Here is a 57,671-nt window from a genome sequence, read left to right as displayed (position 1 = left end):
CATTTCGGTTCATCCGCGCCGCGCCGACCGGATCGCGGGCCGGCCCGTGCTGCTGGTGGACGACGTGATGACCTCCGGAGCAACGCTCGAGCTCTGCGCCCGCGAGTTGCTGGCGGCAGGCGCGCCAATCGTGAATGTGCTGGCACTGGCGCGGGCCAGCCAACATGCCTAGACTGCGCCGGTCCCCAGCGTGAGGAAACCGTCCAGATGCAACCGGTAGAAATCTACACCACGCCGCTCTGCGGCTACTGCCATGCCGCCAAGCGGCTGCTGACGACCAAGGGCGTCACCTTCTCGGAAATCGATCTGTCCCGGCAGCCCGAGCGGCGCCCCGAAATGAACCAGCGGTCCTCAGGGCGCACGACGGTCCCGCAAATCTTCATCGGCACGACCCATGTCGGAGGTTGCGACGACCTGTTCCGGCTCGACCGTGACGGGAAGCTCGACCAGCTGCTCTCGGCCTGACCCCCTGCGCCTTGCGCGCTGCGCTTCCCGGAAGGCCCCGTCCATCCGGGAAGTATCGCCAAATGGACCATCATTCGGGGGACAGATGTCGCGAATTTGCGCGATCATGGACAAATCCACCTGAAACCAAGCAGCAAACTTGAAAAAGCAGGCAGCCCGCCGGTTTTTCTGATATGCATTCAGTTAACTAAATTCTGAACCCTTTCCGGTAACAGGCCGTTTTCGGCTGGTTTCTATTTGATGGAATGAAATGAGTAGTCTCGCTCCCTCTCCGCTCGTGATACAACTTTTCAGCGAGCTCCTTCTCTTGGACCAATTTCTCCGCAACCGGATTTCGAAGACCCTTCCCGAGGGCGTCGAGCTGTCCCAGTTCCTGGTGCTGCTGCATCTGGCCGCATCGGGCGACGAGATCGGACCGGCGCGGCTGGCGGCCAGCTTCAACGTGACCCGGGGCGCCATGAGCAACACCCTTGGCCGGCTCGAGCGCAACGGACAGATCACCGTGCGCGGCGATACGGTGGATGCAAGGCGCAAGTTCGTTTCGGTCTCCGAACAGGGGCAGATAACGCTCGAGCAGGTGATCACCGAACTCAACCCAAGATTGCGCGAAGCACTCGGGAAATACCCGCGCAGCGACCTGGCGCAGTGCCTGGCGTTGCTCGGCGAGTTGCGCGAGAGCCTCGACAGCGCCCGCTGACCCCCGCTAGCCGGCCCCGTGCAGGAAACGGCTGACCTCGGCGGCCTTTGGGATCGACGCCGAGGCACCCGGCTTGGTCACGGACAGCGCGGCAGCGGCAAGCGCCCGGCCCATCGCGACCTGCCAACCGAGCCCCTGGTCCAGCCCCGCCGCGAGATAGCCGGCAAAGGTGTCGCCCGCACCCGTCGTATCCACGGGGTCGACGCGCGGCGAGGGGAAAGCGGTCTCGGTTCCGGCATCCTGCAACACCGCCCCGGCTGCGCCCCGCGTCACCACGACATGCGGCACGCCGAGTTCCGGCACGGGCTTGCCCATCGCTGCGGCGAGCTGCGCGGCCTCGACCTCGTTCAGAAGCAGCACGGAAACAAAGGGCAGGATCTCCCGCACCGCATCGGCATCGAAAGGCGCAGCGGAATAGACGACGCGCAGCCCCTTGTCCCGCGCGGCCCGGGCCGCCGCTGCCTGTCCGTTCGTTTCGTTCTGCAGCAGGAGCGTGTCCTCCTCCGTGGCTCCGGCGAGCGCTGCCGCGACATCGGCCTCTGGAACCGCGGTATTGGCGCCATGCACGATGACGATGCTGTTCTCGCCGGTCCCGTCGACCGAGATCAGCGCCATGCCAGTGGGCAGCCCGAGCCGCGAAACATGGGCGAGGTCGATCCCGTCCTGCTCCATGAGGCGCAGCATGGCATCGCCATCCGGTCCGACGGCACCCAGATGCACCACGCGCGCGCCAGCCCGTGCCGCGGCCACCGACTGGTTCGCGCCCTTTCCGCCCAGGCCCTCGCCATAGCTGTCCGCCGCGAGCGTTTCGCCCGGAGCCGGGAAATGCGGCACGCGCAGCACCTTGTCGATGTTGATCGAGCCCAGATTGTAGATGGTCACGACGCTCTCCTGTCTTGTCGCGGCAAGCTTAGCGCCACCGCGACCTCCGGGAAAGCCGATGCCGTTAGTGCTTCACGTGAAACGTTTTTTTTCCGCTACGGCAGGTCCTGCAACAGCCCGATCACCGCCATCCCGGCCAGCAGGAAGGGACTGCAGCCGACGGCGCAAGCGGCGTCACGGAATAGCGGCCGCCGTCCGGAGCGTGCAAGAATTCAACCATCGTCACGAAGGGGTTCTGCTGCCCCTTGTCGATGACGCCCTGACGGGAGCGCGTCTCCGGGCTCCGGATCGTGCGGCCGCTTCACCAATTGGCCCGCCCCGGCGACAAGATCCGGACCAGCCGAAATATAGAATATTTTGAATACGAATTCGCCAATGCTGTTCCAGCCGGTAAAGGTCACCACGTCGTGCAGCGACAGCAGGCCATCCCCGTCGAGATCGCCATGGACGATATCGAAACCCTCCATGCCCTTCGGAAAGGAAGAGCTGCCCCCTGAACAGGGAAATAGCCTCTGCCGCGGACGTGGCACACGGGGCAGAACAGCATCAAGGCCGGAAATATGCGCATGAAAAGGTCTCCTGAAATCGACTGAATTTCAGGAGACCTGCAGCATGTCAACGCCAGGTCAAACTGGCTCAGCCCAGCCGGGCTGCCGCCAGAACCGCCATGTTGAGGATGTCGTTCACGGTGGAACTCGACGAGCAGATCTGGATCGGCTTCGGCACGCCGGTCAGGATCGGGCCGATGACGGTGGCGCCGGCCATCTGCTGCATCAGCTTGACCGAGATCGAGGCCGAGTGCCGGGCCGGCACGACCAGGATGTTCGCAGGCGCGGTCAGGCGCGAGAAGGGATAATCCTTCATCAGCTCCATGTTCAGCGCCACATCGGCGGTCATCTCGCCTTCATACTCGAAATCGACGCCGATCTCGTCCAGCAGGGCCGGAGCCTGGAGCATCTTCGACGCACGCTCGGAAACCGGATAGCCGAAGGTCGAGAAGCTGACGAAGGCAACGCGCGGCTCGAGGCCGAGGCCGCGGGCAACCTTGGCGCTCTTGATCGCGATATGCGCCAGATCCTCGGCTTCGGGCCATTCATGCACCAGCGTGTCCGAGATCAGCACGACCCGGCCGCGATGCAGCAGAGCGGTCACGCCGACGGCGCCGTCCTTGGCGGAGACGTCGAAGACATTGCCGATCTGGTCGAGCACATGCGCCGATTTCCGGGTCGCGCCGGTCACCAGCGCATCGCCATGGCCATGGGCCAGCATCAGCGCCGAGAAGACATGCCGGTCGCGTGCCGCCATCCGGTGCACGTCGGAATGATCGAAGCCCTTCCGCTGAAGGCGCTTGTAGAGATAGCTCTTGTAGGCATCGAGATGGGTGGTGTTGGCTGCGTTCATCACCCGCAGCTCGCGCACCGCATCGCCGAGGCCCGCCGCCTCCAGCTTCATCTTCACGTCTTCCTCGCGGCCGACGACGATCGCCTTGCCATGGCCGCCGCGCTGATAGGCGACCGCCGCGCGCAGCACGCGCGGGTCGTCGCCCTCGGCAAAGATCATCTGCGCCTGCGCCTTGCGCGAACGCGCGTAAAGACCTTCGATGATCGGCGCCGTCGGGTCCATCCGGCCCTTCAGGCGCTGCTCATAGGCCTCCATGTCGACGATCGGGCGGCGGGCGACGCCGGTATCCATCGCCGCCTTGGCAACGGCCGGCGGGACCACGTGGATCAGCCGCGGGTCGAAGGGGGTCGGGATGATGTAGTCGCGGCCGAAGCTCAGCTTGCGGCCATAGGCGACGGCCACCTCGTCCGGCACGTCCTCGCGCGCCAGCTCGGCCAGGGCGCGGGCGCAGGCGATCTTCATCTCGTCGTTGATCGCGCGGGCATGTACGTCGAGCGCACCGCGGAACAGGTAGGGGAAGCCCAGCACGTTGTTGACCTGGTTCGGATAATCCGACCGGCCGGTGGCAACGATGGCGTCCAGGCGGACTTCGTGCGCCTGTTCCGGGGTGATTTCCGGATCGGGATTCGCCATGGCGAAGATCACCGGGTTGTCAGCCATCGATGCGACCATTGCCGGAGTCACCGCGCCCTTGGCAGAGACGCCGAGGAACACGTCCGCGCCGTTCATCGCTTCTTCGAGCGTGCGCAGGTCGGTGTTGGCGGCATGGGCCGACTTCCACTGGTTCATGCCCTCGGTGCGGCCCTGGTAGATCACGCCCTTGGTGTCGCACATGATGCAGTTGTCGTGCTTGGCGCCCATGGTCTTCAGCAGCTCTAGACAGGCGATGCCGGCGGCGCCCGCACCGTTCAGCACGATGCGGCAATCCTCGATCTTCTTGCCCGACAGGTAGAGCGCGTTGATCAGGCCGGCCGCGCAGATCACCGCGGTGCCGTGCTGGTCATCGTGGAAGACGGGAATGTCCATCGTCTCCTTGAGCGTCTGCTCGATGATGAAGCATTCGGGCGCCTTGATATCCTCGAGGTTGATCCCGCCGAAGGTCGGACCCATCAGCTGGACAGCCTTGATGATCTCGTCGGGGTTCTCGGTGTCGAGCTCGATATCGACCGAGTTCACGTCGGCGAAGCGCTTGAAGAGCACCGCCTTGCCTTCCATCACCGGCTTGGAGGCCAGCGCGCCCAGATTGCCGAGGCCGAGAACCGCGGTGCCGTTCGAGATTACCGCGACCATGTTGCCCTTCGACGTGTAGTCATAGGCGGTCTCGGGATTGGCATGGATTTCCTCGCAGGGCACGGCCACGCCAGGGGAATAGGCCAGCGACAGGTCGCGCTGCGTGCTCATCGGCACCGAGGCCGAGATGTCCAGCTTGCCCGGGGACGGTTCCAGGTGGAAGGCCAGGGCCTCTTCGCGTGTGATCTTGGTCTTCGACATGGCACGGGCCTCCTCTTGTCAAAGGGCGTAATACGGCCTTTGACCGATCCCCTCAACTGCCACAAAGCGCCGGAACGCCCCTGTTTTGGTATGAAAAGCTGAGAGGTGCCGCACCATGGGTTCGGCGGTTGAAATCGCCCGCCGCCGCCGTCATACGTCGGGCTCCACCTGATGAGGCGAGCCCACGCATGTCCGACGTCACCCCGATGATGGCCCAGTTCCTGGAGATCAAGGCCGCCCATCCCGGCGACCTGCTGTTTTACCGCATGGGCGATTTCTACGAGATGTTCTTCGAGGACGCCGTGGCGGCTGCCGAGGCGCTCGACATCGCGCTGACCAAGCGCGGCAAGCACCAGGGCCAGGACATCCCGATGTGCGGCGTGCCGGTCCATGCCGCCGAGGGCTATCTGCATCAGCTGACCCGCAAGGGATTCCGCGTGGCGATCTGCGACCAGCTGGAGGACCCTTCGGAAGCGAAGAAGCGCGGCTACAAGGCAGTGGTGAAGCGCGGCGTGACCCGCGTGGTGACGGCCGGCACGCTGACCGAGGACAGCCTGCTGGAGGCGCGGTCGAACAACTATCTGGCGAGCTATGCCGAGCTGCGCGGCGAGGGCGCGATCGCCTGGTGCGACATCTCCACCGGCACGCTGACCGTCGCACCCTGTCCGCGGCTGACGCTAGGCCCGCAGCTGGCGCGCCTGCTGCCGCGGGAACTGCTTTGCGCCGAGGCCGCCGAAGAGGGGCTGCGCGAGACCGCCCGCGACATGGGGCTGGTGCTGACCCCGTCGGCCTCGGGGGCCAGCTCGGCGCGGGCCAGCTTCGCGCGGCTCTCCTCGAGCCAGCCGGGGGGCAGGACAGGCTCAGCCATGGTGCGCCAGCTCCTGCGAAATCCGCTCCAGATCGGCTTTCAGGTGATTGCGCACCACCGCCCCCGGCGCCACCAGCTCCAGCCCGGCCAGCAGCCCCGGATCCTCGGCGACGTCCAGCGTCACCGGGCGTCCCAGCACCTCCGACAGCCGGCCGCGCAGGTCGTGGCGCTCCTCTTCCGACAGCGCCCGCGCCGCGTTGATCTTGATCGGACCGGAGGTGCACCGGCGGCAGCCATGCCGGCCCCGCCCGTTTGCGCGAGACGGTTGCAAATTGCGCGCCGGACGCCATCATCGACCGGATGGAGGACCTGACCGCGATCCTGCGGCAGCTCGGCTGACACGCGGTGGAGAACATGGCTCTTCGATGCCGATGGCCGCATGGCCGCGCGCTGCGAGGCGGCGCTTGACCTGCACCGGGCGCCGGGCGGCGTCGCTGAATATGCCTCGGACCAAATCTGGCAGGCGGTCGCAGCGGCCGTGTCCGGCGCCATGGCCTCGAGCGGCATTGCGGGAGGCGCACTCCGCCATGCGGGGGAGGCGATGCCCGGCTGTGCCGATGGCCCCGTGGCAGGGGGGCGTGCTGCCAATCCGGGGTGATTCGAGCGGCTGCGGCCCGGTTTCCGGGCGGTTTCCGGCCGCTTGAAGGGCCGGTTCCCGGTCCGGCAGGGCGCTGCCCGGAAGGAGGCGCAGCGGCGCATCGGGCGCTTGCCGTCTTGCCCAAGGGCGGAGTTGCGATGGCCAAGCTGCGCCGCGGCTTTGATTTTCTGCACCTGCGAAAATGTATGCCGTTGTGTCCAGAAAAGCCTGACATGGTTGATAAATGCTTTGCAGGGCAGCCATGCATTATTGGCAGTTGATTCCGGTTTTGCGGGTTTTCTATTCTGCGTTGCAGCATCAGCCGGAACTTCGCGTCCGGCATGTGCCGCCCGCGGCACGCCTCCCGATATCCAGAATGAAGCGAGATAGTACCATGACCCGTTTGTTCCTTGCCGCTGCCCTTGCCCTGTCCGCCGGTGCCGCCGCCGCTGACGAGATCACCCTGGCGAAGCCGCTGGCCGGCGCCGCGCTGCACGAAGGCGGCGTCGACATGTCGGTCTACTGGACCGAGGTCGCCGAGGGCTACGAAGTCGTCGCCACCTACAAGGGCGCCGCAGACAGCGACGCCGCGCGCATCGCCATGGTCCTGAACGACGGCGACCGCGTCTCCTTCGGCCTGCCGGGCACCCGCGGCCTCGTATACAGCTTCGCCCGCCAAGACGGCGCCGTGACCGTGACCGGCACGCGCCAGGGCATCGACCTGGCCGAAGGCTGATCGGCGCGGCGCCTCCGGGCGCTCCGTGCCGAGGCGGTGCGCGCCGTCCCCCAGGGGCGCGCACCGCTGTTTCCGGGGATGCGGGCGGCGGGTGAAAACCTGCCGCTTTTTGCATTTCCGCTTCACTCCGGCGGCACATTTGCTTATATGTCCGCCAACCTCCCCCGAAATCGAGGAATGGCGCCCTGGTCCGGCGCGGCGGCAGACCCCGCCAACGGACCGGGCTTGGCAAGTCCGCCGGGGGACAGACGGAAGGACAAGGACCATGGACAAACCGATTCACGCGAAGGCCACCGCCGTCTGGCTGGTGGAGAACACGACCCTCAGCTTCAAGCAGATCGCCGAATTCTGCGGCTTCCACGAGCTCGAGGTGCAGGGCATTGCCGATGGCGACGTTGCTGGCGGCGTGAAGGGCTTCGACCCGATCGCCAACAACCAGCTGACCGCCGAGGAAATCAAGCGCGGCGAGAACAGCCCGCTCTACAAGCTGAAGCTGAAGTTCAACGCCGCGGCCGTCGGCGAGGACAAGCGCCGCGGCCCGCGCTACACCCCGCTGTCCAAGCGCCAGGACCGCCCGAACGCGATCCTGTGGCTGGTGAAGTTCCACCCGGAACTGGCCGACAGCCAGATCGCCAAGCTCGTCGGCACCACCAAGCCGACCATCCAGTCGATCCGCGAGCGGACCCACTGGAACATCGCCAACATGCAGCCGATCGATCCGGTCGCGCTGGGGCTCTGCAAGCAGTCCGAGCTGGACGCGGCGGTGCACAAGGCGGCGGCGAAGCGCGCGGCGGAAGGCGTGCAGATGACCGACGAGGAACGCCGCAAGCTGCTGTCGACCGAAGCCTCGCTGGGCATGGAGACCGCCGAGCCGCGCCTGCCGTCGAACATGACCGGCCTCGAGACCTTCTCGCTGACCAGCGATCCGCGCGGCGAGGACGAGGAAGAGGACAACATGGACACGCTGGTCGATGCCGACAGCTTCTTCAACCTGCCGTCGGACCAGCCCGACGAGGACGACGAAGACGATTTCCGCTGAGCGGAGCAGGGCCCGGGCAAGTCCCGGGCCTTTTCATATCCGGGTGCGCGCGCTGAGCGCCGCGGCTATGGTGCCGTCGTCGAGATAGTCGAGCTCGCCGCCCACCGGCACGCCCTTGGCCAGCGAGCTGACCTGGACGCGGCCCTCCAGCATGTCGGCGATGTAATGGGCGGTGGTCTGGCCGTCGACGGTGGCGCCGAGCGCCAGGATCACCTCGGTGACCTCCTCGGCGACGATCCGGTCGGCCAGCCGCGGCAGGCCCAGATCCTCGGGTCCGACGTCATCGAGCGCCGACAGCGTGCCGCCGAGCACATGGTAGCGGCCGCGGAACACGCCCGAGCGCTCCATCGCCCAGAGATCGGCGACATCCTCCACGATGCAGAGCTGTCCGGTGGCGCGGCGCTCGTCCTGGCAGATCGGGCAGAGGTCCTCGGTGGCGACATTGCCGCAATTGAGGCATTCGCGCGCCGTGGCGGCGACCTCGGACATCATGTCGGCGAGCGGCATCAGCAGCAGCGAGCGCTTGGCGATCAGGTGCAGCACGGCGCGGCGGGCCGAGCGCGGGCCCAGCCCCGGCAGCTTGGCCATGAGCTCGATCAGCGCGTCGATGGAGGCGGGCGGTTTCGTGGACATGCCAAGGGGCAAAGCACGGCCAGCCGGGGCTGGCAAGGGGCAGGGCGCAGGACGCGCCCCGCCGTGGGCGGTCAGCTATAGGCGACGACCAGCAGGATGACGCCGAGGATCACCCGGTAGATGACGTAGGGCGTGAAGCTGACCGATTTCAGCAGCCGGAACATCAGCGCCAGCGCGGCGAGCGCCGAGAGCAAGGCGAGGCCCGCGGCAATGGCGGCATCGGGCAGCTGGTCGGCATGGCCTTCGGAGATGACGTCGATGATCAGCAGCCCGCCGGCCATGGCGATGGTCGGGATCGACATCAGCATCGACAGCTTGGCGCCGCCCGAGCGCTGGTAGCCGAGCTGCCGCGCCGCAGTGATGGTGATGCCCGAGCGCGAGGTGCCGGGGATCAGCGCGACCGCCTGCCAGAGCCCCATGATGACGGCATCCTTCAGCGACCAGTCTGCATCGGTCTTGGTCTCGGCGCCCTTCTGGTCGGCCCAGTAGAGCACGATGCCGAAGATCAGCATGGTCCAGCCGATCACCGCGGTGGAGCGCATCGCGTCCGACAGGCCGGTGACCTTGAGGATCAGCCCGGCGATCACCACCGGGATGGTGGCGATGATCAGCAGCCAGGCGAGCTTGGCGCCTTCGGTGTCGATCTTGCCGCGCGCCAGGCGCCCGAGCCCGAACAGCGCGGATTTCACGTCTGCCCAGAAATAGATCACCACGGCGAAAAGCGTGCCGACATGGACCGCGACATCGATCAGCAGGCCCTGATCGGCCATGCCGGTCAGGTTCGGCAGTAGAATCAGGTGCCCGGAAGATGAGATGGGAAGGAACTCGGTGATCCCCTGGATGACCGCGACGAGGAAGAGATGGAACAGAGTCATGTGTTCAGACCTGGTATTTGAAAGAGCGACAAGGGTCTTGGGAGGTTCTCAAATACCACTATGTCAGCCGAACTGTCCTATTTTTGGCGTCTCGGGCAGATTCCGCGGTGATGCGGCGATATATTTTTGCACTTAGGTCACCGTTACTGACTTTTCTTTTGCCGTCCTTTCTGGTTAGGAACGGCGCGAACACTTCTTGGACGACACAAGCAAGGATATGGCCTCATGGCGGACCAGCGAATGCTCCAGTTTGTATCCGTACCACGGGACATGCCGGAGAAACGTGCGCCCAATCTACGCAAGCAGGATTTCAACGAAATCTATGCTGAATACGCGCGTGCGAAGGCAGAGGAACAGGCAGGGCGCTGCAGCCAGTGCGGCGTGCCCTATTGCCAGTCGCATTGCCCGCTGCACAACAACATCCCCGACTGGCTGCGCCTGACCGCGACCGACCGGCTTCAGGAAGCCTACGAGGTCAGCCAGGCCACCAACACCTTCCCCGAGATCTGCGGCCGCATCTGCCCGCAGGACCGCCTGTGCGAAGGCAACTGCGTCATCGAGCAGTCGGGCCACGGCACCGTCACCATCGGCTCGGTGGAGAAGTACATCACCGACACCGCCTGGGAAGAGGGCTGGGTCAAGTCGATCGCCCCGTCCCGGGAACGCACCGAGAAGGTTGCGGTCATCGGCGCGGGCCCGGGCGGCCTGGCGGCTGCCGACGCGCTGCGCCGCAAGGGCATCCAGGTCACGGTCTATGACCGCTACGACCGCGCGGGCGGCCTCCTGATGTACGGCATTCCCGGCTTCAAGCTGGAGAAGCAGATCGTCCAGCGCCGGATCGACCAGCTGGTCGAGGGCGGCGTCAAGCTGGTGCTGAACTGCAATGTCGGCGAGGACATCACCTTCGAGCAGCTCCGCCAGGAGCATGACGCGATCCTGATCGCCACCGGCGTCTACAAGTCGCGCGACCTGAGGGGGCCGGGCGCCGGCGCCGAGGGCATCGTGCGCGCCATTGACTACCTGACCGCCTCCAACAAGGTCAGCCTCGGCGACACCGTGGCCGAGTACGAGTCGGGCGAGCTGAACGCCAAGGACAAGAAGGTCGTCGTGATCGGCGGCGGCGACACCGCGATGGATTGCGTCCGCACCGCGATCCGCCAGGGCGCGACCTCGGTCAAATGCCTCTACCGCCGCGACAAGGCCAACATGCCCGGCTCGCAGCGCGAGACCCAGAACGCGGAAGAGGAAGGCGTCGAATTCGTCTGGCTTTCCGCGCCGAAGGGCTTCGCCGACCAGGACGGCAAGGTCTCGGGCGTGATGGTGCAGAAGATGCGCCTCGGCCAGCCCGACGCCTCCGGACGCCAGACCCCTGAGGTGATCGAGGGCGCGGATTACGTCGAGGATGCGGACCTGGTGGTCAAGGCGCTCGGCTTCGAACCCGAGGACCTGCCGGGCCTCTGGGGGCAGCCGGAGCTGGAAGTGACCCGCTGGGGCACCATCAAGGCCGATTTCCGCAGCCACGAGACCAGCCTGCCCGGCGTCTACGCGGTGGGCGACATCGTCCGCGGCGCCTCTCTGGTGGTCTGGGCAATCCGCGACGGGCGCGAAGCGGCGGACTCGATCCTCGCCAAGCTTGACGAAGCGGCTGCTGCCTCGGTCGCTGCCGAGTAACCGCGCCGCTGCGGCGCAACTGCCTAATTGATGATCTGCGCCGCATCTTTTCCGGCGCAGATCGGGCCAGCCGGACCGTCTGCGGGACCTGACTGGCGCGTGCATGGCATCCTGTGACGGGACCGCCCTGGCGCGAATCGTCAACGGGACTGCATCCCCGGCTCTTCCGGGGGCAGGGGCAACGGCGCAAGAGGCTGCCATGAGCGAAGAGACCCTGGAAGGCCGGTGCATGTGCGGGGCGGTCAAGCTGACCGTCCGGCCGAAGGCACCCGAACTGCATGCCTGCCATTGCAGCAGCTGCCGCCGCTGGACCGGCTCGGCCTTCGTCGAATTCGACGTGGCGCCGCAGGATCTGGCGGTCGAGGGCCCGGTGAAGAGCCGCGTGTCCTCGAACTGGGCGGAACGCGCCTGGTGCGACGACTGCGGCTCGGTCCTGTGGTACCACCTGACGGTGCCGGGCCAGGAATACTACGCGGTCAGCGCGGGGCTGTTCCCGAATTCCGGGGGCTTCGAGCTGACCAAGGAAATCTACATCGACCGCAAGCCCGACGGCTACCGTTTCGCGGGCAAGCGCAAGACACTGACGAAACATGAAGTTGAGGCGTTGTTCGCCTCCTCTGCAGAAGGGGAACCGCAATGACGAAATACGATGACGCCTGGGTGGCCGAAGAGGAAGCCAAGCGCGCCTTCATGGCCGAGCAGGGCATGTACCGGACCGAGGACGAGCATTCGTCCTGCGGCGTCGGCCTCGTCGTCTCGATCGACGGCAAGAAGAGCCGCAAGGTGGTCGAATCCGGCATCAAGGCGCTGAAGGCGATCTGGCACCGCGGCGCGGTCGATGCCGACGGCAAGACCGGCGACGGCGCGGGCATCCACATCCAGATCCCGGTTCCCTTCTTCTACGACCAGATCCGCCGCACCGGCCACGAGCCCGACACCTCCAAGCTGATCGCCGTCGGCCAGGTCTTCCTGCCGCGGACCGATTTCGGCGCGCAGGAGACCTGCCGGACGATCGTCGAGACCGAAGTCCTGCGGATGGGCTACTACATCTACGGCTGGCGCCACGTGCCGGTGGACATCTCCGTCCTCGGCGACAAGGCCAACGCGACCCGTCCGGAAATCGAGCAGATCATCATCTCGAACTCCAAGGGCGTCGACGAGGAAACCTTCGAGCGCGAGCTCTATGTCATCCGCCGCCGGATCGAGAAGGCGGCTGCCGCAGCGCATGTCAACGGGCTGTACCTCTGTTCGCTGTCGTGCCGCTCGATCATCTACAAGGGCATGATGCTGGCCGAGCAGGTCGCGGAATTCTATCCGGACCTGAAGGACAAGCGCTTCGAATCCGCCTTCGCGATCTACCACCAGCGCTATTCCACCAACACCTTCCCGCAGTGGTGGCTGGCGCAGCCGTTCCGCATGCTCGCCCATAACGGCGAGATCAACACGCTGAAGGGCAACACCAACTGGATGAAGTCGCACGAGATCCGCATGGCCTCCTCGGCCTTCGGCGAGCTCGCCGAGGACATCAAGCCGATCATCCCGGCCGCATCTTCGGACTCCGCCGCGCTCGACTCCGTGTTCGAGGTGCTGGTCCGCGCCGGCCGCTCGGCGCCCATGGCCAAGACCATGCTGGTCCCGGAAAGCTGGTCGCAGCAGGCGATCGAGCTGCCGGAAGCCTGGCGCGACATGTACAGCTACTGCAACTCGGTGATGGAGCCCTGGGATGGCCCGGCGGCGCTTGCCATGACCGACGGCCGCTGGGTCTGCGGCGGTCTCGACCGCAACGGCCTGCGCCCGATGCGCTATGTCGTGACCGGCGACGGCCTGCTGATCGCGGGCTCCGAGGTGGGCATGGTGCCGACCGACGAGTCCTCGGTTCAGGAGAAGGGCGCGCTCGGCCCGGGCCAGATGATCGCCGTCGACATGAAGGACGGCATCCTCTACCACGACGTGACCATCAAGGACATGCTGGCAGCGGCGCAGCCCTTCGGCGAATGGGTCGGCAAGATCAACAATCTCGAAGAGACCATGGTCGGCCTCCCCGAGGTTGCGGGCTTCGCGGGCGCGGAACTGCGCAAGCGCCAGATCGCGGCCGGCTACACGATGGAAGAGCTGGAGCAGATCCTCGCGCCGATGGCCGAGGACGGCAAGGAAGCGCTGGCCTCGATGGGCGACGACACGCCGTCGGCGGTCCTGTCGACCAAGTACCGCCCGCTGAGCCATTTCTTCCGCCAGAACTTCTCGCAGGTCACCAACCCGCCGATCGACTCCCTGCGCGAATACCGCGTGATGAGCCTGAAGACGCGCTTCGGCAACCTGAAGAACGTGCTCGACGAGGACAGCTCGCAGACCGAGATCATCACGCTCGACACGCCCTTCGTCGGCAATGCGCAGATGAAGGAGCTGGAGAAGCACTTCAACGCGCCGATGGTCGAGATCGACTGCACCTTCGGCGTCGATGACGGCCCCGAGGCGCTGCGCGATGGGCTGCAGCGGATCCGCGACGAGGCGGAGGAAGCCGTGCGCTCGGGGGCGGGCCACATCATCCTGACCGACCACCTGCAGAGCGAAACCCGCGTTGCTATGCCGATGATCCTGGCGACTTCGGCCGTGCACAGCTGGCTGACGCGCGAGGGGCTGCGGACCTTCTGCTCGCTCTGCGTCCGGTCTGCGGAATGCATCGATCCGCATTACTTCGCGGTGCTGATCGGCTCGGGCGCGACCATCGTGAACCCGTACCTGGCCGAGGACTCCCTGGCGGACCGGATCGAGCGCGGCCTGCTCGACATGACCCTGTCCGAGGCGATGCTGAACTATCGCCACGCGATCGACCAGGGCCTGCTGAAGATCATGGCGAAGATGGGCATCTCGGTCATCTCCTCCTATCGCGGCGGCCTGAACTTCGAGGCGGTGGGCCTCAGCCGCGCCATGGTGAACGAGTACTTCCCGGGGATGCCCTCGCGGATTTCCGGCATCGGCGTGCACGGCATCCAGCACAAGCTGGAAGCGGTCCATGAAAAGGGCTGGGGTCCCGAGACCAACGTCCTGCCGGTCGGCGGCTTCTACAAGGCGCGCAAATCGGGCGAGACCCATGCCTGGGAAGCGACCTCGATGCACATGCTGCAGGCGGCCTGCAACGGTGCCTCCTACGAGATGTGGAAGCGCTACTCGGCCAAGATGCGGGCGAACCCGCCGATCCACCTGCGGGATCTGCTGGACATCAAGCCGCTGGGCAAGCCGGTGCCGATCGAAGAGGTGGAATCCATCACCTCGATCCGCAAGCGCTTCGTCACGCCGGGCATGTCGCTGGGGGCGCTGAGCCCCGAGGCGCACAAGACGCTGAACGTCGCGATGAACCGGATCGGCGCGAAATCCGACTCCGGGGAGGGCGGCGAGGATCCGGCACACTTCATGCCGGAACCGAACGGCGACAACCCGTCGGCGAAGATCAAGCAGGTGGCATCGGGCCGCTTCGGCGTCACCGCCGAGTACCTGAACCAGTGCGAGGAACTCGAGATCAAGGTGGCCCAGGGCGCGAAGCCCGGCGAGGGCGGCCAGCTTCCGGGCATGAAGGTCACCGACCTGATCGCGCGGCTGCGCCACTCCACCAAGGGCGTCACGCTGATCTCGCCGCCGCCGCACCATGACATCTACTCGATCGAGGATCTGGCGCAGCTGATCTACGACCTGAAGCAGATCAACCCGCGCTGCAAGGTGACGGTGAAGCTGGTCGCCTCCTCGGGCGTCGGCACGATCGCGGCGGGCGTGGCCAAGGCGAAGGCCGACATCATCCTGATCTCGGGCCACAATGGCGGCACCGGGGCGTCTCCGGCGACCTCCATCAAGTATGCAGGTCTCCCGTGGGAGATGGGCCTCACCGAGGCGCATCAGGTCCTGTCGATGAACAACCTGCGCCGCACGGTCACGCTGCGCACCGATGGCGGCCTGCGCACCGGCCGCGACATCGTCATCGCCGCGCTGATGGGCGCCGAGGAATACGGCATCGGCACCGCGGCGCTGATCGCGATGGGCTGCATCATGGTCCGCCAGTGCCAGTCCAACACCTGCCCGGTCGGGGTCTGCACCCAGCGGGACGACCTGCGCGCCAAGTTCACCGGCAATGCCGACAAGGTGGTCAACCTGATCACCTTCTATGCCGAGGAAGTCCGCGAGATCCTCGCATCGATGGGCGCCCGCTCCATCGACGAGATCATCGGCCGCGCCGACCTGCTGAGCCAGGTCAGCCGGGGCTCCGCGCATCTGGACGATCTCGACCTGAACCCGCTTCTGCTGACCGTGGACGGGATGAAGGGCGCCAAGTACGACCGCCAGAAGCCGCGCAACGTGGTGCCGGACACTCTCGATGCCGAGATCGAGCGCGATGCCGAGCGGTTCTTCCGCGAAGGCGAGAAGATGCAGCTGAGCTACGCGGTGCAGAACACGCTGCGGACCATCGGCACGCGGACCTCGTCGCTGATCGTGCAGAAATTCGGCATGCGCAACGCGCTGCAGTCGGATCACCTGACGGTCAAGCTGAAGGGTTCGGCCGGCCAGTCGCTCGGCGCTTTCGCGGCTCCGGGGCTCAAGCTGGAAGTCGCGGGCGATGCCAACGACTATGTCGGCAAGGGCCTGTCGGGCGGCACGGTCGTGGTTCACCCGCCGATGGAGAGCCCGCTCTCCGCGGCCGAGAACACGATCATCGGCAACACCGTGCTCTACGGTGCGACCGACGGCTTCCTGTTCGCGGCAGGCCGCGCGGGCGAGCGTTTCGCGGTGCGGAACTCGGGCGCCAAGGTGGTGATCGAGGGCTGCGGCTCGAACGGCTGCGAATACATGACCGGCGGCGTCGCCGTCATCCTCGGCTCGATCGGCCCGAACTTCGGTGCGGGCATGACCGGCGGCATGGCCTATCTCTATGACGCGGACGGCAAGGCCGAAGCGCTGATGAACATGGAGACCCTGGTCACCTGCAAGGTCACGATGGAGCACTGGGAAGCGCAGCTGAAGGGCCTGATCGAGATGCACTACGCGGAGACCAAGAGCCGCCGTGCCGCCGAGATCCTGCAGCATTGGGACCTGGAGAAGGACAAGTTCGTCCAGGTCTGCCCGAAGGAGATGCTGATCCATCTTCCGGTGCCGCTGAGCGCGGAAGAGAAGGCGATCCCGGCCGAGTGAGCCGGGACACCCCTAAGAGACAGGAACAGCCGCCCCCGGGGCGGCTTTTTCCGTTGCAGGATAGGCGGCGATCGAGGGCAGGGGGGACTGCGGTGCAAGGGGCGGGAGGGCATCGCGGCGGCCGCGCCTGCCGGTGCGCCGGGTCCCGGTTCCCGGTCCGGCGCGGGGAGGGCGCGCGGGCAGCCTCAGGTCTGGAAGATCTGCTGGGCCTTCTGGCGCGAGCCCACATGTTGCCGCTCGTTCAGGACAGCATCCACGCGCAGGGCGTTCGTGCCGAGCTGGACAGCGATTTCCTGCTGTCCCTGGCCCCGCCAATGCAGGATCCAGGCGTCGACCGCCTGGTCGAACGTCATGAAAAATGCCGCGGCATGGTCGCCGGAGGGGCTTACCGCGGAGACCGGTGCGATATACATGGTCGCCTACTCCTCAGGGTCGGGCACGGAATGCGCCGTCTTGGACAAATCTTCAGCGCTGAATTATTAAAGAATGCCTTCGGGGCGCCGTCCAGTTTGTCTTTCGTTCAAATTCGTTAGAGCTTTACTGACTTCATCCCCGGTTAACCGTGATCGCCGCGTCAGCCTGCGCCTTGACCGCTGCGGAGCGGCATGGTTTCTCGCTGTCATGGGGCGCAAGGCAGCAAAGAAGACGGCGAAGAAGGCGCCGCCGCGGAAGCTCCGCTTTCCGGTGAAGCGGTGGCTGTTCAGAGGGGCATTGGGCCTTCTGGCGGCGGTTGCGCTGATGATCGGCGCCTATGCCGTGCTGCCGGTCCCGATCACGCCCTACCAGGTCTCCGAGGCCCGGCGCCTGCATGGAATCGAGAAGGAATGGGTTCCCGTTCAATACATTAGCCCGGTCATGCTGCGCTCGGCCGTGGCGGCGGAGGACGCGAATTACTGCGAGCACTGGGGTTTCGACATTGCCGCGCTGCGCACGGCCATCGCCGGCGGCGCGCAGCGCGGCGGCTCGACGATTTCGCAGCAGACGGTCAAGAACGTGTTTCTCTGGCAGGGCCGCAGCTGGCCGCGCAAGGCGCTGGAGGCGCTGCTGACGCCGGCGGTGGAGCTGGTCTGGTCCAAGCGGCGACTTCTTGAAATTTACCTTAACGTCATCGAATTCGGTGACGGAATCTTTGGCATCCAGGCGGCGTCGCGGCATTATTTCGGTCTGGACGCTGCGGATCTGAGCGCGGTTCAGGCGGCGCGGCTGGCAGCGATTCTGCCGGATCCGAAGGACCGTTCGGCCGATGCGCCGAGCTCTTTCGTGCGCCGCCGCGCCGCCCAGATCCTGGACGGCGCCGAGACCATCCGCCGGGACGGGCGGGCGGATTGCTTTGCGGGCTGAGGCGCCCGGGAACTTTTATTGACGCAAGGTCATGCGTGCCGGGGCGGCTGGTCAGCCGCTACGGTTCCGCGGCCGGGCGTGCTTTTTTTGACGCGACCGGCACAGTCATGCGGCGGGGGATCGATGGACGCAGTGGCGATTGAGAACGGCATGTCCGGTGCGATGGACAATATCGAGGGCACGGTGCTGACCGGCTGGGTCTCCGGCTTGCCGCCCGCCCGGGTCGGGCTCTGGCGCGACGGCAGCCGAATCGCCGCGGCCGAGCCCTGGGACCGCCCCTTTCCCGCGCACATGAAGGACAGATGCGCGGGCTTCCGGCTCGCCCTGCCCGAAGGACTGGCGCCGTCCGAGCTGTTCTCCGGCGGGGCCGAACTGCGCATGGAGGCCGAGGGCGGGCATGTCCGGCTGCCGATCTGGGCGCCGGTCGCGCTGACCACGCTGGTACGCGATCTCGGCCAGGAGGAACTGGACATCGCGCTTGGCCGTCTCGGCCCGGACCAGAGGGCCAAGCTGGGCCTGGGCGCGGCCCTGCCCGAAGAGCTGACCGGCGGCATTCCCCGCTGCGGGACGGTGTCGCCGGACCAGGCGGCGCGGGTCGGGCGGGACAGCATGCTGCTGCTGCATGCCGGCAGCAACGGGCTGGACAAGCTCTATGCGGACGGTCGCGGGAACATCCCCGAGGCGGCCGCCTGGGGCGAACTGGCCGCCGCGCGCCGGGCGAAGGCGCGCGCGCTCGGGGTGACTTACCTCCAGGCGCTGATGCCCGAGAAGAATTCCCTTGCGTCGGCCTTCGATCCGCACCGCCAGGCCGTGCCGAGCCAGATCTACCGCCAGGCGGCGCGCAGCATGGCGGCGAAGGAGCCGGGCTATGTCTTCGTCGACTGGTACAACGGCTTCCGCGGGTCGATGTCGCCGGACGCGATCTTCCGGCGCAAGGACACCCATCTGACCACCTTCGGCGCGCATGCCGCCATGGCGCGGCTCTACCGGCTGCTCGCCGCGGCACCGCTGCCGCTGCGGGTTTCGGGGCTGCTGCAGGCGGTGCAGCTCGAGTCCGACCTGGGCGGCCGGTTCGCGGAACAGGCGGAGGAAACCGTCTATCTCGCCGAGGCGCTGGCGCGGATGGACGGGCAGGGCCCGGTGCCCGCGCCCGAGCTGGCCGACAGCTACGTGCCGCCCAAGGGCTACATGGAGACGATGATGCATTGGCGCTGCGCGGCTGCACCGGATCCGCGCCGGGTGCTGGTCTTCGGCAATTCCTTCTTCGCCACCGGCGAGAATTCCACGCAGCTCTCGTTCTGGATCTCGCGGCTATTTGCCGAGACCAAGTTCGTCTGGAGCCCGGCCTTCGACTGGGATCTGGTGCGCGACTTCGCCCCGGACATCGTCATCGGCCAGACGATCGAGCGGTTCCTGATGGAAGTTCCGGCAAGCTGACCGGCCGGCGGCCGCCCGGCGCGGCCAATCCGGCGGCGGGCCATGGACATCTCCCGGACGGCGCGGCTAGAGAGGAGCGCAGGCAAACCGAGGCGCATCTTCCATGATCAAGCTCTACCATGTTCCCCTGTCTCCCTTCTGCCGGAAGGTCCGGCTGGTTCTCGCGGAGAAGCGGCTCGAGGTCGATCTGGTGGAGGAGCGCTACTGGGAGCGCGACCCCGACTTCCTGCGCCGCAACCCCTCGGGCAAGGTGCCGGTGATCCGCATCGACGGCATGACGATGGGCGAAAGCTCGGCGATCTGCGAATATCTCGAGGAGACCTATCCGACCCCGGCGCTGATGCCGCAGGACGCCAAGGAGCGCGCCGAAGTGCGCCGCCTGGTCGGCTGGTTCGACGACACGTTCTTCCGCCAGGTGACCGTCAACGTGCTCTACGAGCGGGTGAACAAGAAGATCACCAAATCGGGCTATCCCGACAGCCGCGCGGTCAAGCAGGGCCTGACCGCGATCAAGTTCCATCTCGACTACATGACCCAGCTCCTCGACCAGCGCCGCTGGCTGGCGGGCGACGTGATGACCATGGCCGATTTCGCCGCCGCGGCGCATCTGAGCTGCCTGGACTACACGTCGGACGTGGACTGGCACCGCAGCGCGGCGGTCAAGGACTGGTATGCCAAGATCAAGAGCCGCCCGGCCTTCCGCGGCCTGCTGGCGGACCAGGTGGCGGGCTTCATCCCGCCCGCGCATTACGCCGACCTGGATTTCTGAGCCAGGCTGACCCGGGCGGCGGCGGGCCGCCCGGCCGGAGGACCCGATGGACCGAGCCGCGCTGAAGGAGAGGCTCCGCGCCGAGGCGGAGGAGGCGGGCTTCGCCGCGATGGGCATCTGCCGTCCCGATGCCGTGCCCGGACTGCCGGAGCGGCTGGCTGTATTCCTGGAGGATGGCCGCCACGGCCAGATGGGCTGGATGGCCGAGCGCACCCAGTGGCGTGCCGATCCTGCGGCGCTCTGGCCGGACTGCCGCTCGGTGGTGATGCTGGCCGAAAGCTACGCGCCGCGCCATGATCCGCTGGCGGTGCTGGACCGGCCGGACCGCGGCGGCATCAGCGTCTATGCCCATGGCAAGGATTACCACGATCTGGTCAAGAAGCGGCTGAAGCGGGTCGGGCGCTGGCTGATCGCGCAGGCGCCGGGCAGTGAGATCAAGGTTTTCGTCGATACGGCCCCGGTGATGGAGAAGCCGCTGGCCGCCGCCGCCGGGCTCGGCTGGCAGGGCAAGCACACCAACCTGTTGGGCCGCGGCATCGGCAACTGGGTGTTCCTCGGCGCGATCTTCACCACGCTGGAGCTGCCGGTCGACGAACCGGGACAGGAGCGCTGCGGCTCCTGCCGCCGTTGCCTCGATGCCTGCCCGACAGGGGCGTTTCCGGCGCCGTTCCAGCTCGACGCCCGCCGCTGCGTCTCCTACCTGACGATCGAGCACAAGGGGCCGGTCGACCCGGCGCTGCGCGAGGGCCTCGGCAACCGGATCTATGGCTGCGACGACTGCCTCGCGGTCTGCCCCTGGAACAAGTTCGCCGCCGAGGCGCGCGAAATGCGTTATTTCGCGGCCAATCCCGAGCCGCCGGAACTCGCCGAGCTGGCCTATCTCGACGACGCGGCTTTCCGCGCGCGCTTTGCCGGATCGGCGGTCAAGCGGATCGGCGTGGCGCGCTTCCTGCGCAACGTGGCCTATGCGATCGGCAATTCCGGGCTTGCCGCGCTGCGTCCGGCGGCGCTGCATCTCGCGGATCACCCGGACCCGGACGTGGCGGAGGCGGCCGCCTGGGCACTGGCGCGGCTGCCGCAGTAGCGCGGGCAGGGTTTTACCGTTTCGAAGGACAAGCGGTGGCAGGCTGCGCGCGGGGACGCGTGCGAGTCCCGAAATTCTGCGACCGGGATTTGCCACGATGGACATTCATGCCGAAAACAAGGCCGCCCTCGCGCGGTTCCGTGCGGCGCTCTACGATTTCGACAAGAGCCGGGCGCGCGAGGTTGCGGCGGAACTTTTCGCTCCGGGCGCGCCGGTGCACCTGTCGCATCCGTTCAACAAGCTCAGTGGCCAGAGCGCGATGCTCGAGGCCGCGATCCTGCCGCTGGCGCAATGCTTCCCCGATCTGGAACGGCGCGACTTCATCGTCATTGCCGGGGAAAGCGAAGCGGGCCAGTGCTGGGTCGGCTGTTCCGGCTACTATCTGGGCACCTTCCGGCGACCCTGGATGTCGATCCCGGCCTCCGGAAAGGTCGCGACGGTGCGCTTCCACGAATTCTACCGCTTCAAGGAGGGCCGGGTGGTCGAGGTGCAGGCGCTGTGGGACATCGTCGACCTGATGAAGCAGGCAAATTGCTGGCCGCTGGTGCCGTCGCTGGCGCGCGAATGGACCGTGCCGCCGCCTGCAACGCTGGACGGGCTCTGTCCGTCCGGCGACGGGGCGCAATCGGCAGCCTTGGTCGCGGACATGCTGCGCCAGCTCGAGAATGTCGATGCCGGCGGCGGCCCGCCGGTGCAGCAGGAGGCCTATTGGCACCCACGCTGCAATTGGTACGGGCCCGCGGGGATCGGCACGACGCGCAATCTCGACGGGCTCAGGCGCGGCCATCAGCGGCCCTTCCTGAATGCGATGCCCGACCGCGAGAAGAACCTGAAGACCGCCCATGTCTTCGGCGACGGCAACTATGTCGGTTATACCGGCTGGCCGGGCTGGAAGATGACGCTCAGCCGCGACGGGTGGCTCGGCATCCCGCCGATGGAGAAGCCGCTGACCATGCGGTCAATGGATTTCTGGCGGGTGGAGAACGGGCTGATCCGCGAAGCCTGGACGCTGGTCGACCTGCTTGACGTCTATAACCAGCTCGGGGTCGACGTTCTGGGGCGGATGCTGGAACTGACCGGGCAGAAGGAATGGCTGTGAGGGTTGGGCGGGACCGGGCAGCCGGATTGTTTGGAGGGACGCCGCGGCTGGCCACCGGGCCGCAGGCCTCCGGGGAGAGCAGGATGCTTCGCAGCGCAGACCGTCTGGAAGACGTGCCGGACCTGATCCGGGCAGCCACCGAGGAAATCTGGGACCGGCGCGGGCGCAGCGGCGCGGTGCGCGACTTCTACCATGGCGAGGTGGTCCGCAAGAGCCCGCTGGGGCTTGCCGTCGGCGACGCAGCCGCGCAGCGCGAGGTGATGGCCACGGCCAGCGAGTTCCCCGACCGCGAAATCCTGACCGAGGACGTGATCTGCCGCGGGCTGGGCGGGCAGGGCATCCTCGCCAGCCAGCGCATGGTGTCGCGCGCGACCCATTCGGGCAGCGGCCTGTTCGGCGCGGCCAGCGGCCGCTCGCTGGCCTGGCGCAGCATGGCGGACCGCCGTGTGGTCGAGGGCCGCATCGCCGAGGAATGGGTGGTCACCGATACCGGCGGCATCCTGCGCCAGCTCGGCCAGTCGCCGCAGGCCTGGATGCAGGCAATCCTCGACGAAGGGCCGGTCGAGAGGCCGCTCGATCCGGAAACCGATCCCGCCGACCCGGCGCAGCAGCCCGATCCGCGCGACGAAGCCGGGGCGCGGCTGGCCGATCTGGTCGAACGGCTGATGGGGGCGGATTTCGCGGCGGTGGAGCAGTGCTATGACCCGGGCTGCGCGCTTTCCTATCCGGGCGGGACGGAGGGGCATGGCCCGCAGGATGCCGACCGGTTCTGGCTCCCGCTGCGGGCCGCTTTCCCCGATGCCGTGCTGACCGTCCATCACGCCGCGGGCCGCTGCGATCCGCAGATGCCGCCGCGCGCGACCTTGCGCTGGTCGCTCTGGGGAGGACATTCCGGCTGGGGCAGCTTCGGGGCGCCGAGCCAGGCGATGGTCCACGTGATGGGGATCACCCATGCCGAGTTCGGGCCGAGGGGCCTCCGCCGGGAATGGACTCTCTTCGACGAGACCGCCATATGGGCGCAGATCCTCGCACAGAGGGGCTGACAGGGAGATTTCCGATGCGCCTGGTCCTGAGGGGGCTGATCCTCGTGCTCGCCGCGTCCTGGGGCTGGCTGGCCTGGAGCGGCAACGGGGTCCTGGTCTGGCAGCAGCGGGCAGAAGACCAGCTCATCTGCAGCTATGCGACGGCGCTCGATCTGGTCGAGGTCTCCTATTTCCGGCAGCCCGACGGCCCCCTGGGCCGCGACCGCTGTCCGCTTCGCCTGCCGCTTGCCGGAGTGGGGCTCTCCGGCAGCTAGGTTTGGCGCGGCCTGCTCGGGCCGGGGGCAAAGGGGCTCCAGTTTCCGGCGAAACGTTTGAATATGGTGCGCTTCGGGGGGATCTCTTTGTTGTGCCGGTTGGGGCACTGCAAGATTTCTCGAAGACCGTTTGCCGCGTTGCTTTCCGGGCGCCGAATCCGTCGTGGCGCCCCCGTCACGGTCGAAACTGCGCGCCGTTCCGCAATTGGCTGGTGCGCCCGGCTGCCATCCGTCCCGGTGGCAATGGCGGCCGGAACTGGCGCCGTGACTTTCCGCACGGCGTTGCTGCCGGGGCAGGCCCGGGGAGGTTATGCAGCCCCGGTCCCGGTGCAAGGCCGCACTGGAGGCCATCATGGGCCGGGCATCTCCCGGAATTCGGCACAGTCGAAGGCGAAGGACGAGCGGCCATCGCTGTTGGTTCCGTTTGGACCTGCCGTGTGTTCGAAATCTTCTGCGACTTGACCAGCGGGTGCAGTTGAGTGCTCGACATGGCATTTCCGGGCGTGATCCGACGCTGGGCATGCGGGGAGCAGCGCTCGATTGGGGAGAGTTGCCCATTGAGGCGCCGTTGGTCCGAGCCCAATTGGAGACCCGGCGGACCGGGCTGTCCCGGATCGGCATCGTGGCAGAACTCATCTGTCGTGGAAATTCATGTCGTGAATCCCATGGGGTAAGTCCCCATCATGGCGAAGTCCGAACCTGTCCGCTACCGTACGGCGAACTGGAAATCCTGCAGTGAGCCGTTGTTGCGCCATTGGTCCGAGCGAAAGGGCGAACGTGTTCGAGCGGCACGGCTCACCGCTCGCCTGGCAAGATAGGGGCATGGCCTGGCTCGCCCCCAAGGCAGGCACGTCCGGACGTCCGCGGGTCTTCTCCGACGCGGCGATCCAGTGTTGGTACATTCTATCCTGGCTTGCGACATCTCCACTATTCTTCGTGAAAACAGGAGATTGCCCGATGGCACATGTCGAGCTCGACCTCAGGGAACGGCGGATCATCCAGAAGCTTTCCGACCAAGGCGTGCGCGTGGCCGAGATCGCAGAGCAAGTCAGCGGCCACCGTTCCACGATCTGCCGGGACCTCGAAGTGAGGCGGTCCCCGAAATCCGGACACGCTGCCAAGCTTGCCGCCAATGGCGCCCGGGCTGCGCGCGCTGCGCCACGGCACCACGCTGGCGCTGGCGAACAAGGAAAGCCTGGTCTGCGCCGGGCCGCTGCTGATGGAGACCGCGCGCCGCCACGGCGCCACGATCCTGCCGGTCGACAGCGAGCATTCCGCCGTCTTCCAGGCGCTGCAGGCCGAGGATCTGTCCTCGGTCGAGCGCCGGGTGGGTCGCGAAGAGGTTGTCCATCTTGCCGCCATGCAGCGGGTTGATGATGAACATGTGCGCGGTCGCCGGATTGCGCTCGGCCGCCATGTTGTCGATCCGCGGCGCCGTGCGCTGCAGCCCTTCCAGCGCCGAGGCCAGCCATTCGGGATTGCCGCAGATCTCGGCACCGATCCGGTCGGCCTCGTATTCGCGCGAGCGCGAGATCGCCATCTGCACCAGCGAGGCGGCCAGCGGCGCCAGGATCATCAGCGCGATAGTGCCGACGATCCCCACCCGCTCGCGGCTGCCGCCGAAGAACAGCGCGAAATTCGCCAGCATGGAGATCGCGCCTGCGAAGGTCGCGGTCACCGTCATGATGGCGGTGTCATGGTTTCGGATATGCGCGAGCTCATGCGCGACAACCCCCGCCACCTCCTCGCGGCTGAGATTGCGCAAGAGCCCGGAGGTCACGGCCACGGCGGCGTTCTGCGGATTGCGGCCGGTGGCAAAGGCATTGGGCTGCGGCTCGTCGATCAGGTAGACGGCCGGCAGCGGCAGATCCGCGCGCTCCGAAAGCTGGCGGACCATGTCGTTGAGCCCGTAGCGGTCCCCCGGCGCCAGGTACTGCGCGTTGTGCATCCGCAGCACCATCTTGTCGGAGTTCCACCAGCTGACGGCATTCATCGCCCCGGCCGCCACCAGCGCGATCAGCGCACCGCCGCTGCCGCCGATCAGGTAGCCCACGCCCATGAACAGCGCCGTCATCGCGGCCATCAGCATTGCGGCAGCTCGGGAAGGCTGTCATAGAGCCCGCGCGCGGCGCTCCAGGCGATCGGTCGCCGAGGGCAGGTCGGAGGCCGAGGGGATCAGCTCGGTGCAGGAAAACGCCACATCCCCGGGCGCCGTTGACGGATCGTCGAGCTGCGCCTCCAGAACCGCCATGTCGCGCGCCGTTGCGCAGGCATCGCGGATTTCCCAGGCCAGTGCCGCCGCCACAACCGCCGCGCCCGCGACCGGGATCGCCTCCGGCCGGGGCGCCGGCTGCCGCGTCCGCGGGCAGGGTCAGGCCCAGCTCCGCGAGGATGCGCAGCAGCGTGCCGCCGCAGGCGCCGGAGGTGCCGAGCAGGATGACCGCCTTTTTCCGGGGCGGCTGGGGCTTCGATTTCAGGGACCGTTTCCGTGCGGATGCCGTTGCCATGCCGTGCACCCTCAAGCCGGTTTCGAGGAGAGCTGGCGGAGTTTCGCCAGGTCGCGCTGCATTGCCGAAACGGAGGTCTCGAGCTCGGTGATCCGCTGTGCCTGGCTCAGCGACAGCGTCACCAGATGCTCGATCATGCGGTTGCGCAGCTCGGCCACGTCCGGGATCTTGTGCGCCTTGCGGGCATCCTTGCGGATGTCGGTGCCGTAGATCTCCGCGATCTGGTCGAATAGGACCGACTGGCCGTCGATGATGTCGTCGGTGTTGCTGTAGTCGAACAGGTCGTCCGACAGGGTCTGCAGGTCCGGCGAGGCGGTCAGGTCGAGAGCGGCCATCACGCGGTCGAACTCGACCGGCAGGACCGGACCTTCGTGCAGGCCGTTGAACACCGCGCGCAGCACGTTCTCTGCCGGGTCCTTGCGTTCCAGCGTGTTCTTCTCGGGCGGCGGCAGGTAGAGGCCGAGCAGGTCGGAGAAGTCCGAGACGACCTCCATGCCGCGTTTGAAATGGCGCAGCTCGACCAGGTCGCGGTGCTCGCGCGCCCAGGCGCGCAGGCCGGAATAGGTCGCGATCATCGCCTTGGTGGCGTCGCGGTAGGTCGGGATCTTGCCCGGCATCGTCTTGTGGTAGAGCGCCCACTGGTTGTAGGCGGAGGGCAGCCAGCTGTGCGGATCGCGGGCGTAGATGACTACCTTGACGTCGCACATGGTCTTCAGCTGCGCCAGGAAGGGCGAGAACTGTAGCGGATAGCCGTAGATCGACTCGTTGGAGATGATGAAGCGGTCATTGCCGGTATTGTCGGCCAGCTCCTTCAGCGCGGCATGGTAGTTGACCGCATGCTGCTGCATCTCCTCGGGCGAGGAGGCGAAGAAGCGGTCCTGGCCGTCATAGCCCTGGAAGGCAGGCGACAGGATCTTGAACCACAGCCCGAGATACTGGACGCCCAGCCTGGCCAGGTGCTCTTCGTTGGCATCGAGAACCGCCTGGATCGAGGAGGTTCCGGTCTTGCCCATGCCGACGTGAAAAATTGCTTCCATTACTCTTACACCCTCTGCTCGTCGGGCTTGCTGACGAAGATCGCGCCGAGGCCTTCCTTGACCGCCATCGCGGGCCAGAGCCGCTCGATCAGGTGGAATTCGGTGCCGTCATTCGCGATCGGTTCGTTCGGCCAAGGATAATCCGCGCCGAAAAGCCCGTTCATCGCGTCGATGACCGGGCGGCGCACCCAGAACATGTTGCCCACCGGGAAGACCAGCGGGTTCTTGGGCAGCGGTCCGGGCAGGCGCGGCTCGAACTTCCCGGCAAGCCGCCGCGAGGCGTTCCAGCCGACGAAATGCGGCTCGAAGGGCGCGACGAGGCCGGCGCCCGGCTGGCCGATCTCCGACAGCGCCGAGGACAGGCCCTGCGCGTCGCCCAGGAGGATGCGCATCAGGAAGCGCCGCCAGATGTCGCCGCCGGTGGTCGAGGTCAGGGATTTCTTCTGGTGGATGTGGCACCAGATCTCGTCCTCGGGATACTGATCCTGCGGCAGGAACATCTGCAGGAAGGGCAGGATGTCGCGGCCGCGGTTGGCCACCAGCCGGATCTCGGGCGCCAGCCCCTCGGCGCCCATGATCGACGTGATCTCGTCGGCCTTCTGCTCGGTATCGGTGGTCACCACGATGCGCTTGGCATGGCGGTAGGCGACGTGGCGCTTGAGGTCCTCGGCGATCTCGTCCGTGTAGAAGGCGTGGATGTGCATCGAGAAGTCGGGCACGGCAGCGGGATCGGCGGGCGCATGGGGCACGATGCGGCAGCCCTTGTGGATCCAGTTCTCCGAGCCCGCCAGCTCGCGTGCGGCCTCGCCCGGGTCGCGCCACAGCATCCGGCGGCCGTAGCGCAGGATCTTCTGGCGTTCCGCGACCCGCAGGCTGCGGTCTTCCTCGCTGGCGGTGTACAGGATCGGCAGGTCGATCTCGGTCTCGCCGGCCACGAAATAGTCCTGGCTGGCCAGCCGGTCCTCCAGCGCGTCGCGGATCGCCTCGAAGAGCCGGGGCATTTCGGGTGCGGGCACCGGTTCGGCCGAGGGCTCCTTGCGCGGCAGCGCCAGGAGCGTGTCCACTGCCGCGGCGGGGTTGCCGTATTCCACCTCGGAGTAATGCGCCGCCTCGCGGTAGCGGTCATCCGAGAAGCCGGTCGCCCCGGCGAAACTGACGATCCGGCAGCCGCGCTCGGTCGCGTCGAAGACCACGTTCGGCAGCGGATCGAGCCGCGAAGACACGAACATCGCGTCCGCGGCCTTGAGCACGTCGAAGTAATGCGGCCCCGCGGGCAGGAAGAACAGGTTGCCCTGCGGATCGCCGGAGCCTGCCTGGCGGATGTGGTAGTCGAACCAGACGCCGAAGCCGATATCCTCGATGTTCTGGCCGTCGCCGATCCACAGGAACACCGTGTCGGGATCGCGCGCCGCGGCGATCTGCGAGGCCATGACGAAGATGTCGGTGCCCTTGCGCCACTGGATGTGCCCCGCGCCGCAGACCAGGCGGACCTTGGACAGGTCGCGGCCCAGCAGCTCGGACAGGCTGCGCCGCGCGCGCAGGAAGTCGGAACCGTCGACCCGGCCGAACACGTCCGGGCGCTGCGGCACGATCACCGTGTCGCGGGCCATGTCGAATTCGATGTCGGCCAGCCGTCCCGACCAGGAGTCGCGGACATGCTCGGAGGAATAAATCACCAGGTCGGCGAAGAGGCCGAGCGTGGTGGAGGTCCAGACCGGGAAGGAATAATCCGCGAATTCATGCAGGTAGGCGGCGAAGGGAATGTCGCGCGCGACCAGCGGCGCGACGAAGAGCGCGCATTCCACCGAGTTGAGGACCGCGAATTCGATGGTGTCGAAGGCCGGACCCTGCAGATAGGGGAAATCGGTCTGCGGATTGGGCGAGACCACCACCTCGCAGGCATGTTCCAGGAACTGGTCCATCAGCTCGCCGCCGCGCAGCGCCGCGACGACCACGTTGTAGTCCTTCGACGCCTCGCGCAGCAGGTCGCGGCCGACGATCGGCGCGCCGGTGCGCGACATCTCGTGCACCGCGATCATGCAGGTCGGCCGGTCCGGGCGGAACGGAACCTTGCCTTTCTTCTGGTTGCGGCGGACATCCGCCAGCGTGCGGCGGGTCTGTTCGCGGTAGCCGTAGCGCAGGTAGTGATGCAGCGGATCCATGCCCGCGGCGACGATGTCGGGATGCCATTTCAGGTAGCCCTTCATCGAGAAGTTGGAGACCAGCGCGTCGACCGGATCGCCGAGCTGGATCAGCTCGCAGGCGAGCTTCAGCGCCTCGGGCTCGCCGGCCTCGACGGCCGCGCAGAGCTCCGGCTCGATCAGCAGGAAGTCCAGCGCGGCGTCAATGCCCGGCGCCTGGCTGCGATGGATGTCGTAGAAGGTCGCGATCCGGTCGTCGCGGCCCTCGCGGGCGCGGAAATGCGCCTCCATGGCGGCACGGTCCCCGGCCAGGTCGGGATGCATCGCGGCATAGATCTCGGGGTCGAAGCGGAAGTCCGGGCGCTTGTCCAGGACCCGGGCCATCACGGCGTATTTGCGCCAGATATCGTCGAGCATGGGCCTACCTATCGAAACCGGCGGAAAGCAGGTCGGCGAACTGGCGGTCGGTCAGCCCGTCCGTCCGGATTGCCGAGGCGAAAGCGGGCAGCAGCGGCCCCGAAGCGGTGATGCCGTCGATCTGAAGCCAGGCCAGGCGGTCATCGGCGGTGAAGCCCGTGCTGAGCGGCGCGTTCGGCGCGGCCATTGCGGCCTCGTCCCGGAGCTCTGCCAGGCCGGGGTCGAACGCCATGACGAGCGGCTCGATGTCCCGCGCCAGCCGGTAGCGCAGGAAGCGCACCGCCGAGCAGAACAGTTCTGCCGCATTACCGGGCAGCTGCAGGTAGTCGATCACGGCCGTTCCGCCGCCAGCCTCCGGCCGGCCGTCGCCCCCCGAGGCCTCGCGCAGCAGGCAAAGGGAAAGGTCCGGCCAAATTTCCCGAATGCTGCCAGTTACTTGGGCGGAGCCTGATATGGAGGGGGAGAGTATCAACATTTCTACAGAAAACTACCTGATGCAGGGCCGTCATTGCGGAACATCAACATGTTCCCATGCGATAATTAAACAGGCACATGCGGGGGGTCCATCCGAATATGGTGGATGAATCATCGCACCCCCAGGTGGCTCGCAAACTGCGCCAGGGGTGCCGAAGCTCTGACCGCCCTGCGCAGGGCGGCGGCAGGAAGCTGCCGTCAGGCGCCTGCGACGAGTTTGGCGGCCTCCAGCTTGGCGGCCCAGACCTCGTCGAGCGTCCGGCGCAGCTTCTGCCCCGGACGTCCGAGCCACAGGTCGATCGCGTTTCCGATGGCCTGCAGCGCCCAGTCGGCGAGTTCCATCCGCAAGGCGTCCGATGCGCCGGGCAGCCGCGCCTCGAGGCATCCCGCCAGATCTGCGCGCAGGCTGCGCAGGTGCTGGTCGAGCAGCGAGCGCACCTTGCCGTTTTCGTGGATGATCGGACCGAGTGCGCGGATGATGTCTTCGTCTCCCGACAGGTCGTCGAGATGGCGGTCGAGGAACCGCTTCAGGTCGTCGGGCAGCGGGCCGGTCCCCGCGCGCAGCCCGGCGCGGGCCTCTTCGGAAAACGGCGGCGGAAGACCGACGGACGCGGCCTCCTTGTTCGTATAGTAGTTGAAGAAGGTGCGCGGGCTGACGCCCGCCGCCTCGGCGATGGCGTCGGTCGTGACGTTGTCGAGGCCGCGCTCCGTCGCCAGGCGCAGCGTGGCGCGCTGGATTTCGCGGGCCGTCTCGATGCGCCGCCGCTCTCTTAACGGAACTGTCATCCCGCAATCCTTGCTGTCTCTGCAAACTATGCACTATGTGCAAAATTAAACAGGTTCAGTCAAGGGTTCCGGACATGAGTGCAAAGGGTCTGGCGGCGGGTGCCGCGATCGGGCTTGCCGCCATCGCTAGCGCGGCATCGGCCCAGCAGCAAGATGGCGCGCCGCCGATGGAAGTCGGCACAATCGAACTCCACAGGCAGCAGGTGCCGCGGGTGGTGACGCTGCCGGGGCGCGCGGTGGCCTACCAGTCGGTGGACGTGCGGCCGCGGGTCGACGGGGTGGTCGAGGAAATCCTCTACAAGCCCGGCCAGCCGCTGTCGGTGGGCGATCCGCTGTTCCGCATCGACGACGCCTCCTACCGCGCACAGGTGGCCTCGGATGCGGCGGCGCTGGCCACGGCGGAGGCCAACCTGCCGGTGGCGCAATCCGACTACAGCCGTGCCCAGCAGCTTGCCGGGCGCGGCTATACCGAGGCCGAGGTCGAAAGCGCCCGCGCCGCGCTGGCCGAGGCCGAGGCAACGCTCGACGCGGCGAACGCGGCGCTCGACTATTCGCGCACCCAGCTCGGCTGGACAACGATCTCCAGCCCGATCGAGGGCCGTCCGGACGTCGCGGCCGTCTCGGTCGGCGATCTGGTCACGGCGGGGCAGGCGGATGCGCTGACCACCATCGTGCAGTCCGACCCGATCTATGTCGACATGCTGGAGGCCTCGGCGCGGATGATCTCGGTGCGCCAGCAGATCGAGGCGGGCGAGCTGACGATGAGCAGCGACCTCGCGGCCACGCTGACGCTGGAAAACGGCAGCATCTATCGCGGCACCGGCACGCTGGTCAGTCCCGGCACCACCGTCTCGACCACCACCGGCACCTTCACGCTGCGGTTTTCCTTCGACAATCCCCATAATGTCATCCTGCCCGGCATGTTCCTGCGAGGCGACATCACCATCGGCACGACCGATGCTTTCCTGGTGCCGCAGCGCGCCGCCACGCGCAACAGTTCCGGCCAGCTGACCGCCTATCTGGCGGGCGGGGACGGGCAGTCGCACCAGGTGACGCTCGAGGACGAGGGCAGCTACGGGAATGCCTGGATCGTCTCGGAAGGGCTCGGGGAGGGCGATCTGCTGATCGTCGACGGGCTGCGCGCGATGGCCGACGGCCAGGCGGTCCGCCCGGTGCCGGTGGAAATCGACGGCGACGGCGTGACCCGCGACCTCGCCGACGGCGCGGGCGACTGATCCATGGCCAGTTTCTTCATCCGCCGCCCGGTCTTCGCCTGGGTGCTGGCGATCATCGTCATGCTCGCGGGCGCCTTCGGCCTGACCAGCCTGCCGATCTCGCAATATCCCGAGATCGCGCCCACCACCGTGCGGATCAGCGCCACCTATACCGGCGCCTCCGCGGAAACCGTCGAGAATTCCGTGACCACCGTGATCGAGGACGGCATGACCGGGCTCGACGGGCTGATCTACATGACCTCCTCGACTTCGCAGGGCTCGGGCAGCATCTCGCTGACCTTCGATGACACGGTCGATCCCGACATGGCGCAGGTCCAGGTGCAGAACCGGCTGCAGCTGGTGCAGTCGCAGCTGCCGAACCCGGTGACGCAACAGGGCGTGCGGGTCAATCGCTCGACCAGCTCGATCCTGCTGGTCGGCGCGCTGGTCTCGCCCGACGGGCGCTATTCCTCGCTGGAACTCGGCGACATCCTCGGCTCGACCGTCGAGGACCCGGTGCAGCGCACCGAGGGCGTCGGCTCGATCAACTCCTTCGGCTCGTCCTACGCGATGCGGATCTGGCTCGATCCGGCGCGGCTCTACCAGTACCAGCTGACCGCGGCCGACGTGACCGCCGCGGTGAGCGAGCAGAACACCAATGTCACCGTCGGCAGCCTGGGCGACCAGCCCGCCGCCAAGGGCCAGCAATTCACCGTCGCGCTCTCGGCGCAGTCGCAGCTGACCTCGGTCGCGGATTTCCAGCGCATCCTGCTGAAGACCAACGAGGACGGCTCGGCGGTCTACCTCGCCGACGTGGCGCGGGTGGAGATCGGCGCGGAAAGCTACGGCAGCTCCAGCCGCCAGAACGGCGCGCCCGCGGCGGGCTTCGGCGTCAACCTCGCCACCGGCGCCAATGCGGTGGAGACCGCCGCGCGGGTGCGCGCTGTGCTCGGCAACCTCGCGGACTCGCTGCCCGAAGGCGTCCAGATCGAATATCCCTACGACACCTCGCCCTTCGTCGAACAGTCGATCAGCCAAGTCTACCACACGCTCGGCGAGGCGGTGGTGCTGGTCTTCCTCGTCATCCTGCTCTTCCTGCAGAGCTGGCGGGCGACGATCATTCCGACCATCGCGGTGCCGGTGGTGCTCCTGGGCACCTTCGGGGTGCTCGCGGCCTTCGGCATGTCGATCAACACGCTGACCATGTTCGCGCTGGTCCTCGCCATCGGCCTCCTGGTCGACGACGCCATCGTGGTGGTCGAGAATGTCGAGCGCGTCATGGAGGAGGAGGGGCTCGACGCGGCCGCGGCCACCGAGAAATCGATGGGCGAGATCTCCTCGGCGCTCGTCGGCATCGTCATGGTGCTCTCGGCGGTGTTCCTGCCGATGGCCTTCATGTCGGGCTCGACCGGCATCATCTACCGGCAGTTCTCGGTCACCATCATCTCGGCCATGGTGCTGTCGCTCTTCGTGGCGCTGATCCTGACGCCGGCGATGTGCGCCTCGCTGCTGAAACCGTCGCATGGCGCGCCGAAATCCGCGCCCCTGCGCTGGTTCAACGGCGGGCTCGACCGGCTGACCGGCGGCTACGGCCGGACGGTCGGGCGCCTCGCGAAACGGCCCTTCCGGATGCTCGTGCTGCTGGCGGCGACGGGATTCGGGGCGTGGTGGGTCTATGACCGGGTGCCGAGCTCGTTCCTGCCGACCGAGGACCAGGGCGTGCTGATGGCGATGATCACGCTGCCGGACAGCGCCACCACCCAGCAGACCGCCGATGCGGTCGCGCAGATCGAGAGCTACATGCTCGGGGAGCAGTCCGATGCCGTGGCCTCGGTCTTCTCGGCGGTCGGCTTCTCCTTCGGCGGATCGGGGCAGAACGCGGCGATGATGTTCATCAAGCTCAAGCCCTACGAGGACCGCCCCGGCATCGGCGCTGCCGATGTGATGAATGCCGCCAACGGCCGGTTCTTCAACAGCCGCCTCGGCCAGGTCTTCTTCCTGCAGCCCCCGGCCATTCCCGGCATGGGCACCAGCTCGGGCTTCTCGATGTATCTCGTCGACCAGCGCGGCAACGGCCAGGACGCGCTGAAGGAGGCCGCCGACGCGCTGGTCGCGGCCGCCACCGAGGACGGGCGGGTCACCTCGCTGCGGGGCAATGACGACAACCCGACGCCGACGCTCAGGCTCGACATCGACCAGCAGAAGGCCGAGGCTTTCGGCGTGTCGCTGTCGGACATCAACACGATGCTGGCGACGGTCTTCGCGGGCAGCTATGTCAACGATTTCCCGATGGGCAACGACTTGCGCGAGGTGATCGTCCAGGGCGGCGCCGACTGGCGGATGCAGCCCGAGGACATCGACGCCTGGTACATCCGCAATTCCGGTGGCGAGATGGTGCCGCTGGCCGCGCTGATGTCGCGCAGCTGGGACAGCGAGATGCCGCGCCTCGCCCGCTACGGCGGCACGCGGGCGCTCGAGATCTCGGGCTCGGCGGCGGCGGGCGTCAGCTCGGGCGACGCGATGGCGGCGATGGAGGAGCTGACGGCGGATCTCGGCGGCGGCTACGGTTCCGCCTGGACCGGGCTCAGCTACCAGGAGCGGCTGTCGGGCAACCAGGAGCCGCTGCTCTACACGCTCTCGGCGCTGGTGGTTTTCCTCTGCCTCGCGGCGCTCTACGAAAGCTGGACGGTGCCCTTCGCGGTGATGCTGTCGGTGCCGGTCGGCATCCTCGGCGCGCTGGTCTTCACCTGGCTCTCCGGCCAGTCGAACGACGTCTATTTCAAGGTGGGCCTCTTGACCACGATCGGCCTGGCGGCCAGAAACGCGATCCTGATCGTCGAATTCGCCGAAACGCTGCGCAAGGAGGGCAAGGAGCTGCTCGGGGCCACGGTCACCGCCGCCGGACAGCGGCTGCGGCCGATCCTGATGACCTCGCTGGCCTTCGGCTTCGGCATCCTGCCCCTGGTCCTCGCCTCGGGCGCGGGCGCCAATGCGCAGAGGTCGATCGGCACCGGGATGATGGGCGGCATCATCTTCTCGGCCGTGATCGGGATCGTGATGGTCCCCGTGTTCTATGTCGCCGTGTTGAAGGCCGTGGGCATGGTGCGCCGCCGGCCGCAGGAGGTTCCTTCGTGAGAGTGTCATCCGTACTCGTGCTGCTGGCCGTTTCCGGCTGTGCCGTCGGCCCCGTCTTCCAGCGCCCCGAAGCGCCCTTGTCCGCGCGCTTCTCGGCGGGCGATGCCGGCTCGATCGGCGCGGTTGCCGGCGAGGCCTGGTGGCAGGATTACCGTGACCCGGTGCTGAACGAGCTGGTGGCGCGCGGGCTGCGCCAGAACCTCGACGTGATGGCTGCCAGCGAGCGGATCCGCCAGGCCGAGGCCAACCTGCGGGCGACCGGCGTCAATGCCGCCGCCTCGGGCTCGCTCGACGGGTCGCGCACCCGCCAGGGCGGCGAGGCGGTCGACGGCATCCAGACCATCGACAATGCCGATCTGGGCGCCTCCTTCGTGATCGACCTCTTCGGCGGCATCCGCCGCGAGCGCGAGAGCGCGATCGCCTCGCTCGCCTCGGCCCGCGCCGAGGTGGAGACCACGCGGCTGGCCTGGCTGGCGGAGCTGATCGCCGCCTATTCCAACGCGCGCTACTACCAGGAGGCGCTGGCTCTGGCTCGCGAGACGATCAGCGCGCGCGAGGAAACCGTGGACATCACCCGCATGCAGTTCCGGGCGGGCGGCGCGACCAGATACGAGGTCGCCGAGGCCGAGGCGCTGCTGTCGAACGCGCGCGCGGCGGTGCCGCAATACGCGGCGCTGTTCGACGCGAATGTCTATGCCATCGCCAGCCTGCTCAACGAGCCCGCCGGTCCGATCCTGCAGAGGATGGACGGCGGCGCGCCGCAGCTCCGGACTCCCGCGGGCGGGCAGACCGGCGTGCCTGCCGACCTGCTGCGCAACCGGCCCGACGTGCGCAGCGCGGAATCCGATCTTGCGGCGGCGGTGGCCGAGGTCGGCGTGGCCGAGGCGGCGCTCTATCCGTCGCTGTCGCTCAGCGGCTCGGTGGGACGTGCCGACGGCGTCGACAGCTGGTCCTTCGGTCCCTATCTGAGCCTGCCGGTCTTCAACCAGGGCCTGCTGCGCGCCCGCCGCGACGCGCAGATCTCGGCGGCGAAACAGGCCGAGATCGCCTGGCGGTCCTCGGTCACCGCCGCCGTGGAGGATGTCGAGGTCGCCGGGTCGAACCTGAGCCGCTACCGCCAGCGCGCCGCGGCGCTGCGCGATTCTCCGTCGCGGCGACGCAGGAGGTCTGCTGCGCCAGCAGCGCGGCCTGCCGAACCCGCGAGAGGCCGCGGCCATGCAACCCCGTGCCGTCCAGCCCCGCGGCGCAGGCCTGGAACCTGCCTGTTGCCAGATCGGGGACCCGCATGCCGATGGCCTTCGTCATGGCCTCGCCCTCCGCCGGGGCCTTACGAAGGGACCATCAAGGCCTGCGGGATGCCGTCGGGGGGCGACATCCGCAGCGTCAGTTCGGACCGGCGCAGGGCGCCGGTCCGATGTTGTCCGCTGGGCCGGAGGATCAGTCCTCCATCGCCTCCAGCTCGTCGATCATGCCCGAGATCATCGACAGGCCCTTGTCCCAGAAGGCCGGGTCCGAGGCGTCGAGCCCGAAGGGCGCCAGAAGTTCCTTGTGGTGCTTGGAGCCGCCGGCCTTCAGCATGTCGAAATACTTCGCTTGGAAGTCGGCATCGCCTTCCTCGTAGACGGCATAGAGCGCGTTCACCAGCCCGTCGCCGAAGGCATAGGCATAGACGTAGAAGGGCGAGTGGACGAAATGCGGGATATAGGCCCAGAACACCTCGTAGCCGTCCATGAACTCGAAGACCGGCCCGAGACTCTCGGCCTGGACGCTCATCCACAGCGCGTTGATGTCGTCCGGCGTCAGCTCGCCCTCGCGCCGTGCGGCGTGGAGCTTGCACTCGAAGTCGTAGAAGGCGATCTGGCGCACGACCGTGTTGATCATGTCCTCGACCTTGCCCGCCAGCATCACCCGGCGCTCTTCCTTGGTCGCGGCCTTGTCGAGGAGCGCGCGGAAGGTCAGCATCTCGCCGAAGACCGAAGCGGTTTCGGCCAGGGTCAGCGGCGTGGAGCTGAGCAGTTCGCCCTGGTCCGCGGCCAGCACCTGGTGGACGCCGTGGCCCAGCTCATGCGCCAGCGTCATCACGTCCCGCGGCTTGCCGAGATAGTTCAGCATCACATAGGGGTGCACGGTGGTGACGGTCGGATGCGCGAAGGCGCCCGGCGCCTTGCCGGGCTTCACGCCCGCGTCGATCCAGCCCTTCTCGAAGAACGGCTGGGCGATCTCGGCCATCTTCGGATCGAAGCCCGCATAGGCGTCGAGCACCGTTTTCTTCGCCTCGTCCCAGCCGACCTTGCGGTCCGATTCCATCGGCAGCGGCGCGTTGCGGTCCCAGACCTGCAGCGTGTCGAGGCCGAGCCATTTCGCCTTCAGCGCATAGTAGCGGTGCGACAGCTTCGGATAGGCGGCGACCACCGCGTTGCGCAGCGCCTCGACCACCTCGGGCTCGACATGGTTGGACAGGTGGCGGCCGGTCTGGGCGGTCGGCATCTTGCGCCAGCGGTCCTCGATCTCCTTCTCCTTGGCCAGCGTGTTGTGCACGCGGGCGAAGGTGCGGACATTCTCGCCGAAGACGCGGGCGATCTCGCGCGAGGCGGCCTCGCGCTTCGAGCGGTCCTGCTCGCTGAGCAGGTCGAGCGTGGCCTCCAGCGGCCGCGGCTCGCCGTCGATGGTGAATTCGAGCCCGGCGATGGTCTCGTCGAACAGCCGGTTCCACGCAGCAGCGCCGACCGCGGACTGGTCATGCAGGAACTGTTCCAGTTCGTCCGACAGCTGGTAGGGCTTCATCGCGCGCAGCCGGTCGAAGATCGGCTTGTAGCGGGCCAGCCCCTCGCTTTCGCGGAACATCGCGGCCAGCTTGTCGTCGTCGATGCGGTTCAGCTCCAGCGACCAGAACACGAGCTGCGCGGTCATGGTGGTGATGCGGTCCTGGGCATCGGCCATGAACTTGGCGCGCTCGGAATCCACCGTGCACTGGTAGTAGCGCAGCCCGGCATAGGACATCAGCCGGCCGGCGATGGTCGACAGTTCCTCGTCGCGCTCGACCGCGCGCAGCAGCCCGGCCGCGTCGAGCGTGTCGAGCTTGCCGGCGTAATCCGCGGCGAAGCTGGCGCAGAGCGCTTCGAGCTTCTCCATGTCGGCGGCGAATTCCGGGGAGTCGGGGGCAGGGTAGAGGTCGGTCAGGTCCCAGTCGGGCAGGTTGCCGAGGCCATCGGCCCCGGCGGGCGCGTTCGCGTCGAAGACGGGTCGGGCAAGCTGCATGCGGTCTCTCCTGCTATATGCTGCAGGGTATCTAAGACCGGCCATGGCCGGGGTTCAACCCGTGTGCGGGAAACATGGCTAGTTCGCCTGCGGCCCCGGCTTGATGGTCAGCTTCACCCCGGCATACCAGTCGGCGGCCGCGCGGATTTCCTCGTCGCTCAGACCTTCGGCGATCGGCCCCATGATCTCGCTGTGGCGCTTGCCGATGCGGAAGGCCTTGAGCTGGGTGTCGACATACATCGCCGTCTCGTTCGCCAGGTTCGGCGCATCGGGGGCGATGGCGATGCCGTCCACGCCGTGGCAGGAGGAACAGAGCTCGGGCGCGCCCGAAGGATCGGCGGTCAGCGTCGCGGTGGCGTCCTGCGCCTCGTACCAGGCGGTGACGTCGAGGACCTGCCGGTCGGTCAGCCCCTTGGCGACGATGGTCATCATCTCGTGCTCGCGGCTGCCGTCCCGGAACGCGTCCAGCTGGCGGCGCAGGTAGCCCGCCGGCTCGCCGCCGATATGCGGCGCGATCGGGATCTTGGCGTAGCCTTCCAGCCCGTGGCAGGTGCGGCACATCCCGGCGACCTTGCGGCCTGCCTCGGGGTCGCCGCCGCCCTCCTGCGCGATGGCCGCCTGGGCGAGGAAACCCCCGCCCAGGACGATGAGAGCTGCCCGGATCACTGGGCAGGCTCGTAGGAGATGCGGTAGAGCGCGCCTGCGAGGTCGTCGGAGACCAGGATCGAGCCGTCGCGCAGCTGCGCCACATCGACCGGGCGGCCGAGATACTCGCCGTTCTCGTCGATCCAGCCATCGGCGAAGACCTCGGTGCGGAAGTCGTCCGGGTCGGTGCCTTCGCCGGTATAGGTGACCATGATCCGCGCGCCGACCGGTTCGGTGCGGTTCCAGGACCCGTGCTGCGCCGAGAAGATGGCGTTCCTGTATTTGTCCGGGAACTGGTTGCCGGTGTAGAAGCTCATCCCCAGATCGGCGGCATGGGCGGTCATCTCGGTGACCGGCATGACGGCATCTGCGGGCGGTTCCTGGTCCTTGTATTCATTGGTCCGAACCGACCCGCCGCCATACCAGGGGAAGCCGAAATTCTGGCCCATCGCGGTCTGGCGGTTCAGCTCGCCCGGCGGGATGTCGTCGCCCATGCCGTCGACCTGGTTGTCGGTGAACCAGAGTTCGCCGGAGACCGGATGGAAGTCATGCCCGACCGAGTTGCGGATGCCGCGGGTATAGACCTCGCGATCCGTGCCGTCCTGGTTGATGCGGATGACGCCGCCGATGCCATGCTCGTTGTAGAGATCCATCTTTTCGGGGGCGGGCACGTTGAAGGGCTGGCCGAGCGAGATGTAGATCTTGCCGTCCGGCCCGATCTTGCAGACCCGCGCGGTGTGGTTGAAGCTCTCTTCCTCGACCGGGATCAGCTCGCCCTTCTTGACCACGTTGAAGGCGGCAACATCTGGGCTTTCATAGAAGAACTCGGCCGCCGGGAAGACCAGCACGCGGTTCTGCTCGGCGATGTAGAGGAAGCCGTCATCCGAGACGCAGGGGCCGTTCGGGATGGAAAACTGCAGCGAGGGGGCGAAATCCTTCACCTCGTCGGCGACGCGGTCCTTGTTGCGGTCGGTGACCGACCAGACCTTGTCCTTGCGGGTGCCGACGAAGGTGACGATGCCCTGCGGGCCGACCGCCATGTGGCGCGCATCCGGCACCACGGCATAGAGTTCGATCTTGAAGCCGTCGGGCAGCTTGATGCGCTCGAGGTTGCGCTTGATGCCCTCGGCATAGTCGCCGCCCTGTTCCACGAAGGTGAAGTCGGTGGTCCCGGTCGACTGGAAATTCGAAAGCTTTTCCAGGTTGTCGGGAACCTGCTGCGCCATTGCCGCCGATCCGGCAAGCGCCGCCGCGACGGTCAGAAGCACCGTTTTCCTCATGTCCAATCCTCCCAATTGGTCGTTTATTTTTTCCGGTTTTTCTCCACCTTTGGTTGCATATGTTTGAATATCAATCATCCTAAAGTCGCGGTTCCGGGGGGATCCGGCGCGCGACTCAGCCATAGAGGCGCAGCAGTTCCCTGAGCTCGGCCAGGGTGTTGGCTTCGGCGGCAGGCTTGTCCTGCCGCCAGCGCGCCATGCGGGGGAAGCGCAGCGCGATGCCGGATTTGTGGCGGGGGCTTTCCTGGATGCCTTCGAAGGCGATCTCGAAGACCAGCTCCGGTTTCACCTGCCGCACCGGACCGAAGCGCTGCAGCGTGTTCTTCCGCACCCATTGGGTGATCCGGACGAATTCGGCATCGGTCAGCCCGGAATAGGCCTTGGCGAAGGGCACCAGATCGTCGCCGTCGCGCACCGCGAAGGTGAAATCGGTGAAAAGGTTCGCCCGACGTCCGTGGCCCGACTGCGCATAGATCATCACCGCGTCGACGGTGAGCGGCTCCAGCTTCCATTTCCACCAGTCGCCGCGCTTGCGCCCCGCATGATAGGGACTGGCGGCGCGCTTCAGCATCAGCCCCTCGGCACGGCGCGCCCGTGCCGTGGCGCGGGTTCCGGCCAGCGCCTCCCAGTCCGCGATCGGTTCCAGCGGCGAGGCCCCGGCTAGCGCGGCGGCGCGACCAGGAGCTCGACCTCGCCGCGCTCCAGCGCGCGGGCCAGCGGCCCCTCGGGCGCGGCATCGCTGACCACCAGCTCGATTTCGCTCCAGGCGGCATAGCGGGCCGACGCCATCCGGTCGAATTTCGTGTGGTCCGCCACCACCATGGTATGCGCGCTGCGCCTCAGCATCGTGGCATAGACATCCCCCGCCTCGATCAGCGCATCGCTCGGCCCGTCCGGCGACAGCGCCGAGGCGCCGAGGATCGTCCAGTCGGCGGTATAGTCCTGCAGGAAGCGGATCGCCGCGCTGCCATGCATCGCGCCCTCGCCCGCGTGATAGTCGCCCGGCACCATCAGCACCCGGATCGTCGGGTTCTGCGACAGCGCCGTGGCGACGGCGAAGCTGTGCGCGATCACCGCGACATGGTTCATCTCGAAGGCGATGCGCTTCGCGAGGATCGCGGTAGTCGCGCCCGAGCCGATCATCAAGGTCTTGGCCCGCTTCAGCCGCGGCTGCGCGGCCCGCGCGATCGCCTCGCGCTCGGCCACCAGCTGGCGCTCGCGCTGAGACAGCACCGGCTCGGCGGGCGCGCGCAGCATCGCGCCTCCATAGGTCCGGCTGATCAGCCCGCGCTCGGCCAGGTCCTCGAGATCCCGCCGGATCGTCTCGGTCGTCACTTCCAGCGCAGAGGCCAGGGCCTTGACGCGCATGGTTGGCTCCTCGGCCAGCGTGGAGAGGATCCGGCCCTGGCGCAGATCGCGTTTCGTCGGTTTCACGGGGTCAGCTCTCCCTGTCAGCGGCGGCCATCCTAGGACCTTGCCGCCTCGGGGAAAAGCGCGCTTGCCCGGCAGCGGCAGCCGCGCGGGCGCAATTTGGCGTGGCGGAACCGGCGAAGCTCGCCTAATGCCGGGAGCGGAAGGGAACGGAGGATCCCGGGGAGCATGACCATCGCCGCGGCCGAGAGGCGCCCCGGAGCATGATCCCGCCCCACGCGGAAAGGAGCGCCATGCTGATCGACCTGCGCAAGACCGACAAGCTCATCGACCTCTGGCTCGACGAGGACTGCAACTATTTCGACCTGACCGCGAAGATCATGGTAGATGACGATGCCGTCGCCAGCTTCGCCATGAACGCGCGCGAGCCGGTCGTTCTGGCCGGCCTGCCGGTCGCCGAGCGGATCTTCCGCAGGCTCGACCCGGAATGCCGCTTCGAGGCCTCCGCCCGCGACGGCGACCGCATCCCGGCCGGAACGGCCTTCGCCACCATCACCGGCAACGCCCAGGCGCTGCTGACCGCCGAGCGAGTCGCGCTGAACCTGGTGCAGCGGCTCTCGGGCATCGCCGGGGTCACCGCGGAATACGTCAGGGAGATCGAGGGCACCGGCGCCTTCCTGGTCGACACCCGCAAGACCACGCCGGGCCTGCGCATGCTGGAGAAATACGCCGTCACCTGCGGCGGCGGGCGCAACCACCGGCTCGGGCTCGACAATGGCATCATGCTCAAGGACAACCACATCGCCGTGGCCGGGTCGATCACCGCCGCCGTCGCCCGTGCCAAGGCGCAGGCGCCGGTCCTCTGCAAGATCGAAGTCGAATGCGACCGGCTCGACCAGGTGCGCGAGGCGCTCGAGGCCGGGGCCGACGTGATCATGCTCGACAACATGGCGAATGACGAGATGCGCGCGGCCGTCGCGATGGTCGCCGGGCGGGTGCCGCTGGAATGCTCGGGCGGCGTGCGGCTGGAAACGATCCGTGCCAAGGCGGAAACCGGCGTCGACTTCATCTCGGTCGGGCGCATTACCCAATCGGCGCCCTGCGTAGATATCGGACTCGACGAGGCCTGACCCGCGGCCATGCCACTGGCCATGCATTCCGTGCAGGCCGGAACTGCAGCGATGGAAGTTGTGCTGCGCTGCGGCATGTCCTATTTCAGGGTCATGGCACGGCAACGCGCCAGAGAGTTTTCCCGGGTTCCTCCTCCTCCCTGAACCCCGGAATTCTGCGGCGACCCCCTCCTCCTCCCTGGGGTCGCCGCTTCTTTCTCTCCCTGCTCCGGCATCCAGACCTGCCCCTTCCCGACATCCCTGCTGCGGACTTCATGGCATCTGTCCCGATCGGATGACCTGCCGGCCCGCTGCCATCGTTGCGCGCAGGCGGAGACAGGGGCATCCGGCGGGCATTCCGGGCAAGACCGGCTGCAGCCTCTCAGGACTGGAAGAAGCCGGGGGCGGCCGGACTTTGCCGGCAGGGCGCCGCGCGGCTCGGTCCGGGGCAGATCCGGCCCGCGTGGCTGGACAGGATGCAGCCAGCGCAATAGGTTACCTTTAGTTAACCAGTAGGCCGCCGATCGGGCGCTCCTTCCCAAGTACGGATCCTGCCTCAGACCGCATGCTTGATCTCCACACAGTCCTGATCGTCACCATGGCCACCAGCAGCCTCATCGCGCTTGCCTGGATCCTGGTATGGCGGGCCTGGCGCGACCTCTTCGAACTGACCTTCCTGGCCGCGGGCTTTGCCGCCATCGCGCTCGGCATTCTGATGATGATCCTGCGCGGCGCGGCACCGGAGCCCTGGGTGATCCTCGTCAACAACCTGCTCATCCGCTGCGGCACGGTGCTCATCGCCGAGGGGCTGTCGCGGTTTCTCGGCCAGCCGAGCCGGATCCGCATCGGACTGGCGCTGCTGGCGGCCTTCGGCACCGGCTACGCCATCACGCTTCATGTCGATCCGGGCAACCTGTCCTACCGCATCCACGGCGCGACGCTCTTCACGCTGGCCGTCATGTCGCTGATGTGCCTCTCGCTGTGGCGCGACCGGACCCAGCCGCTGCTGCTGCGCGGGATCACCATCGCCCTGCTGGGCATCTACATGGGGTCGAGCGTCGTGCAGAGCCTCCTGGAGCTGCGCCTGCCTGCCGTTCCTGACCCCGCCCCCGTGCTCGGCGACAGGAATGCCTGGTTCCTGCTGCAGGGCAGCCTGTTCCTGATCGCGCTGTTCGCCTGCCTGCTGGTGATGGTCAGCTTCCGTCTCTACGAGGACCTGCGGCGGCGCAACGAGGTCCTGTCGGAAGAGGTGTCAAAGCGGCGCAGGCTCGAAGCTGATCTCAGCCGCAGCCTCGATGCCGAGCGCGGCCTGCGGGAGGAGCAGGCCGACTTCATGCGCGTGCTCAGCCACGAATTCCGCACGCCGCTGGCCATCATCCGCAACGGCGTCGACATGCTCCGCCTGACGGGACCCGGCGGGGCACGGGACGGGGACGACAGGATTGCGGGCATCGGCGAGGCGCTGAACCGGCTGTCCGGGCTGATCGACCGCTTCATGACGACCGACCGAGAGGCGGGGTTCCGCCCCGAACCTGCGGAGGTCGACGCCCTTCTGGCGGGCGTGGCGCTTCACTTCGAGATGACCGGCCGCGGCGCACGGCTGCAGATCGACGCGGCACAGACGGCGATGCCGCTTTTCGCCGACCCTGACATGCTGGAGACCGTCATGATCAACCTCATCGACAATGCGCTGAAATACTCCCCCGGCGGCGGAGCGGTCCAGGTAAGGGCCCGCCGCGAGGCAGGCTGGGCGGTGATCGAGGTGCGCGACCGCGGCATCGGCGTGCCGCCCGGAGATCTGCCCAAGCTCGGCCGCCGCTTCTTCCGCGGCTCGAACACGCCGCAGGGAACGGGCACCGGGCTTGGCATCTATGCCGCGCAGCGGTTCCTCGCCTATCACCGCGGCGCGCTGGAGATCGCCAGCCGCGTCGGCGAGGGGACCGTGGCAACGGTGCGCCTGCCTCTGGCAGGCGGCAAGGAGCGCGTGGCATGAGCCGCATCCTTGTCGTCGAAGACGAGACCCGGCTGCGTCGGGACCTCGTGGATTATTTCGGTCTCTGCGGGTTTGAGGTGTCCGCAGCGGCCGATGCAGCCGAACTGCGCGGCCGCATCGCAGCGGGCGACGCCTTCGACATCGTGATCCTCGATGTCGGGCTGCCCGACGGCAACGGCTTCGAGCTGGCCGCGGAGATCCGCCGGAGCCGCGACTGCGGGATCATCATGCTGACCGCGCTCGGCGGCAGCGCGGACCGCATCCGCGGCTTCGAAAGCGGCGCGGACATCTATTTCGTGAAGGACAGCACGCTGCGCGAGATCGAGGCGGGGGTGCGGGCGCTGCTCCGCCGGACCCGCTCCGCGGAACCGCCCGCCGCGGAAGCGGCCTGGGTCCTGGACGGCCATGGCTGGGTGCTGATGTCGCCGGCGGCGTCCGCGGTGCGGCTGACGGCGACGGAATTCGCCTTTCTCTCGGCGCTGTTCGCAGCGGCAAACCGCAGCTGCAGCCGCGAAGACCTGCTGCAGCGCCTGGCCCGGCCCAGGGCGCAGTTCGAGAGCCGCCACCTGGATACGGCCGTGGCCCGCCTGAGACGGAAGATCGAGGCGGAAACCGGGGAGAAGGCACCGATCCAGTCGATCTATGGCGTGGGCTATGCCTTCGCGGCGCCTGCGGCAATGCGCTGAGTCCCGGGGGCGCGGAACCCCCCCGGGACCGGCCCGTCAGAACCGGTAGGTGACGCTCAGGCTGCCGGCATGGCCGGTCAGGCCGCTGCCGAAGGCGCCATCGTAGCGCAGGTCGAGCGAGAGGTTGCCGGAGTTCATCACCTCTGCCCCGGCGCTGAAGCGGCCCACCACGTCGGGCATGGACACGTCGCTGTCAAACCCGCCGGATCCCGCGCCGGCATCGGCGAAGCGCGCATGCGTGCCGTAGCTGCCAAGCGAGGACAAGCTGACCCCGGCCCGGCCGTAGAGCCGCAGCGCCGCGCCGTCCGCGAGGCCGAACGCATGGCCCATCTCGATCGCGGGGGTGGCAACGAAGGCCGTCTCCTCGCTGGCATCGACCTCCAGCGACAGGTCCCCGGCCCCGGTCTCGGCATAGCCCTCGGACCGGGTCCAGATCATGTCGAGATCGAGCATCGGAGCCAGATAGGCGCGCCCGAAGTCCTGGCGGTACTCTGCCCGCAGCCGGGCGGCTGCGCTCGTCACGTCGTGGTCGCCGCGGGCGGTGCCCGTCCCTGCGGTCAGCCCGGGATGCCGTTCGGTGTCGAAGCTGCCGTGGCTGAAGACCCCGGCCGCGGCGAGGGTCAGCGGGCCGAAGCCGCGCGTCGCCGAAAGCCCGGCATAGAGCGACTCGCCTTCGGTCCTGCCATAGCCGTCTTCGCCGTCGTACCGCGCGGTTTCGTAGCCGATCGCGCCGCCGATCCGCCAGTCCGCGTCCAGTTCTGCAGTGCCGGAGAGCCCGAAGGTGGTCACGGTGCCGTCATAGCCGAAGGCGCCGCCGCTGCCGTCCTGTTCGATGCTCTGCCCCGAGACCGTCACCTGCATGCAGCGCGTGCCGTCGGACCAGGCCCCTGCGCTGCCGGAACAGTCGAGCACGGCGGCAAAGCGGCTGCGCGCAAGTTCGAAGCTCGCCGCTTCGGCGGCAAGGCTGGCCCCGGGCGACAGGCGCGACAGCGCCTCGCTGTAGCCGCCCGCGCTGGCTTCGGCTTCGAGCGCGGCCATCATGGCGGCGGAACCGGCATCGCCGCTGCGGAAGATGCCGCTGAGATAGCGCGCGACAGCTTTCTCCCGGTCGGCAAGGCTCTGCGAGGGATCCGCGAGCCTGTCCCCGGTCACGGTCAGCGCCAGCCCCCCGGCAGAGGCCGTCTGCGCGAAGGTGAACAGCTCGCTGTCGATCCGCTCGAAGGCCCCGGCAACGCCCGATCCGGCGGTCAGCACCGTCATTTCGGCACCGTAGAGGACCGAGAGCGGTTCCAGCACCAAGGTGCCGCCCAGCGTCGCGCTGCCGGCAATCTGCAGGACATCGGTGGTGCCGCCTGCGAAATCCGCCGCGACATGCAGCGTGCCGGACTCCGACTGGACGAAGCTGCCCGCGATCTCCAGCGTCTCGGCGCTCCCCGGATTGCCGACATCCAGCCGGCCCTCGTTGCGCAGGTCCGCCCGGTAGACCTGCGCGCCGGTCAGCACGCCGCCTGCGCGGTTGGTGACCGACACCGGATGTCCGGACGCGGCCGCGGCGGTACTGAACGCACTGGCCGCAGCGCCAGTCACAGCGCCGCTGAAGTCATGGGACTCGATACTGCCGCTGATCCTGCCGCGGCTTTCGTTGGTAATGGCCAGACCAGAGCCGTTGGTGTTGTCGCTGGCGCGATATACCGCTGCGACGCCTGAGGCCGCGCCGAGCGATCCGCCTTCGCTGACGGTCAGCGTGTTGCCGCTGTTTCCCCCGGCAATGATCACCCCGGCACCGGCCGCACCGGAGCCGCCGGTGACGGTGCCCGCGATGGAGACCTGCACCGCGCCGTTGACCTGCCGCGAGTCGCTCTGCGCGAAGATCGCGGAAGAGTCTTCGCCGTTGGCCAGGACATGCGCCCCCTCGAGGATGCCGACCGTCACCGCCCCGCTCGTTCCTTCGCTGCTGCTGTGGCGGTTCGAGCCGATGAAGGCGCTGCCGCTGGAGCCGCCGAAGCCGCCGCCGCCGCCGATCGACTGGGCGATGATGGAGAAGGACCGGTCGCCGTCGGTTCGCACCAGGGAGCTGTCGACCGAGACCGTCACCGCGCGGCCGTTGCCCTCGCCGCCTGTATCGGTGCCCTTGAAGGAGAGCGGCGCGCCGGAAGCGTCGCCGCCGAGGCCGCCGCCGCCGCCGATCGACTGCGCCACGATGCCGTTGGCTGCGCGGCCATGGGCGAAGACCGTGCTTCCGTGGTGGATGTCGACCGAAACCGTGCCGGCATCCGAGGTGCCGCCGCCCTGCTGCCGCGGCGGCCCCAGCCCGAACAGCGCGCTGCGCCCGCCTGTGGCGGCGCAGGCGCGGCCATAGGCGGGATGCTGCTGCATCGGCACCGGGGCGAGATCGGGGAGGCGCGGAAGCTCTGTCCAGTCCATGGCCAACGTTAACCGGATGGGAACCTAAGGCGGGGTTAATGCCGCCATGCGCAGGAAACCCGTCCTTGTTCTCGGCATCGCCGCGCCGCGCGCCAGGCCCACGCTGGCCGCTGCGTTCTGGCTGGCGTCGGCCGTGTCGATTCCCGTCGGCGCGGTCCTGATCACGATCGAAGGAGCGCTGCGCATCTTCTCCTAGGCGGATGGCCTGCCGGTTGCTACGCTCGCGGCATTGCAGTGCCCAAGTGGAGAAAATTGACATGATCCGTTCGCTGGTTGCAGGAGCCGCCCTGATCGCCGTGGCCGCCGCCGTCCAGGCCGCCGAGCCCTCCGAGCCGCATGTGGTGGAGCGCACCAAGGCGATGAAGACGATCGGCCAGAACACCAAGCTCCTGGGCGAGATGGCCAAGGGCAACACGGCCTTCGATGCCGCCGCCGCGCAGCAGGCCGCCGCCGCCATCGCCGCCGAGGCGGCAAAGATCCCGACCTTGTTCGAGACCGAGGCGGATGATCCGGCCTCCGAGGCGAAGCCGGTGATCTGGACGCAATACGACGATTTCACGACCAAATCCGCCGATCTCGAAATGGCGGCCTCGGCTGCCGCCGAAAGCATCCAGGCGCAGGCGGATCTGGGTCCGGCGCTCGGCCAGATCGGCGGCACCTGCAAGGCCTGCCACACCACCTATCGCGAGTGACTGCGGCGGGCGGCGGATCCCGCCGCCCCCTCCTGCCATGCCCGGACGGCCTTGTCCGGGGGCGCATCCCGGATCGGGGCGGCATCGGCTCCTGAGGCTCCATCCCGCAGGCCTCCGGCGCAGCGGGCCGGGCCTGCCGGTCTCAGAAGAAACTCTGCGGGTCGATGTCGACGGCCAGGCGCAGGTTCTGCGGCGGGCGCAGCTGCGCCAGCCATCCGCCAGCGCCGTGCCGGTGCCCGCATCGGGACGCCGGATGCGCAGCCGCACCTCGCCGCCCCGCGGCACGGACTCGTCGGGATACTGGAAGATGACCCGCGGGGTAAGAACATCGCCGGTATAGAGGTGCCGCGGCTGGCGGAACGGCCGCAGCGAGGGACCGCCGCGGGCGATCACCGTGACGAAATAGTCGAGGGCGACCGGTTCCGGCGGGAACTCCTGGCTGCCGCCGCTGCGCACCACCCGCGCCGTCCAGGTCCCGTCGCGCTCGCCGCCCTGGGGCAGCGGGATGCGGGCGAAGGTCCAGGTGTTGCCGGTCTCGGTGACGATGCCGCCGGCGGAGAGGTCGAGCACCTGGCCCGACGGCGTGGTGACGACGAGGCGCAGCCGCGCCTGTGGCATGTCCCAGCCGGCCACCACGGTGACGGTCTCCTCGCCGCAGACGCTGAAGGGGATCGCGGGCCCTTCGCGCCTGTCCCGGGCCAGATGCAGGTCCGGGTCGGACAGCGCGCCGGCCTCGAAGATGTCGCCGAAGGCCAGAGCGAAGAACTTGCGCAGTTCGAGCCCGGTGCCCGCGCGCTTGTAGTAGCCGCCGTGATCCTGGGCGAGCGCGGTCAGCCGAGGCCCGTCGAGGCTGCTTTCCGTGCCGAAGCCGATCGCGGTGATCTCGGTGCCGCCCAGCCCCGTGACATCGGCGATGGCCTGCGGCTCGTTCTCCATTCCGTCGGTCAGGACCAGCATCGCCCGCGGCAGGCCGGAGGTCGCATTCAATTGGCTGCGCGCCGAGGCCAGCCCGTCGCCGATGCTGGTGCGCCCCCCCGGCGCGATCCCGGGCAGCGCGCCGAGGATGAGGCCGCGCTGCGCCTCGTCGAGCGGATCGAGCGCGGCCTCGGGCGGCGAGCTGGCATTCCCGGCGAAGCTGACCAGCCCGGCTGCATTGCCTTCCGCCGCGCGCATCATCGACGTGAAGAGTTCGGCCGCATCGCGTGCGGCATCGATCTTGGAGCCGCCGCCGAGCGCGGGCTCGGACATGCTGCCCGAGCGGTCGAGCACCAGCATCACCGCGCGCTCCTCAGGCGGATCGGGAATCTCGATCGGGTCGTTCAGCATCAGCGCCGACGAGGAATAGTAGAGGTCGCAGGCATTGCCGACCGACAGCACGCCGAGGAGCCGCCCGGCCGTGTCGAAGAGCCCGGAGCCGGAACTGCCCCCCGAAACGTCGAGATCGACATGGATCATGCCGCCGCTGACATTCTGCACCGGGACCGTGCCTGCCGGCGAGGGCGAGATCTTCTTCACCGCGCCGTTCGGGTGGTGGATGCCGAAGACCGGGCTGCCCGCGCCGGGATAGCCGTTCAGCACCGGCACCGGCGCCACCGGCGGCGCGCCGCGCAGCTGCAGGATCGCGTAGTCGCGCCCGTCGGTGTAGCGGTACTTCACCAGCCGGATGACCTTGTGGAACACGGCATCGTAGGCCGGCACCAGCGAACCGTCGCAATTCACCTCGTAGTCGAAGGTGACCGAGCTCGAGGGCACCTCGAACGGGTGGTCGGCGATGCAATGCGCCGCCGTCGCCACCAGGTCGCTGTCGATCAGCGTGACCGAGCAGGTGCTGACGCTTTCCTCCGGATGGCCGGAGGCCGGCGGATGCACGGTGAGGATCATGCCGACGCTGGGCGCGAGGTCGCGCCGGACCGACCCGGCCGCGGCGCAGCGGGCATTCACCCATTCCGGCGGGTTCGCCTGGTCGCAGATCCAGAAGGGATCATAGCGCGGCCCCGTCGATCCCGGCACATGCGGGAAGTCGGGCTCCACCCAGGGGCCCGGCAGGAACGGATCGCAATTGGTGACGCTGTCATGGCCCGAGGCATAGCTCGGCACGCTCTGCCCGCGCCCATAGCGGTCGACGGTGGCGCCGCCGGAATTGCTGCCCGCCGCAACATAGCGCAGCGGGATCGTGCCGCCCGGCAGGTGGTGTATATTGACCGGCCGCGTCCAGAAGGCGGTGCCGTCGGCCGAGGTGAAGACGTCGGTATCGTAGCCCAGCTCGACTTCCAGCCGGTTTCCCGCAGGCAGCGAGACCGCCTCGAAATGCAGGATCACGAATTTCGTGCCGGCCGCCTCGTAGGGCAGCTCGACGGTCCATGTGCCGGGCGAGGCGGGCGGATCGCCGCTGTCGGGCCCGACCTGGACTGGCGTGGAAAGGATTTCGACCGTACCGCAGACATGTGACATGGCGGGACCCCTCGGTTCTGTCAGGATTTGCATGGCAAGACGCGACCGGCACGCGGCGTCAGGACCCCTGTTCCCGGCGCCATGGCAATCTTGACTCAGCGTCAACTTGATCATGCGCGCCTCGCCGCAGGTTTCCAAGGGGGGTATTCCGGAGAATGCAGGCCGCCAGCATCCGGAATTCCGGAGTGGCCCCGTTGCACGGCGATCTCGCCGCGGGACCTACGCCGGTGCAGGATGGTGCGGCGATGGCAGGAGATGACGGAAGATCCAGCGCCGCAAACGGCCCGGCAATCGGCGCGCGGGACCCAGTCCCGCATTTGCCGGCGATCCATTTCCCGCTCTTCCTGGCCCGCGCAGGGCTCTACGCGCCGGCAACGGCGGGACGGCCCGCGGACCTCGGCCGCGCCCGCACCAGCTGGCGGAGATCGTCGCGCCGGTGTCACTCTTGGACCCGAATTGGATCGAAGCCGCCGCCAGTGCCCTGCGCGAGGCCCCGCCCGGGAGGGGCATGGCGCAGACGCGCGAGGACAGTCCATGGCGGCCGGGTCTCGACCGGATCTGGACGTTCCTGCCTCTGCCGCAGGAATTGCTCGACCTGGCCCTGCCGGGCGCATTCCCCGACCGGCTGAAGCGGAGCGGACCGCTCTGGTCTGCGCTGGCACCGCCGCCGCCCCGGGAGCCGCGTTTTGCCCGGAGGCCGCGGCCCCGGTACATGCCGGTCGTCGGCCGGGTCCGCCGCCTCTGCGCCAAGGCCCGCCAGCCGGTGCGCGCCGACCTGCTGGAGGCGCTGGGGCTGCCCGCCATCACCACCGGCGCGGTCTGCGTCTATCACGAGATGATCGCCCCGGCCGTCGAGGCGCTGAAAGGCTCCGGCATCCCGGTCGCGGCTGTCTCCACCGGCTTCCCCGCCGGCCTCTCGCCTTTCGACCTGCGGCTGAAGGAAATCGAGGCCTCGGTCGCGGCAGGCGCGGAGGAGATCGACATCGTGATCTCGCGCCGCCACGTGCTGACCGGCAACTGGCAGGCGCTCTATGACGAGACCCGCGCGATGCGCGCCGCCTGCGGCGCGGCCCACATGAAGGCGATCCTGGCGACCGGCGAGCTCGGCACTTTGCAGAACGTCGCCCGCGCCTCGCTTGTTTGCATGATGGCGGGGTCGGATTTCATCAAGACCTCCACCGGCAAGGAAAGCGTCAATGCCACGCTGCCGGTCAGCCTGGTCATGGTCCGCGCGATCAGAGCCTACCGCGAGGCGACCGGGATCAAGGTCGGCTACAAGCCGGCCGGCGGCATTTCCAAGGCCAAGGACGCGCTGACCTACATGGCGCTGATGAAGGAGGAGCTGGGCGACGACTGGCTGCGCCCCGACCTCTTCCGCTTTGGCGCCTCGTCGCTGCTGGGCGATATCGAGCGGCAGCTCGAACATCATGTCACCGGCGCCTATTCCGCCTCCTGGCGCCATGCATTGGGGTAGCAACATGCTGGAACTCAAGCCGAACTGCGAATGCTGCGACCGGGACCTGCCGCCCGGCAGCCCGGAGGCGCGGATCTGCAGCTATGAATGCACCTTCTGCGCCGATTGCGTCGAGGCGCATCTGAAGGGCGTCTGCCCGAATTGCGGCGGCAATTTCGTTCCGCGCCCGGTCCGTCCCGCGCACATGCTGGTGAAGCACCCGGCATCGACCACGCGCCATCATGCGCTCGAGGGCTGCAGTCAGGGAGACGCGGCATGACCGTCAGGGAGATTTTCGAGAGCATGGAGTACGGCCCCGCGCCAGAGAGCGCTGCCGAGGCGATGGCCTGGCTCGACCGCCATGGCCGCCGGTTCGCGGCCGAGGGGGCAGAGACCTTCGAGACCCGCAACCCGGCGACCGGCGAGCTTCTGGCCGAAGTGGGGCAGGGCAGTCCGGCGGATGTCGATGCTGCTGTCGCGGCTGCCCGCGCGGCCTTCCCGGCATGGGCCGCGACGCCCGGGCACCAGCGGGCGCGGATTCTCTATGGGATGGCGCGTCTCCTGCAGAAACACGCCCGCACGCTGGCCGTGCTGGAGACGCTCGACACCGGCAAGCCGATCCGCGAGTCCCGCGATGCCGACCTGCCGCTGGCGGCGCGGCACTTCTACTACCATGCGGGCATGGCGCAGCTGATGGCGGAGGAACTGCCGGAGCGTGCGCCGCTGGGCGTCTGCGGCCAGATCATCCCGTGGAACTTCCCGCTGCTGATGCTCGCCTGGAAAGTCGCCCCGGCGCTGGCCATGGGCAACACCGTGGTGCTGAAGCCTGCCGAATGGACGCCGCTGACCGCCCTCTATTTCGCGGAAATTGCCGCCGAGGCCGGGCTGCCCGAGGGTGTCCTGACGATTGTCACCGGCGACGGCACCACCGGCGCGGCGCTGGCAGCGCATCCCGATGTCGACGAGGTTGCCTTCACCGGCTCGACCGGGGTCGGCCGCGCGATCCGCAAGGGGACGGCGGGGCAGGGCAAGGCGCTGACGCTGGAGCTCGGCGGCAAGTCGCCCTTCATCGTTTGCGAGGATGCCGATCTCGACAGCGCCATCGAGGGGCTGGTCGATTCCATCTGGTTCAATGGCGGGCAGGTCTGCTGCGCGGGATCGCGGCTGATCGTGCAGGAGGGCATTGCGGACGCCTTCCACGCGCGGTTGCGCAAGCGGATGGCGACGCTCCGGGTCGGCGATCCGCTCGACAAAGGCATCGACCTCGGCGCCATGGTTGATCCGGCGCATCGCGCGCGGGTGGCGGCGATGGTCGCGGAAACCGGCGGCGAGGTCTTCGCCGCGCCCTGTCCGCTGCCCGAAGGCGGGGCCTTCATGGCGCCGATGCTGGTCACCGGGCTGGAACCGGCCGATCCACTGATGCAGGAGGAGATCTTCGGCCCCGTTCTCGTGTCCACCACCTTCCGCACACCGGGCGAGGCGGTGCAGGTCGCCAATGCCACGCGCTACGGGCTGGCCGCCTCGGTCTGGACCGAGAACGTGAACGTGGCGCTTGACCTGGCGGCGAAGCTCGCGGCCGGGGTGGTCTGGGTCAACGGTGCCAACATGTTCGACGCGGCGGCGGGCTTCGGCGGCGTGAAGGAAAGCGGCTTCGGCCGGGAAGGCGGCTGGGAGGGGCTCCGCGCCTATACCAGGGCGAAGGAAGGGGCCCCGGCTCTGACGGCCGGGGCGCCGGTCGCCCGGCCCCAGCGGCCGAGGTGCCGGTCGGCCGCCACCGGGACGAGGGCCACGAGGCCGCCCCCGGCGGCACCACCCTGCGCTTCCGCGATCCGCGCACCCTGCCCGACACCTCCTACGACATGCGGATGCCGCCCTTCATGCGCCATTCGATGGGGGTGCCGCTGTCCATCACGCGGCGGCAATACGACCTGCTGATGGCCTATCTCGACAAGCTCGAAAGCGACCCGTCCTGGCGCGCCGCGCCGGATGTTCCGGAGGAAGACGAGGCATGACCGACACGCCCGACCGCAAGATCCGCCCGATGAACATGGCGGCCCGCCAGGCCGCGCCCGACCTGCCCGCCTATCCCGAGCCGGTGCTCGGCAACTCCGTCGCGACGCTGATGGACTCCGGCGTCGGCAACTGCTTTCCGGGGCTGGAATTCGACCTCCGCCAGCTCGACGTGCGGTTCTTTCCGGGCCTCGTCTTCGCCTTTCCCGGCGTGACGCCCGAAGGCCCCGACGGCACCCAGGGCGCACAGCTGGTCTATGCCGACACCACCGGCGATCCGGTCTTCGGCGAGCCCTGGCCCTGGGTCGAGACGCTGGCGCAAAAGCTGAACGGGCCGGAGGGCGCGGCGCTCGGCTCCGGCCAGTGGTACCTGCACTGGGTGGAGCAGAAGGGCCGCCGGATCGAGCTTTATGACGTGTCGGTCTGGCAGAATGCGCGGGTCTGCACGCCCTATGAAGGCGAGATCGCCTGGTGGATCATCCGCCTGATCGAGCGCAGCGCCGATCCGGCCGAGGCCGATCTGGCGATCGCGCTCACGCAGCGCGACGCCGAGGGACAGCCCACCGGCCTGCCGGTCGTGCTCGCCGGCAAGCGACGCGCCTATCTTGACGGCGAAGGCATGATCCCGGATGTCTACCATCCCGGCGAGCTGACCGCCTCGATGTGCAGCCCATGGACGCATGATTTCCGCGACTGCGCCTGCCAGTACTGGGCCTCGAACCACCCCGACGTGGTGCTGGGCGAGGTCCCCGACCCCAATGACCGCGGGCGCCTGCAGGCCGGGCAGGAAGCGGCGGAGGACCCGCTGCAGCCGGTCAGCTTCCTCGACTGGATGCGCCGCCGCAGCGACCCGGCCGCCGATGTGCAGGCCGCCACCACGATCGACGAGGCGCGGCGCCACCGCTACGACCCCTACGAGATCAACCTGCACTGGCAGGAGCTCGACTTCGTGCTGCAGGGCCAGGAGGCGAATGCCACGCCCGCAGGCTCGGCGCCGCCCCCGCCCGATCCCGGCCCGCCGCTCGAGGAGATCTGCCGCGACCTGCGCGGCAATCTCGGCCCGCTCGAATTCATCCTGGCGCTGCGCTATCTCTACGCCACCTTCTCGATCCGCGCGCCCGAGGAAGTGACCGCCGCCGAAGAGGCCGCCTGGCCCGGCCTCGCCGCCGATCTGCGCGCCGCGCGCCAGATCCTGCTCTCGGTGGCGATCAGCGAGATGACCCATCTGCGCTGGGTGAACCAGATCCTGTGGTCGCTGACGGCGCTGCGCCCCGGCCGGCTGCCGCCCTACCTGCCGGTTGTCGGCCCGGCAGGCACGCAGGCCGACCAGGAGCACAGCCTGTCTCTCGACCCCGCCCGGCCGGAGATCATCGCCGAATTCGTCGAGCTCGAACGCCCCGGCGGCAGCATCGATACCGAATATGCCCAGCTGGTGGCGCATCTGCGGGACAATCCGGACTATCCGCCGGGGCTCTTCCAGCTTGCGGTGCGGATCGACAGCGACGGGCTGCAGCATTACCACAAGTTCCGCGACATCCACGGGATCCTCGCGCCCTACGACGCCCGGCCCGGTCTCTATCTGCGCGGCGTGGCCCTGGCGGATCCGCAGGACCCGAGGGTGCAGCCCGCGCTCGACCTGCTCGACGCCGCGGTGTCGGCGCTGTCCGACGGCTACCGCGCCGAGGCCGAAACCGCGCGCAGCAATGCCGACCGGGCGGCCTCCCGCGCGGTGCGCATGCGCGCCAAATGGGATCCCGATCCGGTCGTCAAGGGCGCGGTCAGCGCCGATGCGCCCGGGCTCTACCTGGAGCCCGCCTTCCAGGACGGGCTGCGCCGCCTCGCCGCGCGCGGGCTCGCCTTCGAGGCCAGCATCTACCATCCGCAGATCCCCGACGTGGCCGCCGCCGCCCGCGCCGTGCCCGAAGCGCAGATCGTGCTGATCCATACCGGCAGCCCGGTCGGACATGCCAGCTACCGCGGACGGGAGGCCGAGGTTCTGGCGGACTGGACCCGTGACATGCGCGATCTGGCGCGCTGCCCGAACGTGACGGTGAAGCTCGGCGGGCTCCTGATGACGCTGGCCGCCTATGATTTCGGGCAGGCGGAACGGCCGATCGGCTCCGAAGCCCTGGCCGAGCTGTGGCGGCCCTATGTCGAGCGGTCGATCGAGATCTTCGGCCCTGACCGCTGCATGGTGTCGTCGAATTTCCCGGTGGAGCGCGCCGGGATCACCTACGGCACCAACTGGAACATGTTCAAGCGGCTGACCGCGGGCGCCGGCGAGGGCGAGAAGCGGCAGATCTACAGCGGCACGGCGAAGCGCGTCTACCGGCTGGACGAAAGCTGACCGGGCGGCGCGGCGGGGCCATCCCGCCGCGCGCCTTGGCTCAGTAGATGCCGTAGGTTTCCACGTCGATCCGGTCGAAGATCTCGCGCTTGAGGAAGGCCGCCAGCTTGGCCTCGTCCGACAGGTCCTCCCCGGCGATCATCGCCGCATACTTGTCGATGGCCGCCAGATAGCTCTGCACCAAGTCGGTCGGGTCCTCGACGCGGCGCTCTTCCGCCGCCGCGGCGGGCAGCCCCTCCAGATAGCTGTCGCGGAAGGCCGCAAGCGTCGCCAGATCGGCCTCGGAGGGATCGCGGATCTCCACCCCGGCATCGCGCGCCACCTCGAAGGCATGGTCGATATTGGCCTGCCATTCGACATAGGCCTTGGCCAGCATCTCGGCCGAAGAATCGAAGATCGCTCGGCGCTCCTGCGGCGTCAGCCCGGCCCAGTAGTCGCCGTTGAAGAAGAACCCGCCGGTATCGAGCGACCCCATCGGCGTCATGTTCACCGACTTGACCACCTCGGAAAGCTTGAAGAAATCCGTCAGGAAGAGCGGCGTGCCGGTGGTGCAGTCGATCGAGCCGCGCTGCAGGCCGCTGTAGATCTCGGTGCCCGGCACGCTGACCGAGACGGCGCCGATATGGTTCACCCAGTCGACATGGGCGCCGCCGATGGTGCGGATCTTCTTCCCCTTCAGGTCGGCAAGGCTGACGGCGTCGAAA

The 57,671-nt window shown here is 68.0% G+C and carries 43 protein-coding genes and 7 pseudogenes (1 of these 50 running past the window's edge); 30 read left to right on the top strand and 20 right to left on the bottom strand.

Features of this window, described 5'->3' with window-relative positions:
* The 3 genes from C7T91_RS39595 to C7T91_RS16235 all read left to right on the top strand — a co-directional run.
* Window positions 1–172: the final stretch of a ComF family protein gene (locus C7T91_RS39595; protein WP_407943313.1), read on the top strand. 299 nt of this gene lie to the left of the window's left edge; only the last 172 of its 471 coding nucleotides appear in the window; its start codon lies beyond the left edge, outside the window; its stop codon occupies window positions 170–172.
* Between the two features lie 35 nt (window positions 173–207).
* On the top strand, window positions 208–465 hold the full coding sequence (gene grxC / locus C7T91_RS35950) for a glutaredoxin 3 (protein WP_236638355.1): 258 nt from the start codon (window positions 208–210) through the stop codon (window positions 463–465).
* A 307-nt stretch (window positions 466–772) separates the two neighbouring features.
* Window positions 773–1,162 carry a MarR family winged helix-turn-helix transcriptional regulator gene (locus C7T91_RS16235; RefSeq protein ID WP_161555936.1) on the top strand — a complete coding sequence of 130 codons (390 nt, stop codon included), beginning with the start codon at window positions 773–775 and terminating at the stop codon, window positions 1,160–1,162.
* A 6-nt stretch (window positions 1,163–1,168) separates the two neighbouring features.
* Here C7T91_RS16235 and C7T91_RS16230 read toward each other — a convergent pair whose 3' ends face one another.
* The 3 genes from C7T91_RS16230 to C7T91_RS16225 form a co-directional block, all read right to left on the bottom strand.
* Complete coding sequence (locus tag C7T91_RS16230; RefSeq protein WP_108260157.1) at window positions 1,169–2,044, bottom strand: ribokinase; 876 nt, start codon at window positions 2,042–2,044, stop codon at window positions 1,169–1,171.
* 212 nt (window positions 2,045–2,256) lie between these two features.
* Complete coding sequence (locus C7T91_RS31685) at window positions 2,257–2,511, bottom strand: hypothetical protein (protein WP_145962913.1); 255 nt, start codon at window positions 2,509–2,511, stop codon at window positions 2,257–2,259.
* Window positions 2,512–2,680: 169 nt separating this feature from the next.
* Window positions 2,681–4,936 carry an NADP-dependent malic enzyme gene (locus tag C7T91_RS16225; protein WP_108260156.1) on the bottom strand — a complete coding sequence of 752 codons (2,256 nt, stop codon included), beginning with the start codon at window positions 4,934–4,936 and terminating at the stop codon, window positions 2,681–2,683.
* A 188-nt stretch (window positions 4,937–5,124) separates the two neighbouring features.
* Here C7T91_RS16225 and C7T91_RS16220 point away from each other — a divergent pair.
* The 3 genes and pseudogenes from C7T91_RS16220 to C7T91_RS16195 form a co-directional block, all read left to right on the top strand.
* Window positions 5,125–5,766, top strand: a pseudogene (locus tag C7T91_RS16220) (MutS N-terminal domain-containing protein); the annotation flags it as partial.
* Between the two features lie 1,009 nt (window positions 5,767–6,775).
* Entirely contained in the window at window positions 6,776–7,117 is a 342-nt protein-coding gene (locus tag C7T91_RS16200; protein WP_108260154.1) for a hypothetical protein, read from the top strand.
* A 265-nt stretch (window positions 7,118–7,382) separates the two neighbouring features.
* Complete coding sequence (locus C7T91_RS16195) at window positions 7,383–8,156, top strand: DUF1013 domain-containing protein (protein WP_108260153.1); 774 nt, start codon at window positions 7,383–7,385, stop codon at window positions 8,154–8,156.
* 33 nt (window positions 8,157–8,189) lie between these two features.
* Here the strand turns inward: C7T91_RS16195 and recR are convergent, their stop codons facing one another.
* Both recR and C7T91_RS16185 read right to left on the bottom strand, forming a co-directional pair.
* Entirely contained in the window at window positions 8,190–8,789 is a 600-nt protein-coding gene (gene recR, locus C7T91_RS16190) for a recombination mediator RecR (protein WP_108260152.1), read from the bottom strand.
* A gap of 71 nt (window positions 8,790–8,860) precedes the next feature.
* On the bottom strand, window positions 8,861–9,664 hold the full coding sequence (locus tag C7T91_RS16185) for an undecaprenyl-diphosphate phosphatase (RefSeq protein ID WP_108260151.1): 804 nt from the start codon (window positions 9,662–9,664) through the stop codon (window positions 8,861–8,863).
* Window positions 9,665–9,889: 225 nt separating this feature from the next.
* Here C7T91_RS16185 and C7T91_RS16180 point away from each other — a divergent pair, with 225 nt between their 5' ends.
* The 3 genes from C7T91_RS16180 (at window position 9,890) to gltB (ending at window position 16,510) form a co-directional block, all read left to right on the top strand.
* Complete coding sequence (locus C7T91_RS16180) at window positions 9,890–11,335, top strand: NAD(P)-dependent oxidoreductase (protein WP_108260150.1); 1,446 nt, start codon at window positions 9,890–9,892, stop codon at window positions 11,333–11,335.
* Between the two features lie 199 nt (window positions 11,336–11,534).
* Complete coding sequence (locus C7T91_RS16175) at window positions 11,535–11,975, top strand: GFA family protein (protein WP_108260149.1); 441 nt, start codon at window positions 11,535–11,537, stop codon at window positions 11,973–11,975.
* Window positions 11,972–16,510 (top strand): glutamate synthase large subunit, encoded by a 4,539-nt coding sequence (gltB, locus tag C7T91_RS16170; RefSeq protein WP_108260148.1) that lies wholly within the window; start codon window positions 11,972–11,974, stop codon window positions 16,508–16,510. The genes C7T91_RS16175 and gltB overlap by 4 nt, the downstream gene beginning before the upstream one ends.
* A 185-nt stretch (window positions 16,511–16,695) precedes the next feature.
* Here gltB and C7T91_RS16165 read toward each other — a convergent pair whose 3' ends face one another.
* Window positions 16,696–16,923, bottom strand: a complete 228-nt coding sequence (locus C7T91_RS16165) for a hypothetical protein (protein WP_108260147.1) — start codon at window positions 16,921–16,923, stop codon at window positions 16,696–16,698.
* A 208-nt stretch (window positions 16,924–17,131) separates the two neighbouring features.
* Here C7T91_RS16165 and mtgA point away from each other — a divergent pair, with 208 nt between their 5' ends.
* The 8 genes and pseudogenes from mtgA to C7T91_RS38520 all read left to right on the top strand — a co-directional run.
* The gene (gene mtgA, locus C7T91_RS16160; protein ID WP_108260146.1) at window positions 17,132–17,851 is read left to right on the top strand and encodes a monofunctional biosynthetic peptidoglycan transglycosylase; all 720 of its coding nucleotides are present in this window, start codon (window positions 17,132–17,134) and stop codon (window positions 17,849–17,851) included.
* 132 nt (window positions 17,852–17,983) lie between these two features.
* On the top strand, window positions 17,984–19,288 hold the full coding sequence (locus C7T91_RS16155) for a hypothetical protein (RefSeq protein WP_145962912.1): 1,305 nt from the start codon (window positions 17,984–17,986) through the stop codon (window positions 19,286–19,288).
* A gap of 103 nt (window positions 19,289–19,391) precedes the next feature.
* The gene (gene fzlA, locus C7T91_RS16150; RefSeq protein ID WP_108260144.1) at window positions 19,392–20,057 is read left to right on the top strand and encodes an FtsZ-binding protein FzlA; all 666 of its coding nucleotides are present in this window, start codon (window positions 19,392–19,394) and stop codon (window positions 20,055–20,057) included.
* A gap of 46 nt (window positions 20,058–20,103) precedes the next feature.
* On the top strand, window positions 20,104–21,141 hold the full coding sequence (queG, locus tag C7T91_RS16145) for a tRNA epoxyqueuosine(34) reductase QueG (RefSeq protein ID WP_108260143.1): 1,038 nt from the start codon (window positions 20,104–20,106) through the stop codon (window positions 21,139–21,141).
* A gap of 97 nt (window positions 21,142–21,238) precedes the next feature.
* Complete coding sequence (locus tag C7T91_RS16140) at window positions 21,239–22,240, top strand: ester cyclase (protein WP_108260142.1); 1,002 nt, start codon at window positions 21,239–21,241, stop codon at window positions 22,238–22,240.
* A gap of 83 nt (window positions 22,241–22,323) precedes the next feature.
* A complete protein-coding gene (locus tag C7T91_RS16135; RefSeq protein ID WP_108260141.1) occupies window positions 22,324–23,283 on the top strand; it encodes a nuclear transport factor 2 family protein in 960 nt (319 codons plus the stop codon).
* Between the two features lie 14 nt (window positions 23,284–23,297).
* Window positions 23,298–23,537, top strand: coding sequence for a YobH family protein (locus tag C7T91_RS16130; protein ID WP_108260140.1), 240 nt, complete (start codon window positions 23,298–23,300; stop codon window positions 23,535–23,537).
* Between the two features lie 1,132 nt (window positions 23,538–24,669).
* Window positions 24,670–24,861: pseudogene (locus C7T91_RS38520) on the top strand (1-deoxy-D-xylulose-5-phosphate reductoisomerase); the annotation flags it as partial.
* Here the strand turns inward: C7T91_RS38520 and htpX are convergent.
* The 6 genes and pseudogenes from htpX to C7T91_RS16100 form a co-directional block, all read right to left on the bottom strand.
* Window positions 24,853–25,626: pseudogene (htpX, locus tag C7T91_RS16125) on the bottom strand (zinc metalloprotease HtpX); the annotation flags it as partial. The pseudogenes C7T91_RS38520 and htpX overlap by 9 nt on opposite strands.
* Window positions 25,627–25,647: 21 nt before the next feature.
* Window positions 25,648–25,842 carry a hypothetical protein gene (locus C7T91_RS16120; protein ID WP_108260138.1) on the bottom strand — a complete coding sequence of 65 codons (195 nt, stop codon included), beginning with the start codon at window positions 25,840–25,842 and terminating at the stop codon, window positions 25,648–25,650.
* Window positions 25,843–26,055: 213 nt separating this feature from the next.
* Window positions 26,056–27,081 (bottom strand): polysaccharide biosynthesis protein, encoded by a 1,026-nt coding sequence (locus tag C7T91_RS16115; protein WP_145962911.1) that lies wholly within the window; start codon window positions 27,079–27,081, stop codon window positions 26,056–26,058.
* 5 nt (window positions 27,082–27,086) lie between these two features.
* Window positions 27,087–29,639 (bottom strand): rhamnan synthesis F family protein, encoded by a 2,553-nt coding sequence (locus C7T91_RS16110; protein WP_108260136.1) that lies wholly within the window; start codon window positions 29,637–29,639, stop codon window positions 27,087–27,089.
* A gap of 4 nt (window positions 29,640–29,643) precedes the next feature.
* The gene (locus C7T91_RS16105; protein ID WP_108260135.1) at window positions 29,644–29,973 is read right to left on the bottom strand and encodes a hypothetical protein; all 330 of its coding nucleotides are present in this window, start codon (window positions 29,971–29,973) and stop codon (window positions 29,644–29,646) included.
* Between the two features lie 338 nt (window positions 29,974–30,311).
* Window positions 30,312–30,899 (bottom strand): TetR/AcrR family transcriptional regulator, encoded by a 588-nt coding sequence (locus C7T91_RS16100; RefSeq protein WP_108260134.1) that lies wholly within the window; start codon window positions 30,897–30,899, stop codon window positions 30,312–30,314.
* A 74-nt stretch (window positions 30,900–30,973) separates the two neighbouring features.
* Between C7T91_RS16100 and C7T91_RS16095 the strand changes: the two genes are divergently transcribed.
* From C7T91_RS16095 to C7T91_RS16085, 3 genes and pseudogenes are all read left to right on the top strand, one after another.
* Window positions 30,974–32,134 (top strand): efflux RND transporter periplasmic adaptor subunit, encoded by a 1,161-nt coding sequence (locus tag C7T91_RS16095; RefSeq protein WP_108260133.1) that lies wholly within the window; start codon window positions 30,974–30,976, stop codon window positions 32,132–32,134.
* 3 nt (window positions 32,135–32,137) lie between these two features.
* Window positions 32,138–35,248 carry an efflux RND transporter permease subunit gene (locus tag C7T91_RS16090; protein WP_108260132.1) on the top strand — a complete coding sequence of 1,037 codons (3,111 nt, stop codon included), beginning with the start codon at window positions 32,138–32,140 and terminating at the stop codon, window positions 35,246–35,248.
* A pseudogene (locus C7T91_RS16085) lies at window positions 35,245–36,378 on the top strand (efflux transporter outer membrane subunit); the annotation flags it as partial. The gene C7T91_RS16090 and the pseudogene C7T91_RS16085, both read left to right, overlap by 4 nt.
* A gap of 307 nt (window positions 36,379–36,685) precedes the next feature.
* Here the strand turns inward: C7T91_RS16085 and C7T91_RS16080 are convergent.
* From C7T91_RS16080 to C7T91_RS16060, 5 genes and pseudogenes are all read right to left on the bottom strand, one after another.
* Window positions 36,686–38,506: a M3 family oligoendopeptidase gene (locus C7T91_RS16080; RefSeq protein WP_108260131.1), complete on the bottom strand. Its 1,821-nt coding sequence runs from the start codon at window positions 38,504–38,506 to the stop codon at window positions 36,686–36,688.
* Window positions 38,507–38,584: 78 nt separating this feature from the next.
* Window positions 38,585–39,172, bottom strand: coding sequence for a c-type cytochrome (locus C7T91_RS16075; protein ID WP_108260130.1), 588 nt, complete (start codon window positions 39,170–39,172; stop codon window positions 38,585–38,587).
* Window positions 39,169–40,431, bottom strand: a complete 1,263-nt coding sequence (locus tag C7T91_RS16070) for a PQQ-dependent sugar dehydrogenase (protein WP_108260129.1) — start codon at window positions 40,429–40,431, stop codon at window positions 39,169–39,171. The genes C7T91_RS16075 and C7T91_RS16070 overlap by 4 nt, the downstream gene beginning before the upstream one ends.
* Window positions 40,432–40,546: 115 nt before the next feature.
* Window positions 40,547–41,086 (bottom strand): annotated as a pseudogene (locus C7T91_RS16065) (ATP dependent DNA ligase); the annotation flags it as partial.
* A gap of 5 nt (window positions 41,087–41,091) precedes the next feature.
* Window positions 41,092–41,865 carry a DeoR/GlpR family DNA-binding transcription regulator gene (locus C7T91_RS16060; protein ID WP_236638289.1) on the bottom strand — a complete coding sequence of 258 codons (774 nt, stop codon included), beginning with the start codon at window positions 41,863–41,865 and terminating at the stop codon, window positions 41,092–41,094.
* Between the two features lie 200 nt (window positions 41,866–42,065).
* On the opposite strand from C7T91_RS16060, the gene nadC reads away from it, so the two are divergent.
* The 3 genes from nadC to C7T91_RS16045 all read left to right on the top strand — a co-directional run bounded on the left by nadC (window position 42,066) and on the right by C7T91_RS16045 (window position 45,590).
* Window positions 42,066–42,932, top strand: a complete 867-nt coding sequence (nadC, locus tag C7T91_RS16055; RefSeq protein ID WP_236638288.1) for a carboxylating nicotinate-nucleotide diphosphorylase — start codon at window positions 42,066–42,068, stop codon at window positions 42,930–42,932.
* A 544-nt stretch (window positions 42,933–43,476) separates the two neighbouring features.
* Window positions 43,477–44,904 carry a sensor histidine kinase gene (locus C7T91_RS16050; RefSeq protein WP_108260127.1) on the top strand — a complete coding sequence of 476 codons (1,428 nt, stop codon included), beginning with the start codon at window positions 43,477–43,479 and terminating at the stop codon, window positions 44,902–44,904.
* A complete protein-coding gene (locus C7T91_RS16045; RefSeq protein ID WP_108260126.1) occupies window positions 44,901–45,590 on the top strand; it encodes a response regulator transcription factor in 690 nt (229 codons plus the stop codon). The genes C7T91_RS16050 and C7T91_RS16045 overlap by 4 nt, the downstream gene beginning before the upstream one ends.
* A gap of 36 nt (window positions 45,591–45,626) precedes the next feature.
* On the opposite strand, the gene C7T91_RS16040 is transcribed toward C7T91_RS16045, so the two are convergent.
* On the bottom strand, window positions 45,627–48,014 hold the full coding sequence (locus C7T91_RS16040; RefSeq protein WP_145962910.1) for an autotransporter outer membrane beta-barrel domain-containing protein: 2,388 nt from the start codon (window positions 48,012–48,014) through the stop codon (window positions 45,627–45,629).
* A gap of 46 nt (window positions 48,015–48,060) precedes the next feature.
* Between C7T91_RS16040 and C7T91_RS33605 the strand changes: the two genes are divergently transcribed.
* Together C7T91_RS33605 and C7T91_RS39590 are read left to right on the top strand one after the other, a co-directional pair.
* Complete coding sequence (locus C7T91_RS33605; protein WP_201742133.1) at window positions 48,061–48,210, top strand: hypothetical protein; 150 nt, start codon at window positions 48,061–48,063, stop codon at window positions 48,208–48,210.
* A 4-nt stretch (window positions 48,211–48,214) separates the two neighbouring features.
* On the top strand, window positions 48,215–48,706 hold the full coding sequence (locus C7T91_RS39590; RefSeq protein ID WP_407943312.1) for a c-type cytochrome: 492 nt from the start codon (window positions 48,215–48,217) through the stop codon (window positions 48,704–48,706).
* An 804-nt stretch (window positions 48,707–49,510) separates the two neighbouring features.
* On the opposite strand, the pseudogene C7T91_RS39585 reads toward C7T91_RS39590, so the two are convergent.
* A pseudogene (locus tag C7T91_RS39585) lies at window positions 49,511–50,587 on the bottom strand (trypsin-like peptidase domain-containing protein); the annotation flags it as partial.
* 1,078 nt (window positions 50,588–51,665) lie between these two features.
* Between C7T91_RS39585 and deoC the strand changes: the two are divergent.
* From deoC to C7T91_RS16015, 5 genes are read left to right on the top strand one after another with little or no spacing between them, the layout of a single operon-like run.
* Complete coding sequence (deoC, locus tag C7T91_RS16030; RefSeq protein WP_236638287.1) at window positions 51,666–52,631, top strand: deoxyribose-phosphate aldolase; 966 nt, start codon at window positions 51,666–51,668, stop codon at window positions 52,629–52,631.
* Between the two features lie 4 nt (window positions 52,632–52,635).
* Window positions 52,636–52,890: a DUF1272 domain-containing protein gene (locus tag C7T91_RS16025; protein WP_108260123.1), complete on the top strand. Its 255-nt coding sequence runs from the start codon at window positions 52,636–52,638 to the stop codon at window positions 52,888–52,890.
* Window positions 52,887–54,545 carry an aldehyde dehydrogenase family protein gene (locus tag C7T91_RS16020; protein WP_108260122.1) on the top strand — a complete coding sequence of 553 codons (1,659 nt, stop codon included), beginning with the start codon at window positions 52,887–52,889 and terminating at the stop codon, window positions 54,543–54,545. Before C7T91_RS16025 ends, C7T91_RS16020 begins: the two co-directional genes overlap by 4 nt.
* A complete protein-coding gene (locus C7T91_RS37925; protein ID WP_269101740.1) occupies window positions 54,488–54,622 on the top strand; it encodes a hypothetical protein in 135 nt (44 codons plus the stop codon). Before C7T91_RS16020 ends, C7T91_RS37925 begins: the two co-directional genes overlap by 58 nt.
* Window positions 54,619–56,967 (top strand): amidohydrolase family protein, encoded by a 2,349-nt coding sequence (locus C7T91_RS16015; RefSeq protein ID WP_108260121.1) that lies wholly within the window; start codon window positions 54,619–54,621, stop codon window positions 56,965–56,967. Before C7T91_RS37925 ends, C7T91_RS16015 begins: the two co-directional genes overlap by 4 nt.
* Window positions 56,968–57,007: 40 nt before the next feature.
* On the opposite strand, the pseudogene C7T91_RS16010 reads toward C7T91_RS16015, so the two are convergent.
* Window positions 57,008–57,671 (bottom strand): annotated as a pseudogene (locus tag C7T91_RS16010) (hypothetical protein); the annotation flags it as partial.

The sequence above is a fragment of the Mangrovicoccus ximenensis genome, from assembly GCF_003056725.1.
In the GTDB taxonomy this organism is placed as follows: Bacteria; Pseudomonadota; Alphaproteobacteria; order Rhodobacterales; family Rhodobacteraceae; genus Mangrovicoccus; species Mangrovicoccus ximenensis.
The sequence above is the reverse complement of the archived record's forward strand: the minus strand, read 5'-3'. Positions and strand labels throughout refer to the sequence as shown.

Coding starts and splice junctions, on each gene's coding strand:
- grxC (WP_236638355.1), top strand. CDS start 208: ATGCAACCGGTAGAAATCTACACCACGCCGCTCTGCGGCTACTGCCAT.
- C7T91_RS31685 (WP_145962913.1), bottom strand. CDS start 2,511: ATGGAGGGTTTCGATATCGTCCATGGCGATCTCGACGGGGATGGCCTG.
- C7T91_RS16225 (WP_108260156.1), bottom strand. CDS start 4,936: ATGTCGAAGACCAAGATCACACGCGAAGAGGCCCTGGCCTTCCACCTG.
- C7T91_RS16200 (WP_108260154.1), top strand. CDS start 6,776: ATGACCCGTTTGTTCCTTGCCGCTGCCCTTGCCCTGTCCGCCGGTGCC.
- C7T91_RS16195 (WP_108260153.1), top strand. CDS start 7,383: ATGGACAAACCGATTCACGCGAAGGCCACCGCCGTCTGGCTGGTGGAG.
- recR (WP_108260152.1), bottom strand. CDS start 8,789: ATGTCCACGAAACCGCCCGCCTCCATCGACGCGCTGATCGAGCTCATG.
- C7T91_RS16185 (WP_108260151.1), bottom strand. CDS start 9,664: ATGACTCTGTTCCATCTCTTCCTCGTCGCGGTCATCCAGGGGATCACC.
- C7T91_RS16180 (WP_108260150.1), top strand. CDS start 9,890: ATGGCGGACCAGCGAATGCTCCAGTTTGTATCCGTACCACGGGACATG.
- C7T91_RS16175 (WP_108260149.1), top strand. CDS start 11,535: ATGAGCGAAGAGACCCTGGAAGGCCGGTGCATGTGCGGGGCGGTCAAG.
- gltB (WP_108260148.1), top strand. CDS start 11,972: ATGACGAAATACGATGACGCCTGGGTGGCCGAAGAGGAAGCCAAGCGC.
- C7T91_RS16165 (WP_108260147.1), bottom strand. CDS start 16,923: ATGTATATCGCACCGGTCTCCGCGGTAAGCCCCTCCGGCGACCATGCC.
- mtgA (WP_108260146.1), top strand. CDS start 17,132: ATGGGGCGCAAGGCAGCAAAGAAGACGGCGAAGAAGGCGCCGCCGCGG.
- fzlA (WP_108260144.1), top strand. CDS start 19,392: ATGATCAAGCTCTACCATGTTCCCCTGTCTCCCTTCTGCCGGAAGGTC.
- queG (WP_108260143.1), top strand. CDS start 20,104: ATGGACCGAGCCGCGCTGAAGGAGAGGCTCCGCGCCGAGGCGGAGGAG.
- C7T91_RS16140 (WP_108260142.1), top strand. CDS start 21,239: ATGGACATTCATGCCGAAAACAAGGCCGCCCTCGCGCGGTTCCGTGCG.
- C7T91_RS16135 (WP_108260141.1), top strand. CDS start 22,324: ATGCTTCGCAGCGCAGACCGTCTGGAAGACGTGCCGGACCTGATCCGG.
- C7T91_RS16130 (WP_108260140.1), top strand. CDS start 23,298: ATGCGCCTGGTCCTGAGGGGGCTGATCCTCGTGCTCGCCGCGTCCTGG.
- C7T91_RS16115 (WP_145962911.1), bottom strand. CDS start 27,081: ATGGAAGCAATTTTTCACGTCGGCATGGGCAAGACCGGAACCTCCTCG.
- C7T91_RS16110 (WP_108260136.1), bottom strand. CDS start 29,639: ATGCTCGACGATATCTGGCGCAAATACGCCGTGATGGCCCGGGTCCTG.
- C7T91_RS16100 (WP_108260134.1), bottom strand. CDS start 30,899: ATGACAGTTCCGTTAAGAGAGCGGCGGCGCATCGAGACGGCCCGCGAA.
- C7T91_RS16095 (WP_108260133.1), top strand. CDS start 30,974: ATGAGTGCAAAGGGTCTGGCGGCGGGTGCCGCGATCGGGCTTGCCGCC.
- C7T91_RS16090 (WP_108260132.1), top strand. CDS start 32,138: ATGGCCAGTTTCTTCATCCGCCGCCCGGTCTTCGCCTGGGTGCTGGCG.
- C7T91_RS16080 (WP_108260131.1), bottom strand. CDS start 38,506: ATGCAGCTTGCCCGACCCGTCTTCGACGCGAACGCGCCCGCCGGGGCC.
- C7T91_RS16070 (WP_108260129.1), bottom strand. CDS start 40,431: ATGAGGAAAACGGTGCTTCTGACCGTCGCGGCGGCGCTTGCCGGATCG.
- nadC (WP_236638288.1), top strand. CDS start 42,066: ATGATCCCGCCCCACGCGGAAAGGAGCGCCATGCTGATCGACCTGCGC.
- C7T91_RS16050 (WP_108260127.1), top strand. CDS start 43,477: ATGCTTGATCTCCACACAGTCCTGATCGTCACCATGGCCACCAGCAGC.
- C7T91_RS16045 (WP_108260126.1), top strand. CDS start 44,901: ATGAGCCGCATCCTTGTCGTCGAAGACGAGACCCGGCTGCGTCGGGAC.
- C7T91_RS16040 (WP_145962910.1), bottom strand. CDS start 48,014: ATGGACTGGACAGAGCTTCCGCGCCTCCCCGATCTCGCCCCGGTGCCG.
- C7T91_RS33605 (WP_201742133.1), top strand. CDS start 48,061: ATGCGCAGGAAACCCGTCCTTGTTCTCGGCATCGCCGCGCCGCGCGCC.
- C7T91_RS39590 (WP_407943312.1), top strand. CDS start 48,215: ATGGCCTGCCGGTTGCTACGCTCGCGGCATTGCAGTGCCCAAGTGGAG.
- deoC (WP_236638287.1), top strand. CDS start 51,666: ATGGCGCAGACGCGCGAGGACAGTCCATGGCGGCCGGGTCTCGACCGG.
- C7T91_RS16025 (WP_108260123.1), top strand. CDS start 52,636: ATGCTGGAACTCAAGCCGAACTGCGAATGCTGCGACCGGGACCTGCCG.
- C7T91_RS16020 (WP_108260122.1), top strand. CDS start 52,887: ATGACCGTCAGGGAGATTTTCGAGAGCATGGAGTACGGCCCCGCGCCA.
- C7T91_RS37925 (WP_269101740.1), top strand. CDS start 54,488: ATGCGCCATTCGATGGGGGTGCCGCTGTCCATCACGCGGCGGCAATAC.
- C7T91_RS16015 (WP_108260121.1), top strand. CDS start 54,619: ATGACCGACACGCCCGACCGCAAGATCCGCCCGATGAACATGGCGGCC.